54 protein-coding genes and 1 pseudogene (1 of these 55 running past the window's edge) are annotated in these 54176 nt (G+C 72.8%); 24 read left to right on the top strand and 31 right to left on the bottom strand.

Features of this window, described 5'->3' with window-relative positions:
- From ACFQ53_RS00275 to ACFQ53_RS00260, 4 genes are all read left to right on the top strand, one after another.
- Positions 1–183, top strand: the end of a protein-coding gene (locus ACFQ53_RS00275; protein WP_377853660.1) for a lactate racemase domain-containing protein. It extends 1206 nt beyond the left edge of the window; the window shows 183 of its 1389 coding nt (coding positions 1207–1389); its start codon lies beyond the left edge, outside the window; its stop codon occupies positions 181–183.
- Positions 184–302: 119 nt separating this feature from the next.
- Positions 303–1157, top strand: a complete 855-nt coding sequence (gene larE, locus ACFQ53_RS00270; RefSeq protein ID WP_377853657.1) for an ATP-dependent sacrificial sulfur transferase LarE — start codon at positions 303–305, stop codon at positions 1155–1157.
- Complete coding sequence (gene larB, locus ACFQ53_RS00265; RefSeq protein WP_377853654.1) at positions 1154–1987, top strand: nickel pincer cofactor biosynthesis protein LarB; 834 nt, start codon at positions 1154–1156, stop codon at positions 1985–1987. Before larE ends, larB begins: the two co-directional genes overlap by 4 nt.
- A 598-nt stretch (positions 1988–2585) precedes the next feature.
- Positions 2586–4049 (top strand): glycoside-pentoside-hexuronide (GPH):cation symporter, encoded by a 1464-nt coding sequence (locus tag ACFQ53_RS00260; RefSeq protein ID WP_377853651.1) that lies wholly within the window; start codon positions 2586–2588, stop codon positions 4047–4049.
- 32 nt (positions 4050–4081) lie between these two features.
- On the opposite strand, the gene ACFQ53_RS00255 is transcribed toward ACFQ53_RS00260, so the two are convergent.
- On the bottom strand, positions 4082–4783 hold the full coding sequence (locus tag ACFQ53_RS00255; protein WP_377853648.1) for a helix-turn-helix transcriptional regulator: 702 nt from the start codon (positions 4781–4783) through the stop codon (positions 4082–4084).
- 118 nt (positions 4784–4901) lie between these two features.
- Between ACFQ53_RS00255 and ACFQ53_RS00250 the strand changes: the two genes are divergently transcribed.
- From ACFQ53_RS00250 to ACFQ53_RS00240, 3 genes are all read left to right on the top strand, one after another.
- Complete coding sequence (locus ACFQ53_RS00250) at positions 4902–5258, top strand: nuclear transport factor 2 family protein (protein WP_377853645.1); 357 nt, start codon at positions 4902–4904, stop codon at positions 5256–5258.
- Between the two features lie 139 nt (positions 5259–5397).
- A complete protein-coding gene (locus ACFQ53_RS00245; protein ID WP_377853642.1) occupies positions 5398–6498 on the top strand; it encodes a LacI family DNA-binding transcriptional regulator in 1101 nt (366 codons plus the stop codon).
- Positions 6495–7142, top strand: coding sequence for a TMEM175 family protein (locus ACFQ53_RS00240; RefSeq protein ID WP_377853639.1), 648 nt, complete (start codon positions 6495–6497; stop codon positions 7140–7142). Before ACFQ53_RS00245 ends, ACFQ53_RS00240 begins: the two co-directional genes overlap by 4 nt.
- A gap of 71 nt (positions 7143–7213) precedes the next feature.
- On the opposite strand, the gene ACFQ53_RS00235 is transcribed toward ACFQ53_RS00240, so the two are convergent.
- The 6 genes from ACFQ53_RS00235 to ACFQ53_RS00210 all read right to left on the bottom strand — a co-directional run bounded on the left by ACFQ53_RS00235 (position 7214) and on the right by ACFQ53_RS00210 (position 13799).
- A complete protein-coding gene (locus ACFQ53_RS00235) occupies positions 7214–8188 on the bottom strand; it encodes a GNAT family N-acetyltransferase (protein WP_377853636.1) in 975 nt (324 codons plus the stop codon).
- A 23-nt stretch (positions 8189–8211) separates the two neighbouring features.
- A complete protein-coding gene (locus ACFQ53_RS00230) occupies positions 8212–9390 on the bottom strand; it encodes a GDSL-type esterase/lipase family protein (protein WP_377853634.1) in 1179 nt (392 codons plus the stop codon).
- A gap of 101 nt (positions 9391–9491) precedes the next feature.
- On the bottom strand, positions 9492–10481 hold the full coding sequence (locus ACFQ53_RS00225) for a GNAT family N-acetyltransferase (protein ID WP_377853631.1): 990 nt from the start codon (positions 10479–10481) through the stop codon (positions 9492–9494).
- Between the two features lie 59 nt (positions 10482–10540).
- On the bottom strand, positions 10541–12031 hold the full coding sequence (locus ACFQ53_RS00220; protein WP_377853628.1) for a gluconokinase: 1491 nt from the start codon (positions 12029–12031) through the stop codon (positions 10541–10543).
- Between the two features lie 174 nt (positions 12032–12205).
- A complete protein-coding gene (locus tag ACFQ53_RS00215; protein ID WP_377853625.1) occupies positions 12206–12766 on the bottom strand; it encodes a hypothetical protein in 561 nt (186 codons plus the stop codon).
- Between the two features lie 55 nt (positions 12767–12821).
- Positions 12822–13799 (bottom strand): LysR family transcriptional regulator, encoded by a 978-nt coding sequence (locus ACFQ53_RS00210; RefSeq protein ID WP_377853622.1) that lies wholly within the window; start codon positions 13797–13799, stop codon positions 12822–12824.
- A gap of 89 nt (positions 13800–13888) precedes the next feature.
- Here ACFQ53_RS00210 and ACFQ53_RS00205 point away from each other — a divergent pair, with 89 nt between their 5' ends.
- Complete coding sequence (locus tag ACFQ53_RS00205) at positions 13889–14230, top strand: hypothetical protein (RefSeq protein WP_377853619.1); 342 nt, start codon at positions 13889–13891, stop codon at positions 14228–14230.
- Between the two features lie 18 nt (positions 14231–14248).
- Here the strand turns inward: ACFQ53_RS00205 and ACFQ53_RS00200 are convergent, their stop codons facing one another.
- Complete coding sequence (locus ACFQ53_RS00200) at positions 14249–15139, bottom strand: DNA-3-methyladenine glycosylase family protein (protein WP_377853616.1); 891 nt, start codon at positions 15137–15139, stop codon at positions 14249–14251.
- Positions 15139–15519 (bottom strand): VOC family protein, encoded by a 381-nt coding sequence (locus ACFQ53_RS00195; RefSeq protein WP_377853613.1) that lies wholly within the window; start codon positions 15517–15519, stop codon positions 15139–15141. The genes ACFQ53_RS00200 and ACFQ53_RS00195 overlap by 1 nt, the downstream gene beginning before the upstream one ends.
- Before the next feature lie 87 nt (positions 15520–15606).
- On the opposite strand from ACFQ53_RS00195, the gene ACFQ53_RS00190 reads away from it, so the two are divergent.
- On the top strand, positions 15607–16155 hold the full coding sequence (locus tag ACFQ53_RS00190; protein WP_377853610.1) for a MarR family winged helix-turn-helix transcriptional regulator: 549 nt from the start codon (positions 15607–15609) through the stop codon (positions 16153–16155).
- A 55-nt stretch (positions 16156–16210) separates the two neighbouring features.
- Here the strand turns inward: ACFQ53_RS00190 and ACFQ53_RS00185 are convergent, their stop codons facing one another.
- Complete coding sequence (locus ACFQ53_RS00185; RefSeq protein ID WP_377853608.1) at positions 16211–17593, bottom strand: DUF4232 domain-containing protein; 1383 nt, start codon at positions 17591–17593, stop codon at positions 16211–16213.
- Between the two features lie 7 nt (positions 17594–17600).
- Positions 17601–19589 (bottom strand): penicillin-binding transpeptidase domain-containing protein, encoded by a 1989-nt coding sequence (locus ACFQ53_RS00180; protein ID WP_377853605.1) that lies wholly within the window; start codon positions 19587–19589, stop codon positions 17601–17603.
- Between the two features lie 96 nt (positions 19590–19685).
- On the opposite strand from ACFQ53_RS00180, the gene ACFQ53_RS00175 reads away from it, so the two are divergent.
- The 5 genes from ACFQ53_RS00175 to ACFQ53_RS00155 all read left to right on the top strand — a co-directional run bounded on the left by ACFQ53_RS00175 (position 19686) and on the right by ACFQ53_RS00155 (position 22135).
- Positions 19686–19895, top strand: coding sequence for a LysR family transcriptional regulator (locus ACFQ53_RS00175; protein ID WP_377853602.1), 210 nt, complete (start codon positions 19686–19688; stop codon positions 19893–19895).
- 174 nt (positions 19896–20069) lie between these two features.
- Positions 20070–20534, top strand: coding sequence for a hypothetical protein (locus tag ACFQ53_RS00170; RefSeq protein WP_377853599.1), 465 nt, complete (start codon positions 20070–20072; stop codon positions 20532–20534).
- Positions 20524–21435 carry a serine hydrolase gene (locus ACFQ53_RS00165; protein WP_377853596.1) on the top strand — a complete coding sequence of 304 codons (912 nt, stop codon included), beginning with the start codon at positions 20524–20526 and terminating at the stop codon, positions 21433–21435. Before ACFQ53_RS00170 ends, ACFQ53_RS00165 begins: the two co-directional genes overlap by 11 nt.
- Positions 21436–21474: 39 nt before the next feature.
- Positions 21475–21825: a type II toxin-antitoxin system RelE/ParE family toxin gene (locus tag ACFQ53_RS00160; protein WP_377853593.1), complete on the top strand. Its 351-nt coding sequence runs from the start codon at positions 21475–21477 to the stop codon at positions 21823–21825.
- 4 nt (positions 21826–21829) lie between these two features.
- Complete coding sequence (locus tag ACFQ53_RS00155; RefSeq protein ID WP_377853590.1) at positions 21830–22135, top strand: helix-turn-helix domain-containing protein; 306 nt, start codon at positions 21830–21832, stop codon at positions 22133–22135.
- A gap of 61 nt (positions 22136–22196) precedes the next feature.
- Here the strand turns inward: ACFQ53_RS00155 and ACFQ53_RS00150 are convergent, their stop codons facing one another.
- The 3 genes from ACFQ53_RS00150 to ACFQ53_RS00140 form a co-directional block, all read right to left on the bottom strand.
- On the bottom strand, positions 22197–22448 hold the full coding sequence (locus ACFQ53_RS00150; protein WP_377853588.1) for a hypothetical protein: 252 nt from the start codon (positions 22446–22448) through the stop codon (positions 22197–22199).
- Positions 22449–22578: 130 nt separating this feature from the next.
- On the bottom strand, positions 22579–26214 hold the full coding sequence (locus ACFQ53_RS00145; RefSeq protein ID WP_377853585.1) for a S41 family peptidase: 3636 nt from the start codon (positions 26212–26214) through the stop codon (positions 22579–22581).
- Positions 26215–26472: 258 nt separating this feature from the next.
- A complete protein-coding gene (locus tag ACFQ53_RS00140) occupies positions 26473–26895 on the bottom strand; it encodes a hypothetical protein (protein WP_377853582.1) in 423 nt (140 codons plus the stop codon).
- 81 nt (positions 26896–26976) lie between these two features.
- On the opposite strand from ACFQ53_RS00140, the gene ACFQ53_RS00135 reads away from it, so the two are divergent.
- Positions 26977–27243: a hypothetical protein gene (locus ACFQ53_RS00135; RefSeq protein ID WP_377853580.1), complete on the top strand. Its 267-nt coding sequence runs from the start codon at positions 26977–26979 to the stop codon at positions 27241–27243.
- A 45-nt stretch (positions 27244–27288) separates the two neighbouring features.
- Here ACFQ53_RS00135 and ACFQ53_RS00130 read toward each other — a convergent pair whose 3' ends face one another.
- The 6 genes from ACFQ53_RS00130 to ACFQ53_RS00105 all read right to left on the bottom strand — a co-directional run bounded on the left by ACFQ53_RS00130 (position 27289) and on the right by ACFQ53_RS00105 (position 31958).
- Complete coding sequence (locus tag ACFQ53_RS00130; RefSeq protein WP_377853577.1) at positions 27289–27924, bottom strand: NADPH-dependent F420 reductase; 636 nt, start codon at positions 27922–27924, stop codon at positions 27289–27291.
- Positions 27925–28052: 128 nt separating this feature from the next.
- Positions 28053–28400, bottom strand: coding sequence for an HIT family protein (locus ACFQ53_RS00125; protein ID WP_377853574.1), 348 nt, complete (start codon positions 28398–28400; stop codon positions 28053–28055).
- Between the two features lie 82 nt (positions 28401–28482).
- The gene (locus ACFQ53_RS00120; RefSeq protein ID WP_377853571.1) at positions 28483–29703 is read right to left on the bottom strand and encodes an MFS transporter; all 1221 of its coding nucleotides are present in this window, start codon (positions 29701–29703) and stop codon (positions 28483–28485) included.
- A gap of 139 nt (positions 29704–29842) precedes the next feature.
- On the bottom strand, positions 29843–30871 hold the full coding sequence (locus ACFQ53_RS00115; protein WP_377853568.1) for an exodeoxyribonuclease III: 1029 nt from the start codon (positions 30869–30871) through the stop codon (positions 29843–29845).
- Positions 30868–31416, bottom strand: a complete 549-nt coding sequence (locus ACFQ53_RS00110; protein ID WP_377853565.1) for an NUDIX hydrolase — start codon at positions 31414–31416, stop codon at positions 30868–30870. Before ACFQ53_RS00110 ends, ACFQ53_RS00115 begins: the two co-directional genes overlap by 4 nt.
- Before the next feature lie 59 nt (positions 31417–31475).
- Positions 31476–31958 carry a pyridoxamine 5'-phosphate oxidase family protein gene (locus ACFQ53_RS00105; RefSeq protein ID WP_377853562.1) on the bottom strand — a complete coding sequence of 161 codons (483 nt, stop codon included), beginning with the start codon at positions 31956–31958 and terminating at the stop codon, positions 31476–31478.
- 151 nt (positions 31959–32109) lie between these two features.
- Here ACFQ53_RS00105 and ACFQ53_RS00100 point away from each other — a divergent pair, with 151 nt between their 5' ends.
- Entirely contained in the window at positions 32110–32403 is a 294-nt protein-coding gene (locus ACFQ53_RS00100) for a DUF1905 domain-containing protein (RefSeq protein ID WP_377853559.1), read from the top strand.
- A 36-nt stretch (positions 32404–32439) separates the two neighbouring features.
- On the opposite strand, the gene ACFQ53_RS00095 is transcribed toward ACFQ53_RS00100, so the two are convergent.
- The 3 genes from ACFQ53_RS00095 to ACFQ53_RS00085 form a co-directional block, all read right to left on the bottom strand.
- On the bottom strand, positions 32440–33504 hold the full coding sequence (locus tag ACFQ53_RS00095) for an LLM class flavin-dependent oxidoreductase (RefSeq protein WP_377853556.1): 1065 nt from the start codon (positions 33502–33504) through the stop codon (positions 32440–32442).
- A gap of 152 nt (positions 33505–33656) precedes the next feature.
- Positions 33657–33878, bottom strand: a complete 222-nt coding sequence (locus ACFQ53_RS00090) for a hypothetical protein (RefSeq protein WP_377853554.1) — start codon at positions 33876–33878, stop codon at positions 33657–33659.
- Positions 33879–33909: 31 nt separating this feature from the next.
- Positions 33910–34392, bottom strand: a complete 483-nt coding sequence (locus ACFQ53_RS00085; protein WP_377853551.1) for a VOC family protein — start codon at positions 34390–34392, stop codon at positions 33910–33912.
- Between the two features lie 137 nt (positions 34393–34529).
- Between ACFQ53_RS00085 and ACFQ53_RS00080 the strand changes: the two genes are divergently transcribed.
- Positions 34530–36221: a hypothetical protein gene (locus tag ACFQ53_RS00080; RefSeq protein WP_377853548.1), complete on the top strand. Its 1692-nt coding sequence runs from the start codon at positions 34530–34532 to the stop codon at positions 36219–36221.
- A gap of 197 nt (positions 36222–36418) precedes the next feature.
- A complete protein-coding gene (locus tag ACFQ53_RS00075; RefSeq protein WP_377853545.1) occupies positions 36419–37276 on the top strand; it encodes a glycerophosphodiester phosphodiesterase in 858 nt (285 codons plus the stop codon).
- Between the two features lie 10 nt (positions 37277–37286).
- Here the strand turns inward: ACFQ53_RS00075 and ACFQ53_RS00070 are convergent, their stop codons facing one another.
- The gene (locus tag ACFQ53_RS00070; protein ID WP_377853542.1) at positions 37287–39713 is read right to left on the bottom strand and encodes a beta-N-acetylglucosaminidase domain-containing protein; all 2427 of its coding nucleotides are present in this window, start codon (positions 39711–39713) and stop codon (positions 37287–37289) included.
- Positions 39714–40307: 594 nt separating this feature from the next.
- On the opposite strand from ACFQ53_RS00070, the gene ACFQ53_RS00065 reads away from it, so the two are divergent.
- Positions 40308–41231 carry an NADP-dependent oxidoreductase gene (locus tag ACFQ53_RS00065; RefSeq protein WP_377853539.1) on the top strand — a complete coding sequence of 308 codons (924 nt, stop codon included), beginning with the start codon at positions 40308–40310 and terminating at the stop codon, positions 41229–41231.
- A 41-nt stretch (positions 41232–41272) separates the two neighbouring features.
- Complete coding sequence (locus tag ACFQ53_RS00060) at positions 41273–41812, top strand: O-acetyl-ADP-ribose deacetylase (protein WP_377853536.1); 540 nt, start codon at positions 41273–41275, stop codon at positions 41810–41812.
- Positions 41813–41831: 19 nt separating this feature from the next.
- Here the strand turns inward: ACFQ53_RS00060 and ACFQ53_RS00055 are convergent, their stop codons facing one another.
- Genes ACFQ53_RS00055 through ACFQ53_RS00035 form a run of 5 tightly spaced genes read right to left on the bottom strand, consistent with a single transcriptional unit; the run spans position 41832 to position 48357 of the window.
- Positions 41832–43133 carry an acyl-CoA dehydrogenase family protein gene (locus ACFQ53_RS00055; RefSeq protein WP_377853534.1) on the bottom strand — a complete coding sequence of 434 codons (1302 nt, stop codon included), beginning with the start codon at positions 43131–43133 and terminating at the stop codon, positions 41832–41834.
- Positions 43130–44806, bottom strand: a complete 1677-nt coding sequence (locus ACFQ53_RS00050; protein WP_377853531.1) for a dipeptide ABC transporter ATP-binding protein — start codon at positions 44804–44806, stop codon at positions 43130–43132. The genes ACFQ53_RS00055 and ACFQ53_RS00050 overlap by 4 nt, the downstream gene beginning before the upstream one ends.
- Positions 44803–45696 (bottom strand): ABC transporter permease, encoded by an 894-nt coding sequence (locus tag ACFQ53_RS00045; RefSeq protein ID WP_377853528.1) that lies wholly within the window; start codon positions 45694–45696, stop codon positions 44803–44805. The genes ACFQ53_RS00050 and ACFQ53_RS00045 overlap by 4 nt, the downstream gene beginning before the upstream one ends.
- Entirely contained in the window at positions 45693–46700 is a 1008-nt protein-coding gene (locus ACFQ53_RS00040) for an ABC transporter permease (RefSeq protein WP_377853525.1), read from the bottom strand. The genes ACFQ53_RS00045 and ACFQ53_RS00040 overlap by 4 nt, the downstream gene beginning before the upstream one ends.
- A 1-nt stretch (position 46701) precedes the next feature.
- Positions 46702–48357, bottom strand: a complete 1656-nt coding sequence (locus tag ACFQ53_RS00035) for an ABC transporter substrate-binding protein (protein WP_377853522.1) — start codon at positions 48355–48357, stop codon at positions 46702–46704.
- Between the two features lie 284 nt (positions 48358–48641).
- On the opposite strand from ACFQ53_RS00035, the gene ACFQ53_RS00030 reads away from it, so the two are divergent.
- From ACFQ53_RS00030 to ACFQ53_RS00020, 3 genes are all read left to right on the top strand, one after another.
- On the top strand, positions 48642–50000 hold the full coding sequence (locus tag ACFQ53_RS00030) for an NtaA/DmoA family FMN-dependent monooxygenase (protein WP_377853518.1): 1359 nt from the start codon (positions 48642–48644) through the stop codon (positions 49998–50000).
- A 79-nt stretch (positions 50001–50079) separates the two neighbouring features.
- Positions 50080–50499: a hypothetical protein gene (locus ACFQ53_RS00025; RefSeq protein ID WP_377853515.1), complete on the top strand. Its 420-nt coding sequence runs from the start codon at positions 50080–50082 to the stop codon at positions 50497–50499.
- A gap of 7 nt (positions 50500–50506) precedes the next feature.
- Entirely contained in the window at positions 50507–51124 is a 618-nt protein-coding gene (locus ACFQ53_RS00020) for a TetR/AcrR family transcriptional regulator (protein ID WP_377853512.1), read from the top strand.
- 15 nt (positions 51125–51139) lie between these two features.
- Here the strand turns inward: ACFQ53_RS00020 and ACFQ53_RS00015 are convergent, their stop codons facing one another.
- Both ACFQ53_RS00015 and ACFQ53_RS00010 read right to left on the bottom strand, forming a co-directional pair.
- A complete protein-coding gene (locus ACFQ53_RS00015; RefSeq protein WP_377853509.1) occupies positions 51140–51661 on the bottom strand; it encodes an MFS transporter in 522 nt (173 codons plus the stop codon).
- A 215-nt stretch (positions 51662–51876) separates the two neighbouring features.
- Positions 51877–52446: pseudogene (locus ACFQ53_RS00010) on the bottom strand (MFS transporter); the annotation flags it as partial.
- 242 nt (positions 52447–52688) lie between these two features.
- Between ACFQ53_RS00010 and gdhA the strand changes: the two are divergent.
- Positions 52689–54032 (top strand): NADP-specific glutamate dehydrogenase, encoded by a 1344-nt coding sequence (gdhA, locus tag ACFQ53_RS00005; protein ID WP_377853506.1) that lies wholly within the window; start codon positions 52689–52691, stop codon positions 54030–54032.
- Positions 54033–54176: the final 144 nt, after the last annotated feature.

Below are 54176 nucleotides of genomic sequence, written 5' to 3'. Positions count from 1 at the left end.
AACCGTGTGCGCCGCGCCTTCGCGACGTCGATCCCCCCGGAGGTCTGCGCCGAGTACGCCGTCGAGTACGTCGACCCTGAGTCCCTGGACTTCGAGGCGCTGCGCGCCGACCCGGACACCCTGGTCATCGACCATGCCGGCGAGGTCCTGTTCCGCCTGGCGAGCGAGAGGGACGGCCAGTGAGCGCCCCGCCCGCCTCCTCCGCGTCCCCCGCTCTTCCTGCGTCTCCCGCTCCGTCGGCGTCCCCCGTCGCGCCGGGGGAACCGCCGTCGGCCGACGGGGCCGGCGCCTGGTCGGGAACCATGACCCCGGAGGCGCTGAGCGGGGAGCCCCTGCGTCTGGCCGACGCGGTCGCCGCAGAGCTCGAGGGAGTCGAGCGACTCGGCGTCGCCTACTCGGGCGGCGTCGACTCCGCGACGCTGCTCGCGCTCGCCGTCCGCGCCCTCGGGCCGGAGCGGGTGGTGGCGCTGCTGGGCGTCTCGCCGTCCCTCGCCGCGCGCGAGCGCACGATCGCCCATCGCGTCGCGGACCTCATCGGCGCGGAGGTCGTCGAGATCCGGACCCACGAGGGCGAGCGCGAGGAGTACCGGCGCAACGACGTCGACCGCTGCTTCTACTGCAAGGACGAGCTGTTCACCCGGATCGACGACGAGGTCGCCCGCGAGCTCGGGCTGGACGCCGTCGCCTACGGCGAGAACGCCGACGACGCCCTGCGCCCCGACCGGCCCGGCGCCGAGGCCGCGACCCAGCACCGCGTGCTGCGACCCCTCGCCCGCATCGGTATGGTGAAGTCGCAGGTCAGGGACGTGGCGCGGGTGCTCTCGCTGCCCGTGGCGGACAAGCCGGCCGCCCCCTGCCTCGCCTCCCGGATCCCGCACGGGCAGGAGGTCACCCCGGAGAAGCTCTCCCAGATCGAGCAGCTCGAGGCCGCCCTCATCGACGCCGGGTTCAGCGACTGCCGCGTGCGCCATCACGGCGACATCGCCCGCCTCGAGCTCCCGGCCGACGAGCTGCCCCGGGCCGTCGTCCCCGGGATCCGCGAGCAGCTGCAGCGCGCCGGCAAGGACGCGGGCTTCCGCCACGTCGCCCTGGACCTCGGCGGCATGCAGTCCGGCGCCTTCACCCTGCAGATCCTCAACGCGCGGGGGAGCTTGTGAGCGGGTCCGGGGACGGCGTCATCGACGGCCTGGTGACGCTGGACCTCGACCGCGCCCGGCGGCGCGGGGCACCCGAGGCCGTGCTGTGCGACGGCAAGACCGTCGCCCAGGTCGGCGCCATCGCCCGCGAGTACGCGCGCCTCATCGCCGAGCGCGACGCGCGGCCGACGCCGGATGGCGTAACTGCGCCCGACGAGCGAGCGGCGCCCGCCGGGGCAACCGCGCCCGCAGGGGAGACCACGCACGAAGGGGGACCTGCGCCGCTGGGCCCGATCCTCTTCACGCGGGCCGACGAGGAGCGCGCTCGCGCCGTCCTCGAGGCTCTCCCCGACGCCCATCACGATCCCGAGGCGCGCCTGCTCGCGTGGCCTCCCCAGCCGCCCGCCCCGAGCGGCGGCCTGGTGATCGTCGCCTGCGCCGGCACGAGCGACCTGCCCGTCGCCCGCGAAGCACTGCTCACCGCACAGCACCTGGGGCGCCCCGCCCGACTCATCGCCGACATCGGCATCGCCGGCCTCCACCGCCTGCAGGCCCGCCTCCCCGAGCTTCGGGAGGCGGCGTGCGTGATCGTCGCCGCGGGCATGGACGGCGCGCTCCCCACCGTCGTCGCAGGTCAGATCGCCGCTCCCGTGGTCGCACTGCCCACCTCCGTGGGCTACGGCGTGGCGGCGGGCGGCGTCACGGCCGCCCTCACGATGCTCTCCGGCTGCGCCCCGGGCATCGGCGTGGTCAACATCGACAACGGCTACGGCGCCGGGCATCTCGCCGCCCAGATCGCGCGCTGGGCTCCCGGGCCGTTCAGCGATTCGGGCACCGATCTCCGCGGCTGAGCACCCCCGTTCCCGCGCCCCCGCTCGCATCCCCCGCCCTCGCCGGCAGTGTCGGTGGTCTCTCGTCGGCAGACGGTCGTCCGTCGGCTTCCGTCGGTCGGCTGCCCAGTTCAGTTGTCGCCCACCGGCTTATAGCGGCACCCTCTGCCAAATAAGGCAGAGGGTGCCGCTATACGCCTTCGCACGACACAGCCCCCGCGAAGCTGACCGCCGCACGGGCCCGCCGGTGCAGCGCGGCGGTCGGTCGCACCGTGGCCGTCGGTCGCACCGCGGCCGTCGCCCGCGTCGGCCTCCTCACCGCCTCCGCGGAGCGGGTCGGCGAGACCCTCCCCTGTGAGCCGGATCTCGTGACCGAAGGGTCGGAGGGTCTTCCCATCGCCCTTCTGACCAGCGCCGCGGCCCGGCAACGTGGCAACTCATGGCACGGCATGGGGCACCTGGGTGCAGTGGAGCACACACTCGGGCGTGGTCCTGCGCCGCCGGGCGAGCCCTCGGAAGGTGAGCCATCGACGTGCTCCCGTGGAGCAGGATCCCGCGGCGTCCGACGCCGCGACCCCGCGCACCGCAGCACGAGCGGAATCGCATCGAAGGAGATGACATGACACAGCCACAGCCCGCCGGTCCCGGCGACCCGTCGCCCGAGGCGCTGCGCGCCGCCCGGCCCGATCCGCGCGCCGCCATGGAGAGGCTGCCGTTCCGCAAGGTCTTCGCCTACGGCGCGGGCGACGCCGGCTGCAACACGGCCTTCGCCTTCGCCGGGAACTTCCTGCCCCTCTACTTCATCACCGTGCTGGGCCTGCCCGCCGGCGTGGTCGCGACGATCTCCCTGGTCGTGCTGATCTGGGACGCCTTCGCCGACGTCATCGCCGGTCGCATCGTCGACTCCACGATGACCCGCTGGGGCAAGTTCCGCCCGTTCATCCTGTTCGGCAGCCTGCCGCTGATGATCATGACGGTGCTGCTGTTCACGATCCCCCACATGGGCAGCCAGGGCCTGACCGCCGTGGTCGCCGCCGTCATCTACGCGGTGTGGGGCTTCGTCTACTCGATGGTGAACATCCCCTACGGCTCGCTGGCCCCTGCGATCACGCAGGTCGCCGAGGACCGCGGCAAGCTCGGCGCCGCCCGCACCTACGGCGGCCAGATCATCACCCTGCTGCTCGTGCTCGTGATATCCCCGCAGATCAACCAGCATCAGGGCGACGCCGACGCCCTGCAGCACTCCATCACCATCAGCGCCCTCGGCTTCCTGGTCCTGGGCATGGTCCTGTTCATGATCACCTTCTTCGGGGTGCGCGAGCGCGTGTTCCGCGAGACCCCCAAGCTCAGCGTGCGCCAGTCCCTGCGGGTCATCCGCACCAACCGTCCGCTCGCGTTCCTGTGCGCCTCGAGCGTGATCTTCCTGGGCGGGATGTACGGAATGCAGGCGGTCGCCGCCTTCTTCACCACCTTCGTGCTGGGCGACGCGACGCTGTTCATCTGGCTGACCCTCGCGGGCGTCGTCGCGAACCTCGTGATCGCGCCGTTCGCTCCGAAGATCATCGGCAGCATCGGCAAGCGCCGCGGCTACCTGGTGGGCTGCACGGCGTTCGTGGTCGGCGGCATCATCATGCTGCTGCTGGGCCACGTGTTCGCCTTCGCGCTGCTGGGCTACTTCCTCATCAACCTGGGCGTGGGCCTGAACAACACCCTGATGTGGGCCCTCGAGGGCGACACCGTCGAGTACGGCGAGTGGAAGAACGACGACCGCGCCGAGGGCGCCACCTACTCGCTGTTCTCCTTCGCCCGCAAGATGAGCCAGGCCGTGGGCCGCTACCTCGCCCTCAGCTTCATCGCCCTGTTCGGCTTCATGGAGGGTTCGGACGCGGTCGCCACCGCCACGAACACCTCGGACCACGTGCGCCTGGGCCTGTCCCTGGTCATGGGCGGTCTGCCGATCCTCATGGGCGTCCTCGCCGCGCTCGTCATGAAGTTCTACCCGATCGACGAGAAGACATTCAGCACCATGGTCGAGGAGCTCCACGAGCGCCGCGAGGCCGAGGGAGCGGGAACCGGGGCCTGACCGAGGTCGGTCCCGCACCCGCACGCACGTGCCTACGGCGCGGCGGCCAGGAAGTCCCAGCGCGAGAGATCGCTCGCGAAGGGGTCGGGGTCGCGCACGGGCGGACGCTCGGACGTCTGCCGGATCGCGGTGATCGCGTCGGTGCGGAACCCGCGCACGCCATCCCGCAGTCGGCACCAGCCGACGAGGATCCAGTTGCCGCGCACCAGGATCATCCCCAGCGGCTCGACCGAGCGCTCGGTGCGCTCGCCCGTGCGGGGGTCTCTGTAGGCGAGCTCGACCACCCTCGGCTCGACGAGCACCTCGCGGACGACGCGGGCCACCTCGTCCTCCGTCGGGACGTCGGGGGCCATGAGCGCCACGCGCGCGGCGAACGCGCGCCCCTGCGCCCGCTGCTGCGGACTCATCGCGGCGAGCACCTTGTCCCGCACCCGACCGGCATCCCGGGCGAGCGGGGAGCCGTGCATGACGCCGAGGCCGGCGAGCACGGCGAGAGCCTCGGACGGCGTGATCGCCAGGGGCGGCAGGGAGTAGTCCCGACCGATCGCGAAGCCTCCCGTGCGCCCCGGGACCCCGAAGATCGGGACGCCCGCCTCCTGCAGCGCACGGATGTCCCGTTCAACCGTGCGCGTGGAGACCTCGAAGCGCTCGGCGAGGCGCGGCACGGGGATCGGCTGCTCGGCCCGCGCGCGCAGGAGGTCCACGAGGGCACGGTGACGGTCGCTGCGCTTCACGGGACCACGGTAGGCGCGCAACGGGGGAACACGGTCCGGAAACACCGACACACAGCTGTCGTCGACGCCCCGTTTCCTGGAGTCTCCACGCAGGTGACAACGCCCTCCAGGAGGAGCCATGACCGACACGCACACGCCTCGCGGACTCGCCGAGACCTACTTCCTCTGCTGGCGCCGTCGCGACTTCACGGACCTCGCCCCGCAACTCGCCGACGAGGTCACCTTCGACGGCCCGCTCGCCTCCGTCCGCGGGAGGGAGGACTGCCTCGAGGGACTCGTCGGGCTCGCCAGGGCCACCACTCATCTCGAGGTGGAACGGCGATTGGTCGACGAGAACGACGTCATGACCTGGTTCTCGCTCGGCGTGGGCGGCTCCGAGCCGACGCCGGTGGTCAACTGGTGCCACGTCGAGGACGGCCGCATCCGCGCCATCCGTGTTGCCTTCGACCCCCGGGGGATCCTCGCGGCGGGGTGACAGTGCGCGCGATGCCCCGACGTCGGGCCCGTGCCCGCCTCGGGGTCGGGCCCGGGTCCCGACGTCCGTCGTGCTCGTCTCCCGGGCTACCCTGGGACCCTGCCGCTGGTCGGCCGACGGAGTCCCAGGGAGGCACAGGATGACGGAGAAGGAGCACGTCACCATCTATGACGTGGCCCGCGAGGTGGGGTGCGCCCCGAGCACGGTCTCGCGCGCCTTCTCCCGTCCCGGTCGCGTCAGCGCCGCCACCCACGCGAAGGTCATGGATGCCGCGCGCCGCCTCGGCTACCGCACCGACGCCCCCGACCAGCAGGAGCGGCAGGGAAGGCAGGGGCGACTGGGCGTCGCCGCACCCGATCTGTCGAACCCCTACTTCGCCGAGGTCCTCTCCGGCATGCAGGAGGCCGCCCACGTCGCCGAGTACCTGCCGATCCTCCTGGACTCGGGTGAGGACGAGGAGCGCGAGCGCATCTCCCTCGAGCGCTCCCTCGAGGTGGTCGACGGCATCGTGCTCACCGGCACGCGACTCTCGGACGCGACGCTCCTGCAGCTGGCCAAGCGCGTGCCGATCGTGGTGCTGAACCGTCGGGTGGCCGGCCTGGACTCGGTCACGCCGGACTACGAGCACGGCATCAGCCAGGCGGTGGCGCACCTGGCCACGCATCACGTGCGCACCGTGACCTACGTGGCCGGTCCCGCGAACTCGTGGTCCGACGGCGAGCGCTGGCGCTCCACCCGCACCATCGGCACCTCCCACGGCATGCGCGTGCACCGCATCGGCCCGTTCCCCCCGACCTCCCGCGGCGGGGAGGACGCCTTCACCGAGCTCATCGAGTCCACGCGCGGGGCTGGCGATCCGCTGCCCGACGCGGTGATCTGCTACAACGACCTGCAGGCCCTGGGTCTGCTGGTCGCGGCCCTGCGCAGCGGCATCCGGGTTCCCCAGGAGCTGCAGGTCATCGGCCACGACGACATCCCGCTCTCGCGACTGGTCGGAGCCGGCCTCACCACCGTCGCCGCGCCCAAGCGCGAGCAGGGACGGGTCGCCGTGGACCGCATCGTGCGCCGCATCCGCCAGCCCTCCAGCGTGAAGGGCCCCGTCGAGGGCGCGCTGCCGGTGCGCCTCGTGGTGCGCGGCAGCACGGGCGGGCGCGAGGCCGCCGCGGTCGGGCGTGACGGATCCGGCGGACGCGACGGATCCGGCGGTCGCGACGGAGCGGGCGGACGCGAGAAGCGATGAGCGGAGGGGTGGAGGAGCACGAGGGATCCCGCACGCGCGGCCTGTTCTCCGCGGAACGGGCGAAGGCGTACGTCGACGCTGTGGTCGCGATCGCGATGACCCTGCTGATCCTGCCGCTCATGGAATCGGTCGCGGAGGCCGCCGGGAATGAGCTCAGCGCGAGCGAGTGGCTGGGTGAGCACTGGTCGCAGATCATCAGCTTCGTGCTCAGCTTCTTCATCATCGCGCTGTTCTGGATCCGCCACCATCAGCTGTTCGCGGACGTCGAGGCCGTCTCCAACACCCTGCTGTGGATCACCGTGCTGTGGATGCTCACGATCGTGTGGATCCCGGTCTCCACCGCGATGACCGGGCAGCTGGAGACGGGGAGGGTCGTCGAGGCCCTGTACATCGGATCGATGATCGCGACGTGCCTCTGCATGATCGTCACCCGCCGCTACCTGCGCCGACATCCCGAGCTGCACGAGGTGGAGCCGGAATCGATGCGCCGCGGGATGCTCGTCGACCTGTCGATGGGCATCCTGTACGCGGTCGCGCTGGTGCTCGCGATGATCATTCCGCAGGTCGGCTACTTCGGGCTGTTCGTCCTGCTGTTCGTGCGGACGCTCGCGAACGTGCTCGAGCGCTCGCCGATCGCCCGCTGACCGCGGGGGACGGTCGTCGGACGGAGCTGTCCCGTGGGGTCCGGCGGAGGCGACCGCGTCGCGCGACTCGGTCAGGGCAGCAGCGTGTGCACCCAGGGCGTCTGGGTAGGCACCAGCTCGCGAGGGACGGGTCGGGGCGCTGGGCCGCCGGGCACGGGGATCGCCGTGATCGCCATCCAGTCCGTGCCCTCCGAAGGTGCCAGTCCTGGCACCTCGCGCATCATCGTCCACTCCTCGCGCATCGTGAGGTGGGAGTCGATGAGCAGCTCGTCGCCGTCGGCGCTCGCCTCGATGAGCGCGGCCAGGCACGCCTCCTTGTCGGCGCGCGAGCTCGGGCCGACGTAGGGGCGCGAGAGCAGCGAGACCTCTCGCGCACCGCCCTCGTCGTCCTCCGCCGGCCACACCAGGACGGCGGCGACGAGCCGGCCGTCCCGTCGCAGTGCTCGGCTGCGGTCGCGGTCCCAGGTGGACGGTGACTGGGGATCGTGGTCCTCGCCGAGCTCGACGAGAAGCGACTCGCGCGGCGCGGTCGGAGACCAGGACGCGTGCTGGTCGATGTAGTGGTCGACCTCGAGCGCGAGGAGGTCGCCCGGCTCCTCGGCGAGCGCGGGACCGATCTCGGCGGAGCCCATCGGACCGTGCTGCGCCGCCCACGCGCGCATCTCGGGACCGACGACGTAGCGCCACGGTGGCGTGACCTGCACGGCGATCCCGCCGAAGCGTTCCGCGAGCTGCTGATCGGCGACCTGATGCTCGTAGATCTTCATCCGGGGAGGCACCGTCGAGGCGTCGACCTGCGCCCGCAGCAGCGCATCGTCCACGCCCTGGCCTTGGAAGTCAGGCGCCACCTCGAGAAGCATGACGCGCGAGCCGGGGTGCACCGTGTTGTCGACGGCGCGGCAGTGCCCGACGATGCGCTCGCCTGCGCCGGTGGGCGCGACCGCGACGAAGGAGCGCCGGTTGCCGCCCGGTCGCCAGCGGTCCCCGATCAGATCGGGGAAGGCGCCCGAGAAGGCGGCGGCGTCCTCGGCCGTCGCCGGGCGCACGCCGACCTCCGTCGGACCGCCGTTCATGCCGATGCCCCGTGCTGGGCGAACGCCCCGCCGTCGGCGAAGACGCGCTCGACGAACCGCTCGGCGATGCGGGCGTGCGCCTCGGGGCCCGGGTGGAGGGCATCGGGCAGCGGCAGCTCCGCCTCGTCCTGCGCACCATAGAGATCGAGGCCGTCGATGTGGTGCAGCTGCGGATCCTCGCGAGCGGCGCAGACCTCCGCGAGCGCCTCGCGGACGGCGGTCAGGTCCAGCCGACCTCCGGCGGTGTCGGCCGGATCGCCGGTGGACATGAAGCGGATCTCCCCGCGCGCGAGCGCCTGCGGATCCAGGGCGCTGGGCCCGGGAGTCCCTTCGAACAGGCTGCAGTGGAGCGGTGAGACGAGCACGAGGGGCGTGTCCGGGTGGCCCTGGCGGATCGTGTCGAGGAAGCCGTGCATGGCGGGGACGAGTGCCCGCCGGCGCATGATGTCGCCTCCCACCAGGTTGATGCCCAGCTTGAGGCTGATGACGTCGGCCGGCGCGTCCCGGATGGCCTGCGCGACGGGGGCATCGACGAGGGCGCTCCCTCCGAAGCCGAGATTGCGCAGGTCCGCGCCCACGGCGCGGGCGGCGAGCACCGGCCAGGTGCCCAGCGGGGTCGCGGCGTTCGAGCCGTGGCTGATGGAGCTCCCGTGGTGCACCCAGCGCGTGCCCGAGGGGGCGACGGGACGCACGAGCGGCCGACCGGTGCCCGTGTCGGCCTCCGCGCGCAGGGACTCCAGCAGGATGTCCTCGCTGTACGGCAGCCACAGCTCCACGCGATGCGTGCCGGTCCGAAGCTCGATGCGGGAGGTGTGCGCGGGGCCGGGGCTGGACGACGTCTCCCCTGTGGAAGGGTCGTTGATGACCAGCGTGCCGCCGGTGAGGACGTCGTGGGAGACCGCCTCGCCGTCGATGACGATGTCGAGCACGCCGCGCGGGCGATGGGCCGTGGGGAACGCCCCGCGGGCGCTGCGCATGGTGAGCTCGAGGGCCCGGGCGTCGGTGTCCAGCACGAGACGCACGCCTGCGGGCTGCTGCTCCATGGCCATCAGCCTGGGCTCGGGCCAGAGCCGCCGCAGCCAGGCGGGCAGGCGATGGATGCGCACTCCCTGGGCGGTTCGCTCGAGGTCCGCGTGGCCGTGGACGAGGGGGTCGGTGATGTCGATCGCGTGCACCCGGTCAGCCTGTCACGGCCCGTCGGCGTGCGCAGGGGACTTCGGAGCGCAGGGGACTTCGGCGTGCGCCCGGCACTCACCGGGGCCGGTGGGTGGGCCCCTCAGAACCTGCGCTGCATGTCGGCCACCTCGTCGTCCGCCCGGAAGCCCGCGGAGAGGTAGGTGGGCACCGCGCCCGAGAGGGAGCTCGGCGTGCACACGAGCGCGCTCGAGGCGCCCATCGCCCGCAGCGCATGGAGCGCGGAGAGCGTGATCCCCCGGCCGAACCCGCGTCCGCGGTGGTCGGGGTGCACGGCGACGGGCTCGAGCAGCCCGGGCCGGCCGGGGCCCGCCGACCAGACCGTCGCGATCGCGACCGCCGCATAGTCGTCATCGCGGCCGAGCAGCGTGAGCGACGAGCTCGCGAGCGGGGTCGCGGCCATCACGGTCCAGTCGCGGGCGCGCCCTCGCAGCTCGGCGGGCGAGGGGTCGCGCCGTCGGAACGCGGAGAAGTGGACGCGCGCCCACTCCTCGACGGGGGAGAGCCGCGCGGGCAGGCCCTGGTCGGTCGGCCGGGCGTCGTCCGGGCCCGATGCATCGGGGGTCGGTTCGTCCTCCGTGAAGTCCGGGGCGGACTGCGGGTCGACGACATCGGCGGAGGCCAGCGCGTCGCTCATGTCCGGCATCGGACCCAGATCCAGGCGGAGCGGCGTCCAGAGCTCGCCCTCCTCCCAGGCATCCGCCGCGAGGGTGCGCCTGAGCGCGGCCGCGCCGCGCGCCTCGACCGCACCGGGGCCCGCGTCGAGGATGCAGTGCGAGGGATCGGCCAGATCGCTCGAGATCCGTCGGGCCAGGGCCGCGTCGTCCTCCGCGCCGGGGGCGAAGGCCAGACGCAGCAGGTCCGGGCCGTCGAGCAGCCCGATCGCGACCGGCACGTCGTCCAGCTCCCAGACCCGGGTCGCCGCGGCGGTCGCCGGGAGCCCCTTCATGCTGTGCCAGCCCTGGTCGCCGGGGTGAAGCTGCAGCGGTGCGTCGTCCCGCTGCCAGGTGGCGAGGGCGTCGGCGGCGAGGAGCAGCTCGGGGACGCTGGGGGCGCGCAGTGTCGGGTCCATGGCACAAGCACACCGCGTCCGGGCTCGCGTGGCAATCCGAGAGCCGGACGAGTGGGCCATCAGGCGACGTCGGCGAGGATCTCGAAGCGCGCGAGGCGCTCGCGGTAGTAGTCGGCGTGCGCGGCGACCGGCTCGATCGTGCTGCGCACCGGGATCGGCGCCCGCTCGGCGTCGGGCACGGTCTGCTCGAGGGCGAGCAGGGCGGCGCCGCGCATGGTGGAGCGGGAGATCGCGACGTGGTCGATGGGGGTCTGGAGGGCGTCGGCCAGCACGTGCAGCCAGGCGGGAGCGTTCTCCGTCATGCCGCCGGAGAGCACGATCCGCTGCGGGGCGCCGCCGACCTCGCGCAGCTGGTCGGCGATGCGCAGGTAGGACAGGGCGAGGCCCTCGAAGCAGCCGCGCAGCAGGTCCTCGGCGGTGGTGGAGGCGGAGACGTTCGCGAGGACCGCGCGGGCGCTGTCGCGCCACTTGGTGCCGCGCTCGCCGGAGAGGAACGGCACCACCAGCGGGTTCCCGGCCTGCGGGGCCGCACCGAGCAGGGTCTCGGTGTCGATCTGGGAGACGTCCTCGGGGATCGCGAAGCGGGTGCGGGCGAAGTCGAGGACGCGGCCGGCGTCGCTCATCGCGGAGCCGACGAGGGTGCGGCGCGCATCGACGCGGTAGGCCCAGAGGCCCCCGGGCAGGGTGCCGGTCTCGGTGTCGAGCAGCTGGCGGATCGCACCGGAGGTGGCGGTGGAGATGCCCCAGGTGCCGGGGCCGACGGCGCCGATGCCGAGGTTCGCGGTCAGGCCGTCGCCGACGACGGGGATCCAGGTGGCATCGGCGAGCGCGGGGATCCGCTTCGCGAGCGGGGTGCCCGCGACCGGCTGCCCCTGGGAGGGGTCGCGCGGGGCCCCGAGCGGATCCGCGGAGACCCCGGCGGCCTCCAGGAGCTCGGGAACGTACTCGCCGGTGCGGCGGTCGATCATGCCGCCCCAGGCGGCCGAGGCGGTGCCCAGCACGCCCTCGCCCAGCAGCTTCAGGGCGACGTACTCGCCGAGTGCCATGAAGGAGGCGGTGTGGGAGAAGACGTCGGGGTGCTCCTCGCGCAGCCAGCGCAGGCGCGGGGCGTTGTACGAGGAGTGCAGGCGGGAGCCGGTGCGGTCGTGCAGGGCGACGGCGTCGAGCTCCTCGCGCAGGGCGGTGACCTGGTCGCGGCAGCGGGTGTCCGCGTACGTGATGCACGGGGTGAGGGCGGCGCCGGAGGCGTCGACCGCGATCAGCGAGGAGGCGAACGTGTCGACGCCGATGCCGACGACGGGCCCGGGCAGGGCGCCGTCGAGGACGGCCTCCATGGCCACGCACAGCTCCTCGACGACCTGGTCGGCGTCGATCGTGGAGGTGCCGTCGGCGGCGGTGGTGAACGCATGCTCGACCTTGTGGTGGCGCGTGCCGACCTCGCGTCCGGACGCGTCGTAGACGGCGGCGCGGCTGCCGCCGGAGCCGACGTCGAGTCCGACGACGAAGGGGCCGACGGCGTCGTCGGTCGGGATCGAGAAGCGCGGGGTCACAGGTCCTCCAGCAGGTGGGCGTCACGATGCCCGGCTGCTCCGGGCGCGCTGCCGTGCGGCGTCACGGCACGGCGATGCGCTCCAGGATAGGGAAAGGGCGGCCGGACGCGCGCTCGCGGCCGCCTGTTGCCGCGGGGGACCCGACCGCGGGGTGTGCGGTGCCGCCGCGCCGACTCACTCTTCCGGCGACTCCCCGTCCGGATGCCCGAACTCCTGGGCGAAGCGCGCCCGCAGCTCCTCCCAGCCGTGGTCCATGGCCTCCATGCCCACGATGCGCTCCTGGTCGAGGCCGCTGAGCTGGGCGTCGAGCACCGCCAGGCACACCTGCCAGCCGGCCGCGAAGTACTGGGCCTGCTGCACGTCGGGCAGGCCCACCTGGATGTCCAGCCGGCCCTCCTCGATCATCCAGCCCATCGTGGCGTCGCCCCAGCGGTGGGTGAGCGCGTGCTGGCCGGCGGTCGCGAGGACGTCGGCCGTGACCGGGTCGTCCTCGGGGTTCTCTCGGCTGAGCGCCGGACCGACCTCGGTGAGCGGACGGTCGGGGACGACGGGGGACCAGCGGGCGAGCTGCTCGGGATCGGTGATCGCGCGCCACAGCTGCTCCTCGGTGCCCGCGATGTCGACCTCGAGGATCAGGGTGTCGTCGGCGATCTCGGCGCGGACGGGCAGGTCGCGGATGCGGGTGTCGATGTCCACGGGGTGCGTTCCCTCGGCGCCGGTGCTGTCGCTGCTCATGGGGCCTCCTCACGACGGATCCGCGCCGGCGTCGGCGCGGGCTCCCGTGATCATCTCACCCGGCGGTCGCGCCGGACGGGGCGCGGGACGGGGCGGCCGCGTACTGCGGCGGCTCCCCCAGCAGGGTGATCCCGGGGATGCGCTCCGCGTGCTCGGCCGCGATAGCCCACAGGCGCTGCACCATGAACTGCACGGCGGGGTTCTTCGCGGAGGACCGTCGCACCCACACCTGCAGGCTGCGCCGCGGCGCCGGGGAGCGCAGCGGGAGGACGACGACGCCGGGCGGCGGGTTCTGCTCCAGGAGCGAGGGCTGCACGCTCACGAAGCCCCCGGAGGCGATGAACCCCAGCACGGCGGAGTAGTCGGGCGGATTGACCTCGACCCGGGGCGTGAACCCGGCGGCGTGGCAGGCCGAGAGGATCCGAGCGAACCAGGTGGAGTCCAGGGGGTCGTCCGTCGCCCACGGGATCTCGGCGAGATCCGCGAGGGCCACGCTCTCGCGCGAGGCGAGCGGGTGGCTCGAGGGCACGAGGGCCACGTACGACTCCTCGAGGAGGTCGCAGAGCTGCCAGTCGGTGCCGGGCTCCGCGTCGATGTCGTCGGCGATCAGCACGTCGCCGCGCAGATCGAGCTCGCTCACCGAGCAGTCCCGGTGCAGGAGGGTGAGGGAGAGGTCGGGGAACGCCTCGCGCACGTCCTGCGCGAGGCGCGGGACCCAGGTGGCGGCGACCGACGTCATGTAGGCGAAGGTGAGGGTCCCGGAGCGTCCGTCCCGCAGGTTCGCGGCCAGGCGCTGCACGTCGTCGAGGGCGTCCAGGGCGGTGCCCGCGGCCCGCGCGATCTCCGCGCCCGCAGGGGTGATCTCGATGCCGCGGCCGGAGCGCTCCACCAGGTCGACGCCGGTCTCCCGGCGCAGCCCGGAGAGCTGCTGGCTCACGGCCGACGGCGTGTATCCGAGCGCCTCGGCGCTCGCGCGGATGCTGCCGGTCGCGGCGACGGAGCGCAGCACGCGCAGTTTCACGGGATCGAGCATGCGGCCACCCTACGACCGATCAGCAGTGCTGAACAATGGGGTAGGAATGTTCGCTTGTCCTTCCGGATGGGTGGTCGCAGGATCGACGCATGAGCGCCTTCGTCATGGGCATCGCCCTCATCCTCCTCATCGCCGCCGTCTCCGTCGCCCTGGGGGCCGCGATCCGCGTGGTCCTCGGACTCCTCCTCCCCGCTCCTCCGCCCGATGACGACCCCCGCTGGGTGCGGCGCGCCGATCCGACGCCGCGCACCCCGGCCGAGGCCTTCGAGCGCGGGAACGCCGCGATCACCCGCACCCTCGCCCCCGACGCGACCGTCCCGGTCGCCCGCCTCGCGCGGGACGTCGAGCCGCCGGCGCCGCCCGAGCCGAACGTCTCGCGCGACCAGGATCCCGTCGGCCGCGCGATCGACCGCATCGCCGTGCGCTTCTGACGGCCGTGGCGGCCAGGCTCACTTCCTGCCGGAACGCCCGCCCTCGATCTCGCCCGTGCGCTGCTCGCGTCCGATGCGCAGCAGCACGGCGGCCCAGGACCGCAGGGGCCGCCATGCGGAGCTCACCGTGGCGAGGTCGGCGCCCTCGCCGTAGCGCTCGGTGACCTCCTGCGCGAGGCGCCGCTCGTTGCGGGGGAGGGCGTCGGGGGCGTTCGCGCCGCGGATCACCACGAGCTCGGCGGCGAACGGACCGAGGCCCAGGATGCCCCGCACCTCGGCGAAGGCGTCGTCCGGGTCGAGCCCTCGAAGGTGCTCGCCGTCGAGGGTTCCCTCGAGCGCGGCGCGGGCGACGGCCCGCAGGTACTCGGCCTTGCGTCCGGGCAGGTCCAGGTCCGCCTCGAGCAGCGCGCCCGGGTCTGGGAAGGCGCCGTCCTCGCCCAGGTCCGCGGTGAGGCGTTCGCGCAGGGAGGCGGCCTGGGTGATGCGGATGCGCTGGGAGAGCACGGCCCATGCGGCCGCCTCGTAGGGGGAGTGGAACCCGCAGGGCCGCAGACCCGGCAGCTCGCGCTGCAGTTCTCCGATCACGGGATCGTGCTCGCCGACCCTCGGGCACGAGGCGGCGTCGACGTCGAGGGAGAGGAAGCGCGCGACCTGCGCGACCGCCGCCTCGGGGTCCTTCGGAGCGCTGCCGTCCGTGCGGCCGACGGTGATCCGGGCGGTCGACCCGTCCTGGACGACCTGTGCCCGCAGCGGCTCCCATGTGCGCTCGGCGCGGAACACGGTGGTCAGCGGGCCCTCCTGGGAGGGGAGTCGCTGCGGGGCGAACCCCTCCCAGAAATGGCGGCTCGTGCTGAGCGACCAGGGTCCGCTGACCTCGACGTCCCGCGTGACGGCGTGGCCGGGCGCCATCAGGCGGGGTCCTGCGCGGTGTGGGCCGTGAGCGCGTACCCCTCGGGGCCGACGAAGGTCAGGGTGCGGCCGAAGGGCGAGTCGGTGACGGGGTCGAGCACCTCGACGCCCGCGCCGACGAGGTGATCGTGCAGGGCATCGGCGTCCTCGACCGCGAGCCACAGGGCGACCCCGGTACCGGGCCGCGGGCTCGCCGCGCCGAGGTCGACGCCGGGCAGCGGCTCGCGCACCGCGAAGGGGATCGGGGAGGTCACGAAGACGACGGCGCCCGGAGGGGACGCGGGCGCGCGGCGCAGGCCCAGGTGCTCCTCGAAGAAGGTCGCGGCGGCGTCGAGGTCGCGCACCTGCAGGGCGATGAAGTCGGGACCGGTGGCGGTCATGGCGATTCCTTCCGATCAATATCAGGACTCTGATATACAACCGCGGGAAGGGTCCTATGTCAAGATGCTGATATGGATGGAGCGGAAGTGGGACCGGGAGTGGGATCGGGATCGGGTTCGGACGCGGGTGCGGAGATCGGCGGAGGATCGGGCGGGGCCGTCGCACCGGTCGCCACCGTGGATGCCGGCGCCGTGGTCTCGGCTCCCGGCGACCTCGGGCGACGGATCGGCTACGTGCTCAAGCGCGCGCAGGCGTCGCTCCACGCCCGGATGGACGCGAGGCTGCGGCCGCTCGGACTCACGGTGCCGCAGTACGTGTGCCTCCAGAACCTCCGGCTGCGCCCCGGGCAGACCAGCGCGGAGCTCGCCCGTGCCGGGTTCGTCACCGCACAGTCCATGCACAGCGTGGTCACGGGCCTGCAGAATCGCGGCCTCGTCACGCGGCCCGCCTCCGCCCCGAGCGGCAGGCGCCTGCCCATCGAGCTCACCGACGAGGGGGAGGGGCTGCTCGGCGAGGCCGACGGGCAGGTGCGCGAGATCGAGCGATCGATGCTCGGCGCGCTCGGCGCCCCGGGGGCGGAGCAGCTGCTCGACGGCCTGGGCGCGCTCGTGCGGGTCCTCGACGACGAGGGGTGAGCCGTCATCGGTCGCGTCACGGATGCGGGCGCCGTGCGTGCGGCGCGCGGAGCGCTCACGGGCCGGGCGACCAGCCGCTCACCTCGATGTGCGCGCCGTGGACGAGGTCGAAGGGGGCCTCGGTGCCGTGCCCTCCCACACCGGCGAGGAACTCCGCAGGGACGGGGCCGCTGTCACCGATCGTGATCTCCGCCTGCTGCGGCGTGCTCGTGTCCGCCGCCCTGCCGTAGCCCTGCCAGAAGAGGGTCGCCTGCGCGCGGGCGCCCGGCGGCAGGCCGATGCTCTTCTGCGTCTTCCCGCCGCCGATGCCGCGGGAGGCTGGCAGGGTGTCGACCGTGAGCTCGAGGTCCTCCCCTCCTTGATACAGGGAGACCCGAGGGCGCCCGCGCAGTGCGCACGGGCGGGTCCCGGTGTTGGTCGCCTCGAGCGCCGCGGCCGTGTCTCCCATGGCTGCAGACCATCCGGTGACGACGACCTCGAGGTCTCCGGCTGCGCAGTCCGCGAGGCCGTGTGCGTCGAGAGAACCGGCGGTGGGCTGCGCGTCGGGCCCCAGGGAGGACGGCGAGGGAGTCGGGGGTGTCGCCGTCGCGGAGGGGCTCGGGACGGGCACCTGATCCTGTGCAGATCCTTGGGTCCGCCAGGCGTCAGCGGGTGCTGCAGGCACGGGCCATGCCGCCCATGCCGCGAGGGAGAGCAGGGCGAGCATGCAGAGCGCATCGACCACGACGGCGTCCGTCCCTCGCCCCGACCCCGACCCCTGCCCCTGCCCCAGCTGTGGCCCCGACCGGCGCGATGCCCGTCGGCGCCAGCGGCGTCCGACGAGGACGTGCACGAGGCACGCACCGACCCCGCCGGCGACGGTCCCCGCGGGGATCGCCGCCACGAACAGCAGCTCGAAGGCGAGGACCGTGACCGCCGCGGTGACCAGGATGCTCAGGAGCACCTCGCCCGCGGCGACGTACCAGGCGGCGCGGCTCGGACAACCCCGGCTCCGCAGTCCGAGCCAGGCGCAGACCCCGGCGACGAGCATCGGCCCTGAGGCGCCGGCCAGCCCCCAGGGCAACGAGCCCGCCGTGAGGAAGGCGCCGAGGGCGGCAGCGCACGTCGGCGCCCCGAGCAGCATGAGCCAGGCCAGATGCGGCGCGACGCGCGCCCACGGCGACGGATGGTCCGACGGTGCCGCGGAGGATGAGGAGAGTCCCAGCCCGGTGACGGCCCAGCCCGCGATGATCGCGAGACAGCATCCCTCGGAGACCAGGCGGTCGTGCGTGCGCGGACCGATCCACAGGTCCTCACACGTGGTGTCGTCGCAGTCGAACGCCCAGGCGGGATCACTGCCGAGCGCTGAAGCGTGGACGCCCACGATGCAGAGCACGACGACGGAGAGCACCAGGATCGTCGGCCCGATGAGAAGGGCGCGCGGCGCCCACGACCTCATCCTGCGGTCACCTGCCACGGACGGCGTTCAAGAATCTGCGCGCGAGGGGAGCGGCCGTCCGCGAGCCGTAGTCCCCCTTCTCGACGAAGACCGAGAAGGCGAGGTTCCCCTGGCCCACGATCACCCACGAGTGGAGGCGGATCTTGCCGTCGTCCACCCACTGCGCCGTGCCCGTCTTCGCGTAGACGGGCGGGCCGGGGTAGCCGCCGAACGTGGACTTCAGGCCGCCGTACGTCGCGACGCCGTGGAGCATGCCGCGGAGGGTGCGCGCCTCGCTCTTGGTGAGCGGGCTCTCGGGCTTCTCCACCTTCCCCCGGGGCTGGGCCAGGATCTGCGGGTGGATCGTGCGTCCGGCGAGCACGGAGGCCATCACCACGGTCATCGCGAGGGGAGAGGTGAGCACGCGTCCCTGGCCCATCATGTCGGCGACGTGCTCCGTGCCCGAGTCCTTCGGGTCCACGGAGCCCATGAAGCAGTCCAGTCCCGCGGGGGCACGGAGTCCGACTCCGAGGGACTCGGCGGAGCGCGCGAAGCTCTTCTGGTCCACGCGGTCGTACTGCAGGAGCATGGCCGTGTTGCACGAGTGCGCGATGGCGTCCTTGAGAGGCATCTTCCCGAACAGGGAGGGATCCATCCTGTCGGCGTTCTTGAAGGAGCGGCCCTCGATCGTCGCGGTCGCGGGGCACTCCACGACGGTGTCCGGGGTGTCTCCCAGGCGCAGCATCGAGAGTGCGGTGACGGTCTTGAAGGTCGAGCCCGGCGCGTACTGGCCCACGAGCCCCACCGGGTACTCCTGACCTGTCGGCCCCAGGGCGGCAGCGAGGAGCCCGCCGTCGGAGGGGCGCAGGGCGCAGATCGACGAGGGTGCTTCGGTGTCCGCGAGGATCTCTGTGGCGGTTCGCTGGAACTCGGGGTCCAGGGTGATCTCGACGTCCTCGCCGTCGACGGCGGGGATCTCGTGCAGCGCCTGCGGCGAGGACGTGCGCGCGGGGGTCCGGGTGATCGTGATGCCTCGCGTGCCCAGGAGGGTCGGGCCGACGGCCCCGCAGACGCCTCCGCTGCCGACGTGATCACCGGGGGCGAGCGCGCCGTTGCTCTTGTCGATGTCCTCCGCGGTGGCCTCGCGCAACGATCCGAGGGCCCCTGGGGCATAGTTCTTCTGCACGGCGAGCGGGGCGTGCCGGCTGCGCTGCAGGCAGCCGGGCACTTTCTGCGCGGCATCGAGGTCGTAGCCCTCCGCGTCTCGCTCGCGGATCGTCAGAGCGGGGACGAACGCCTCGGGCCCGTTTCCCTTCACTTTCGCGCGGTACGTCGCGGGGTCGATCCGCAGGATCTTCGCGAGGTCGGCCGCGGCATCCTCCTCGTCGTGCCCGTGCAGCGACCCCTTGTCGATGCCGACGTCGATCACCGGTGTGGGCCCGTAGACCTGCTGCCCCGTGGCATCGAGGATCCGGCCCATGTCGGGTTGGTCGACGCGGACCCCCAGGCGATCGCCCTCCTCGAGCCCGGGGACCAGGGCGGAGGTGGGGAGGGAAGCGCTCCAGCCGTCGTCTCCGCTCGTGAGATCGACCGTCGTCGCGTACGTCCAGGGCTTCGCCCCGCGGCCCAGGTCCCAGGTCCAGCTCAGGTGCAGGGATCGGGCATCGTCGCTGTGCTCCTGTGAGCGCAGAACGATCTCCGGGGCGCCGAGGTCCTTTCTCAGGGCGCCCACGGTGTCGGTGAAGCGCACGGTGGCGGCGTCCCGCTGGGCCGTGTCCAGGGGCGCATCGCGGAGATCGCCCGTGCGCAGGGCGCGGACCAGCGATGCGGCCTGCGCCTCTCCGTCGTCCTGAGAGTGCCGATACCAGACGGCACCGGCACCGGCCCCCGCGCCGGTGACCGCGAGCAGGGCGCTGGCGCCGAGCACCGCGCGGCGTCCCGGACGTCGCCGGTCGCGGGAACGGTCCGGTGCGTCGGAGTCCGCCGCCGCGCCGTTCCGGGACTGGTGTCTGCCCATGTTTCTCGCCATGGGGGTACGGTTGCCGATCTGCACTCATACTTCCAATATCAAAACGGTGGCCTCGCATGCACTTGGAGGCTATGAAGGCTGGTCATGGACCTCTTGCATCACCTGGAGCTCTTCGAAGCAGTTGCCGAGGAGGAGCACTTCGGTCGCGCCGCGCAGGCGGTCGGCATGGCGCAGCCCCCGATGTCCCAGGCGATCCGTCGCCTGGAGAAGGAGCTCGGATGCGCGCTGTTCCAGCGCACGCCCCGAGGCGCACTGCTGACGGAAGCCGGCCGTCGGGTGCAGGAGGAGGCCTGACGTCTCGAGGCCGACGTCGAGCGTCTGCGGGCCGCGGCGTCGGCGGCCGCTGACACGCAGCTGGAGCTGCTCGTCGACCCGGGCTGCCCGGAGGGCTGGGCGAGCCGGCTCGTCTCGGCCGCGGGCGCGGGAGGCGTGGACGTCCGGCTCCGGGCCGTTCCCACCACGGAGGCGGTGGCGCGCGTCCGCGAGCACGGCGGGCTCGCGCTCGTGCTGGCCCCGGTGCGCACCGAGGGCCTGCGCGTCTCCAGGGTCGCGTCCTGCCGGCTCTGGGAGTCCGTGCCCGGCTCGCGCCCCCGGTCGCCGCGGCACGCTCTCGTGCACGAGAACCCCTCGGCGCCGGCGCTGCGCTCGATCGCCGCGGATCTCCGCGCTCAGGGGATGACGGGGACCTTCTCTGCGGAGGGGCGCCTCGGTGTCGCCGCGGAACTCGGAGCGGGGAGACTTACGCGCGCTCTCACGATCGGCCGCCCGCACTGGCCCCTCGGCGGGGACGTCGTGTGCGACGAGCGAATGCTTCCCGCGCCCGTCTCGGCGAGGTTCCAGCTCATTGCCCGGAGGGATGAGCGGAGCCGCGACGTGCAGGGCGTCTGGGCCCAGCTGCAACAGATCGTGACGGAGCTTCCCGATGCCGACTGAGGACCAGGAGGGCGCGACGATCAGCGACGCCGACGCGGTCCCCGGGGCAATGGAGCTCGCCGACGATCTCGGCATCGACCTGTCGTTCTGCGCGTGCGCGCTCGACGGGCGCGGAGCACGGATCTCCCACCTCGAGGACAGGCTCTGGCCCGGTGCGTCCCTCTACAAGCTCCCGGCGGCGATCGCCCTGTGCCGCTCCCGGGGAGCAGCCCTCTCCGCGCCCGTGCGCGTCGAGCCCACGCAGCGGGTGGTCGGCGGGGCGGGGATCTCGCTCATGGAGGACCCCGTGACTCTGACCTGGCGCGAGCTCATGCGCTTCATGCTGGTGGGATCGGACAACACCTCCGCGGCGGTGATCCTCGAGGACGTGGGGGCTGCCGCGGTCGACGCCGTGACCCAGGACGCGGGCATGACGCGCTCGCAGGTCGCCGGGTCCGCCGACACCGTGCGCCGCGCGGTCGAGGAGGCGCGGCGCAGCGCCGGCTTCGCCCAGGGAACCGATCTGGACGACGATCTCGTCGACTTCGCGAAGGACGACGCCGTGCTCGGCTCCCTCACGACAGCAGGCGACCAGGTGCGCCTGCTGACCGCGCTGTGGCGGGGCGATCTCCTGGAATCGGCGGGGAGTGCGCTGATCAAGGGCATGCTCGGCCAGCAGCTCGCGCCGATCCGGATCAGCCGGATTCTGTCGTACCCGGGAGTCCTCGTCGCGGGCAAGACGGGATCCTGGGGACCCTTCCGGCACGACAGCGCGGTGGTCACACACGATGGCGAGTCGCCTGTCGCGGTCAGCATCCTCACCCGGAGCCTCGAATTCGACCGTCTGCTGCCGGCGGTGGACGACGGGATCGGAGAGATCGCAGCGATGATCGTGGACGGGGTGCGTTCATCGCAGGTATGAGCCGTTGACTGTAGAACCTGGGGGTTCTAGAATTGGTTGATGTGGAGCGTGGACATCGGGCTGATCGCGCCTTGGCTTGCGGAGCTCGACCAACACTCGCGGGAGCAGGTCGTGGCCGCCGTGGAGCTGCTGGAGGAGCACGGGCCGCAGCTGGGCCGGCCGCTCGTCGACACTGTGACCGCGTCGCGTCATAGGAACATGAAGGAGCTGCGTCCCGGGTCGGCGGGAAGGACCGAGCTTCGCATCCTCTTCGCCTTCGATCCGGCTCGTCAGGCGATCCTCCTGGTCGCGGGCGACAAGTCCGGTGACTGGAGGGGCTGGTACCAGCGGAACATACCTCGTGCGGATGACCTTTTCGATGCCCATGTTCGTCGCGTGAAAGGACGGTGACCTCATGGCCATGGAACTTGCAGAGTTCCTCGCTGACCACCCTGTGGATCGAACGAAGGTGGCGGCTCATAAGGAGCGGATGCTCTCGCAGGTGCGCGCGTATCGTCTGCGCGAGCTGCGCCGTGACGCCGGGCTCACGCAGGAGCAGCTCGCTGAGCGCATCGGGGTCTCGCAGAGACAGGTATCGAAGATCGAGCGCGGCGACGTGGAGAATGCGCGCGTCGCCACCATCCGGCGATATCTCGAGGCGGTGGGCGGAGACCTTGCCATCGAGTTCGTCATCGGGGACACGCGCGTTCAGGTCGCCTGAACCTAACGGAGCTGCCGTCGCGCGCTCACCCCGAACGGGTTCGTCGCGACGCAGAGTACGGCTACCCTTCCGCAACGTGCTTGCGAAGACGTCGGAGCGCGCTCTCGCACTCCTCTCGATACTCAGCCAGGGACTGTGGTGACAGCCTCCGCAGCTGGGTCGACAGCAGTTGCTCGGCGACGTCGACCGCACAGTCGAACGCCCTCGCGATCTCCTGCGCGGGGTCGTCCGCGAGCAGCGCGGCAGCGACCTCGTACAGGCGGTCCGGGAGCGTGAGGAAGTGCGGCGTGAACCTCACGATGAACTCGTCCATCGCCTGCTCCTGCGGACTGTAGGCCCAGTCTTCATCCCAGCTCACGCGTGCTCCTTCCTCGCCCCTCGTCGGCTCTGTCGGGCCGTCGGACCCGTCGGCCCTGTCTTGGCCGCCGGGCCCGTCGGCCGCCTCAGCCCTCGCCGCCCCCGAACCGCGCCGGCGGCAGCGGCGGAGCCACGGCCGCGGGCGTCTGCTCGAGCGAGGCCAGGGCCTCCTCGATGCCGCGGCTGAGCTGCGGGTCCTTGCCCGCGAGCCACTCGTTGGGCGGGAACGGCACCTCGATGTCGGGGTCCACGCCGTAGTTCTCGATGGTCCAGTCCACGCCCGCGAACCAGCTCGCGTACTTCGGCTCGGTGACGCCGGTTCCGTCGACCAGGTCGAAGCGGCCGTCGATGCCGATCACGCCGCCCCAGGTGCGGGTGCCGATGAGCGGGCCGATCTTCATGGACTTCGCGACCGCGCCCACGATGTCGCCGTCGGACCCGGCCTCCTGGTTCGTCACGAATACGACCGGCCCCCGCGGCGCGAACGCCGGGTAGGTCGAGGGCTGCTCCCCGCGGGGGTAGTCCCAGGAGACCACCCTGCGGGCCAGACGGTCGGTGACCAGCTGCGAGGTGTGGCCGCCGCTGTTGTAGCGCACGTCCACGACCAGGCCCTCCTTCGCGGAGGCGTCCCGCAGGTCGCGGTGCATCTGGGCCCAGCCGCTCGAGACCATGTCGGGGATGTGCAGGTAGCCCAGGCGGCCGTCCGAGTGCTCGGCGACGAAGGCCCGTCGCGTGGCCACCCAGTCCTGGTAGCGCAGCTGCGACTCGTCGGCGAGCGGTGTGACGACCACGCGGCGGCGCTCGCCGTCGCGCTCGAGGACGATCTCGGTGGGCTTCTCCGCGCACCCCGCGAGCAGCGGCCCAACGCCCGCGCCCGCGTCCACCGCGCGCCCGCCGATCTGCACGACCGCATCGCCCTCCCGGGCCGCGACGCCCGGTGCGAGCAGCGGGGAGCGCGCGTCGGGGTCCGAGGACTCCCCGCGCAGGATCCGCGAGATGACGAGCCGCGCGCCGGAGCCGTCGGCAGAACCGCCCTCGATCCGGAAGTCCGCGCCGGGCAGGCCCGGTGCGCCCTCGGTCTCGCGGTCCCCGGGCGACGGCATCACGTAGGCGTGGCTCGTGCCGAGCTCGGCGACGACCTCCCACATCATGTCCGCGAAGTCGTCGGCCGTGACCAGGCGATCCACGACCTCGTCGTACCACGAGACCATCGCGTGCCAGTCCTGCCCGTCCATGTCCGCGCGCCAATACTGCTGCGCCATGATCCGGTAGTTGTCCCAGAGCATGCCGCGACGCTCGAGCACCGGATCGACGCGCAGCGTCAGACGCCCCAGGTCGATCGTGATGCGGGCGGGATCCTCGTCCTCGACCTTGCGGTCCGCGGGGATCTGCACGAACGCCTCGCCCTGCCGCATGACCAGCTGCTTCCCGTCGCCCGAGACCCACACCTGGTCCACGCCCTCGGCGAGCACGGTGACCTTGTGGTCGGCGAAGGCCCACAGCTCCAGAGTGGGCTTCGGCGCCTCGTCCTCAAGGCCCGCACGGGTCGTGCCCAGCACGCCCTCGGCCGGGTGGCGCAGCCAGATCACGCCGCCCGCGACGGCCTGCAGGTCCGTGAAGTGCCCGGAGGGGACGGGGAACGGGACGACCCGCTCCTCCGCAGCCTCGAGATCGATCGTGGTCTGCGGCGGGCGCTCGGCGTCCTGCGCGCCCGCGGCGCTCGACGCGGTCGCCGGCGCGGACAGATCCGCCGGCGAGGGGGCGCCGCGATGGGTGTTGGTGCGTGCGCTCCCGGAGGCGGGATCGGCCGACGGCGAGGCCGGGCTCGACTCGGTCCCAGTCCCGGTGCCGCCGTGCCCCTCGCCGCCCGACTCCCCGGGCTTCTCCTCGCCGCCGGGGAGCCAGCCGTCGGCGTCGGGCCCGAAGGGATCGCGCGTGGTCCGCTCGAGCGGCAGCAGGAACGGGCGCTGGGAGTCGACGAAACCGAGGTCGAAGACGATGTCGTCGTACTGGGTCTCGAATGTGCGGGCGGAGACGAACGCGAGGTGCTTGCCGTCGGCCGTGAAGGTCGGCGAGGACTCGAGGAAGCGTCCGCTGGTCAGGGCGCGTCCCGTCGGCTCCGGGTCGGCGACCTCGGAGACCATGAGCTGGGAGGCGAACTCGCTGCGCGGCTGCGCCCAGGTGAGGAACCGCGAGTCCGGCGACCAGGCGAGGTCGCTGATCTCGCCGTGATGCGACGTCCCCACCTCGCGCACCGAGTCCAGACGCGGGGCGTCAGGGTGGTCCTCGGCGGTGCTCGCATCCTTCCCGCTGGTGCCGGCCGGGTCGAGGATGCCGCGCAGGGTCACCACCCGCACCACGTAGTCGTGGGTGGCGATCGCGATGCGGGTGCCGTCCGGCGAGGGGACGGCGTGGAGGATGCGGCCGACGGGGCCGAGGTCGAGCGTGATCTGCTCGCCCTCGGCATCGAGGCGGCGCAGGGCGAGGGCGTCGGAGCCCGTGCGGCCCGCGAAGGCGTCGGGGTCGGTGCGGTCGCCCTGGGCGAGCTCATCGGTGACGATCACGGCGAACGGGGAGCGGCCCAAAGGCGTCGCCTCCCGGAAGCGCAGTCCGCACGAGCCCGCGAGCAGGCGCGAGGGTCCGCCGCGGTGGGTGAGGACGTGCGCGGAGCCGCGCCACTCGACCACGCTCGCGCGGGCGTCGAAGGTGGGGCGCATGGCCAGCAGGTTCTTGTGCGGATCGGCCGCGCGCATGCGGCGGGCGGAGCCCACGCCCGCGACGATCACGGGGATCTCGCGCGGCGCGGCGTCGGGCCCGTCCATCGCGAACAGACGGCCGCGGGAGGAAAACACGATCGAGGCGCCGTCGGACGCCGGATCGCGCAGATACCCGTCCTCGCTGGTCAGGTGCGTGTGCGCACGCAGATCGGAGCCGTCCAGGCCGACCGACCACAGGTTGCCGGTGGCCCGGTCGGTGATCGCGGCGCCCTCGCCCGGGGTGTCCGAGGCGAACAGCAGCCGGTCGCCGACGAACGCCAGGCGCGTCTTGTTCGCCAGCAGGTCGTCGCGCAGCGGCTCCCACGAGCGGGCCGCATGGGCCTCGTGCGGGGCGTCGATCGAGAGGTCCTCGCGGCTGATCCACAGCCGAGCCGCGGTGCCGCCCTGGTAGTGCTTCCACGTCGACGGCTCCTTGCGCCACATGGTCGCGACGACGGTGGTCCCCGTGGCTTCGTGCACGGCGACCTCGCTCGCGCGCCCGAAGGGCAGCAGCTCGGCATGGCCCTCGGCGTCCAGCGCCCACAGCTGCGCATCGCGGGAGGACAGCGTGGCGCCGTGACCTGTGGTGACGATGATGCGGCCGTCCGGCAGCCAGCCCGCGACGCGCGTGTGCCGGTTCGCCCACCAGGTGAGGCGGCGCGCGGCGCCCGTGCCGTCGATCGGGACCAGGTGCACCTCCGGGCTTCCGGTCGCGCGCGAGGTGAAGGCGACCTGCGTGCCGTCCGGCGAGATCCGCGGGTAGGCGACGGGCGCGGAGTCCTCGCTCAGTCGCCAGGCGTGGCCGCCGGAGAGCGGGGCCGCCCAGACGGCGTCGGCCGCGGTGAAGACGATGGTCTCGCCGCGGACATCGGGGTAGCGCAGGTACGCGCTGCCAGGGGCGGTGGGGCTCGTCGAGGAGGGTGTCGAGGGCGAATCGGTGGACACGTCAGCGGGCGTCGATGGCATGCGATCCACACTAGGCCGCGATGCGCGGGGTGGGGAGGGGGTTTTCGGGCGGGGTGGGTGGCGGCGGGGTCGGTGCCGGCGACGGCGACGGCGTCGGCGATGGCGATGATGTCGGCTCCTGTCGCCGACCGGCGTATAGCGGACCTCTCTGCCTATATAGCCAGAGAGGTCCGCCCCACGCCGGTGGGTGACCGATGCAGGGGCGGCACAGATGCGGTGGGTGACAACGCGCGTGCTCGGGGGTTCAGGAGGGGGCGTTCAGTCGCTTCGGGTCTGCGCGCCCACGGGGAGCGGCCAATCCTGTGCATACGTGAACGGCACGGCGACGACCTGCACGGAGTCCTCGTAGACGATGCGGCCCGGGGTGCTGGTGCGCACCTCCTCCCAGGGGATGCGGCAGCGATCCAGCAGCTGCGTGTACGCGCGGGCGATCGCGAGGAGCTCGTCCGCGTTCTCGCGGAACCAGGAGCGTGCGCCCGGGTTGCGCTCGTGGTCGTAGCAGTCGGTGACCACGGTGCTCGGGTCGGTGTACGCGCGTTCGCAGTGTGCGTTCATCCTGCGCACCCAACGATCGTCCTCCGGGGACAGCACGCCGGCGTCGCGCAGGCCATTGGCCATCGCGAAGATGCCGGGAAATGCGCCTCGCCGATTGGGCACGGCGCTCTGGAAGCGGACGAACATGCCCCGAGGTTACGCAGGGGATCGGCGGACGTGGTCCGGTTCCGCGACGCATCGGTGCCACGCGTCGCTACGGTGGAGGACATGGGTGCAGATCTGCGACGAGCGTCCGGAAGCGTGACCGTGCTGATCATCGCGGTCAGCATTCTCATGGCCTACAACGTGCACTGGCCGGCGAACGTGAAGGTGACGATCGCCGTGGTCGGCCTGCTGATCGCCCTGGTGGTGCGCGATCGGCTCGTGGTGCGCGAGTACCGCGTGGACCACGGGCTGGATACCCGCACGGGCGAGCCGGAGGTCCTCGGCTACGACAACGAGGAGCGGGCCGACGACGGACGCGGCGCGGCCTGAGCCGCGCCGCCCCTCACTCGTCGGCCCGTCGTCGACCGAGCCTTCTCAGCCCTCGCGCTCTGCCTTGGCGAGGTTCGCGCGCAGCTGCTCGGCGTTCTGGCGCACCACGTACGCCGGACGGTCGCGCTCGACCCGCCACGACTCGCTGAGCGGACTGACGTCGACCGCGTCGAACCCGAACTCGTCGTACAGCTTCGTCGCGAACTCGAGCGCCTCGGGATCGTCGCTCGAGACGGCGAGCGCCCGGCGGTCCGGCGTGCCCGCCGGGGCGACGTCGGTCGTGATGTCGGCGGCGGGGATGTGGTTGAACGCCTTGACGACCTTCGAGGTCGGCAGGTGCTCCTGGAGCAGCTGCGAGGTGGTGGTCTCGCCCGCGTCCAGCGCCGGGATCTGCCCGTCGCGACCGGGGTAGTAGTTGTTCGTGTCCAGGACGATCTTCCCGGCGAGGGGCTCGACGGGGATCTGGTCGACCGCCTTCAGGGGGACGGTCACGACGACCACGTCGCCCGCCTCGCCCGCCTCCGTCGCGGCGCGTGCGCCGTCACCGAGCTCGGAGACGAGGTCCGCGAGCGTCTCGGGTCCCCGCGAGTTCGCGATGACCACGTCGTATCCCGCCGTCAGGGCCGCACGTGCGACCTGGCTGCCGATGTTGCCTGCGCCGATGATTCCGATGGTTGTCATGCGTGGTGCAACGCATGACGGGCCGAGGTGTTCCCGCCGCGGGCGGATGTGACGGCGTGTGTCGGCGGAGCCGGACGGGAGGGACGTGGCACGGAACGGGAGCGGTGGGATCGTCGTGCCCTGAACGGTCAGCCGACCGTCCGTCGGCCCCCGGAGTGGATGTGCACGTGCAGATGCTTCGAGTCCTGGTACGCCCCGAGATTCGTGGTGACGGCGGCCGCGCCGTGTTCCTGCTCGACCCCGCGTGCCACCTCCTTCACGGCCGCCAACAGGGCCGCCAGGTCCTCGGCATCGTCCGGAGAAGTGTCGGTGAGCGAGGGGATGTGCGACTTCGGGACCACCACGATGTGCACTTCCCAGAACGGGCGGGTGTGGTGGAAGGCGAGCACGCGCTGGTTCTCGAGCACGACGTCGAGGAGGTCAGGGTGGGGAATGGCGACGTCGCAGTAGAAGTCGCTCCCGGAATACGAAGCCATACGGCCATCATGGCCGACGGTCCGTGCGGGAGGATCTGCGGAGTGCATTCCGATCGTCTTCGCGGGGCGTGCACCGGCTTTGTCACCCGAGTGTTCGCATGCGGGACGCGGTCCAGGCGGCAGCGAGGCCGAGCGAGGCGACGGGTACGACCAGCAGGCCTAGCGGGCTCAGGGCGTCGGAGAGCTGGCCGGCCAGAGCGCTCCCGGCAGCGGCGGAGATCAGGCTGACGGCGACGAGCTGCGAGTAGCCGCGTGCAACCGCGTCCGCCGTGGAGACCACATCGAGCAGCGCGGACTTCGCGAGCGTGGCGGGTGCAGTCGACGCGCCCAGGATCATCATCGCCAGAACCAGGAGTCCAGGAGACGCTGCGCTGAGCAGGACGAGCAGCGCGGAGAACGCACATCCGGCCAGGGCCAGGGGCAGGATCATTCGGCGATGAGTCGGAATGGACCTCGCGCCGATGATCAGTGCGGTGAGCACCTCGCCGCACGCGAGCGCCGCGAAGCCCACGCCGACGAGAACTGGCCTGCCCGCGGAGTCCATCGCCGCGGGGACGGCGACGCCCGTGGCGCCGACGGCGATGCCGCCCAGCGCTTCTGCGCACAGGATCGTCAGCATGCCGGGTGACAACCGTGATCGTCGGGCCGCGCGACGCTCCGGGTCGACTCGTCGCGCCCGTGGGGGCTCCACATCCGCAGCCGAGGTGTCCGGACCGCGCCTCTCGTCGCGCGGGAGAGCGAAGACGAGGACCGCAGCGAGGATCGCGGTCGCCGAGAGAGCGAGGGCCAGCACGGGCCCGTGCAGCAGGAGTGCGAGCGACAGCAGCAGCGGTCCGACGGCGACCGCCGTCTGGAACAGTGCGGCGAGCAGGGCGTAGGAGGCACTGCGTTCTGCGGGCTCGGTGAGCGCGAGCGGCAGCCATCCGCGCGCGGCCGCGGTGATCGCCGGGACGCACGTCCCGCCGGTCAGCCCCAGCACCGCGAGGGCCCAGAGCGGCCCGTCGAGAACGCCCACCGTGGTGAACATAGCCAGGGCTACGGCGCACGAGGTCCCTGTGACGAGGAGCAGCCCGCGTTCGCCTCCGCGCTCCATGAGTGCACCTTGGACGGTCAGGCCGATCGCGTTGCCGAGCCCGAACAGGGCGCTGATCGTGCCCGCTGCGCGCAGCGATCCTGTCCACTCCTGCACGCTGAGGATGATCGTCAGCGACAGCATCCCCAGAGGAAGCGCGCTGAGCAGGACGGCAAGCAACCGGCGTGCGGCCCCTGGCGTGCGCAGGATCGTGGAATACGGGTTCGGCATGGCATGCCTCCGGAGAGGATGCCCACCCACCCGGGAGCCGAACTCCCTTGACGAACGGCGCGCCGGTCGGCTGCCGCGATACGGGGATCGTACGGCTGATCGTTCCACGCTGCACCCGGTGCGGCGTGGTCATGCGCCCTCAGGCCCGGTACTCCACCACCACCGGCGCATGGTCCGACAGGCGCGTCCCCGCAACCTCCCGGTCCACGGCCGCCCAGCGTGCGCTGCGAGCGAGCCGCGGGGTGGCCAGGTGATAGTCGATGCGCCAGCCCGCGTCCTTCGCGAATGACTGTCCGAGCCAGGACCACCACGAGTACGGGCCGTCCTCCTCGGGATGCAGCGAGCGCACGACGTCGACGAGCGTCCGCGGACCGAGCTGCTGCCCGAACCACTCCCGCTCCTCGGGCAGGAATCCGTCGTTCTGCTGGTTGCGGCGCCACGCCGCGAGGTCCTGGCGGGTGTGGGCGATGTTCATGTCGCCCATCAGCAGGAACTCGCGGCCGGCCGCCGCGGCGGCGCGACGGGTCCGCGCGAGGTAGGTCGAGAAGGCGGCCATGAACGCCATCTTGCGCGCGTACCGAGCACCGCCGTCGGGCGCCTCGCGCATCCGCTCGGGCCGCTGAAGCTCCGCCGGCAGACCGCCCTTGGGGAGGTAGAGGCTCGCGATCGTCACCGGAGCCTCGGCGAGGTCGACCTCGACGTATCGCCCCTGGTCGGCGAAGGGTCGCAGACCCCGCGGGAGCACGACGCGGTCTGCTGCGGGGACCTCGGTGAGAAGGGGCGTCTCGCCCTGTGCGCTCGGCCCCTCATCCGATGCCGAGGGCCCCTCACCGGATGCCGGGAGCTCTGCACCGGATGCGGACGGTCCCGCCAGGAGCGCGGCGCCGCTCCACGTGCGCACGGCCGGGGGCGGCTGCCGCGTCAGCACCGCGACCCCGTTGCGCCCGGGGACGCTCCCGGTGTCGAGGGCCGCGTGATACTCGCCGAAGGCACCGGCGGGCAGCTTGTCGGCCTGGGCCCGCACCTCCTGCAGGGCGATCACGTCGCATCCGCGCTCGTGCAGCCAGTCCCCGAAGCCGCGGCGCAGGGTCGCGCGGATGCCGTTGATGTTCACGGTCGCGATGCGCAGCGGCGTGCCCGCACCACTGACAGCGACCGGGCCGGTCATCGCAGCACCTGCCGCGCGACCTCGATCCTCCGCGCGCATCGCGGCGCCAGCCCGCTCGGCAGGGAGTCGACGGCGAACCAGCGCACGTCGCGGCTCTCCTCGCTCACCACGATCCGGGCCGACGGGTCCGCGATCGCGGTGAAGCCGATGTCCCAGTGGGCGCGGCACGTGAAGGCGCCGGCCAGCTCGTGGCGGTCCAGATCGGTGATCGAGGCCGTGGCGAGGGCGAGGCCCTCGAGCCCGGACTCCTCGCGCGCCTCGCGCAGGGCGGCGTCGGCGAGGCTCGCGTCCTCCTGCTCGAGGTGCCCGCCGACCTGCACCCAGAACCCGCCCTTGCGGTGGAAGCACAGCAGCACCTGCGCGCCGTCGGGCGAGAACACGAAGGTCGAGGCCGTCACGTGCTCGGGCGCGAGCCCCTTCCACAGCGCCGCCTCGCCCTGGCCGCGGACGAAGGCGAGATAGGCGTCGCGGGCACCGAGGGCGGGAGCGGCCTCGAGGGCCCGCAGGACGTCGGCGAGCATCGGATCATCGGAGTCGGGGTGCACCCGACGATTGTCCCCGCTCGGCCCGCTCCCACGGACAACTGCTCCGTGCGCCTGCGCGCTCAGAGCTCCGTCTTGCCGGAGACGCCGGGGCCCTCGTCCCCGCTGAGCTTCGCGACCAGCATCTTCGCGGCGGCGACCGGGCGCGGTCCGGGGATCCCCCAGTACTGCGCGGACTCGCCGCGGACCTTCACGAGCCCCAGGTCGGGATCGTCGGCGCCCTGCGGGAAGTAGGCCTCCAGCTGGTCGTCCCACAGCTCCTCGACCTTGGCCCGGTCATCGACGAACTCGGCGGCGCCTGCCACGGACAGCCAGCTGCCCGTCTCCGCGAACGCGAGGTTGACCTGCGGGTTCCCCTGCAGGGCGGTGCCCTGCTCGCCGCTGCGGCCGACGAAGAACCACACGCTCGCGTCGTCCTCGACGCGCATGGGCGTCATGGGATGGGAGACGATCTTGCCGTCGAGCACCGTGGAGAGCATGACGAAGCGCTGCTCCCGCATGATCTCGACGGTCTTGTCCTGGGTGAGCTCCTCGGGATGCGACATGTCTTCTCCTTCGATCGCTCGGTGCGCTCGGTGAGCGCGTGGTGCGCTCGGCGAGCGCGGGCGGACAGTGCGTCCACCGGGCTCGCGACACTACGCGCCGGATCCGACGGAGGACAGGACGGCCGATGGGGAGAGGGCGCATGCTTGCCCCGTGGACCTCTCCTTCGACACCACGACGATCTCCTGGCGCGGCCCCGCGCCGTTCGTCTTCGCGCGCGTGCCCGAGGACGAGTCCGACGCGATCGCCGAGGTCGCCTCGCTGGTCACCTACGGGTGGGGCGCGATCCCGGTGACCGCGCGCATCGAGGGCATCGAGTTCACGACCTCGCTGTTCCCGCGCGAGGGGGTCTACCTCGTGCCCGTGAAGGTCGCCGTGCAGCGGGCGACGGGCGTGGGCGTCGGGGACGACGTGCATGTGGATCTGCACTTGGAGGTGCGGGATTGAGCCGCCCCGGCTCAGTCCCGCGACGCTCACAGCACCTCAGATCCTGTCCCCCTCAACCGGCCCTTCCGTGTTCGGCTTCCAGCCGAGCGCCGGCGCGACGTGCTGCGCGAAGGACTCGAGGATGTGCAGGTTCAGGTCGACGCCGGCCTGCGAGGGGATCGTGAGCATGAGGGTGTCGGCGCTCTGCACGGCCGCATCGGCCTTCAGCTGCTCGATCAGCTGATCGGGCTCGCCGGTGAAGGTGCGGCCGAAGGTCGAGCGCATGCCGTCGATGATGCCGATCTGGTCGGCGCCCTCGCCCGGGCGCATGCCGAACAGCCTGCGGTCCTGCTCGTCGACGATCGGGAACACGCTGCGCGAGACGGAGACGCGCGGGCGCCCGGCATGGTCGGCCTCCCGGTAGGCGGCGCGGAACCGGTCGATCTGCTCGGCCTGGAGGTCGCCGAAGGACTCGCCGGTGGCCTCGGTGAGCAGGGTCGAACTCATGAGGTTCAGTCCCGTGCGGCCCACGTTCTCGGCGCTCTCGCGGCTTCCCGCGCCCCACCAGATGTGGTCGGCGAGGTCGGGGGAGTGCGGTTCGATGCGCAGTCCCGTTCCGGGCGCGGCGCTCGACATGTACCCGTTCTCGGCGGCGCGGGCCATGGGCTCGCCGCGCACGGCGCGCAGGAACAGGTCGAACTTCTCCCGGGCGAGGTCGGCGCCGCGTGGGTCGGTCGAGCCGTGGTAGCCGAACGCCTCCCAGCCGCGGTCGGCCGGCTCGGGGCTCCCGCGGGAGACGCCGAGCGCGAGGCGGCCGTCGGCCAGGAGGTCGAGCGCGGCGGCCTCCTCGGCCAGGTAGAGGGGGTTCTCGTAGCGCATGTCGATGACGCCGGTGCCCACCTCGATCCGCTCGGTGCGCGCCGCGGCGGCGGCGAGCAGCGGCATCGGCGAGGCCGACTGCCGGGCGAAGTGGTGGACGCGGAAGTAGGCGCCGTTCACGCCCAGCTCGTCCGCGCCCGCGGAGATGTCGACGGCGTCGTGCAGCATCTGCCGCGCGTCGACGCCGGGAGCGCCCACGGCGCTGCCGTAGTGGCCGAAGCTCAGGAATCCGAAGGCTCGCATAGTGGGACCAACCCTATCGGGTCATTGAATATTCCACGACAGTGGCGGGCGCTCCGTCGCGAGGCCCGGGACCCGCGCTCTGACGACGTCCTCCGACGACGCCCTCCGACGGAGCCTGCCGCCGGGACGACCGCTGCCGGGATGGACCGCTGCTATCGACCCGCGTTGCGCGGATGCCGCTTCGCCGCCCGCTCGTTGCCGCGCCGGTAGTTCCCGGTCAGGCGCGCCATGAGCTCCTGCGCATCCCCGGCTCCGGCGTCCTCGAGGAAGTCGGCGGCGCGCCGGCCGCGCAGGGTGGCGGCCGGCCTGCCGTGGTGGAGGATCACCACGTCCTCGCCGCGCTCGACGTACTCGAACCCCTCGGGTCTGCCCATGGCGGCACGGTACGTCCGCCCCGCGGTCAGGTCACGCGGATTCCGCGCCCGATTCCGTGCCCGCGCTGTCGGCCCCGGACGCTCCGGGGCCGTGCTCACCGGGCACGACGAACGCCCAGAGCACGCCGAAGCGATCCGTGACCTGCCCGTAGTGGTCGCCCCATGGGGCGAGGGCGAAGGGCATCGCGACGCGTCCGCCGCCGCTGACCAGGGCGTCGATGAGCGTGTGCGCCTCCGCCGTGGTCTCCAGTCCGATGAGGAAGGAGTACACGTCCGAGGCGACCTCGGGCTGGTCGGGGCCCACGGCGTCGCCGCCCGTGAGCGTGATGCGACCCCCGTGCAGCTCCGCGTGCGCGACCGCGTCCTGCGGAGGCTGGAAGGGGAAGCCCTCGGTCGGGAAGGCGCCGTAGTGGGAGATCTGCAGCTCGCCGCCGAACACGTCGGCGTAGAAGCGGAAGGCCTCGTCGGCCGTGCCGGGGAAGCTGATGTACGGGGCGAACGCGGGAGAGGCCATGACGGGTGTCTTTCGGGATGGAGCGCGGAGCCGGTGCCGGACAGTATCACCCGGATGTGACCCCCGTTACTCTGGGCGGGGAGAGGGCAGGGCCCGCTGCATGGGTGCGCGGGCCGGGCGGCGCGGGAGGAGGGGACATGCACGCTCGACGATGCGCAGCGGCAGCGGCGACCGCCCTGCTGCTGGTCCTCACCGGATGCTCCGTCCCCGAGCCCTCCGACTGGACCTTCGGCCATGCGGCGCTGCTGCGCCCGGCCGATGACCTGCGCACCATCGGGGACGCGTGGCGCGAGAGCCTCACCGAGGGGACGGTGCGCGCGAACATCCCCGCCGACGCCGCCTGCTACTTCCATCTCGAGGGCGGCGCGGTCCAGGACGACGTCGTCTGCGGGCCGACCCGTCGCGCCGGCCACAGCGCGACGATCTGGCAGCAGGCGCCGATCACGTCCTTCTACCAGCGCAGCGGCAAGGTCGCGCTGACTCTCGGCGGCGACGGCAGCTTCCGCGACGTCGACCCGCGCAGCGTCGGCGAGCTGCGCGCGGCCGACGGCTCGGAGCCCGATCTCACGGTCTCGATCGGCCCGCCGCGCGGCACCGAGCTCGCCGCGGGCGAGTCCGTCGAGGTCCCCGCGCGCCCCCAGACGGCCGACGACCGCTCGACCTACGGCGGCTGCGTGCTCACCGACAGCGCACTGTGCACGGTCGACACCGCGGGCGACAGCGGCCGCCGCGTCCTCGGCCTCGCCGGCCGCGAGGTCCTCGTCGTCTTCCAGGATGTCCGCGACGCCGGGTACGCCGCGGAGCCCTACGACCCCGCGTCCGGCACGCGGCTCATGGCGGTCACCATCATCAACACCCGGTCCAAGGGCGTGGCAGGCGGGGGCGGGTCGGGCGAGGGGGAGTCCGACGATGCAACCCTCGCCACGCTCATGCCCGTGGGCACCGAGGGCGCGCTGGGCGGCGCGGAGGACGGCACGCTCACGGCCTCCCTCGCCGTCGGCGACGAGAAGGCCCAGGGCCTCGGCGACCTCCCCGAGACCACGGTGACCGCGGACGAGGTGTTCGACCGGCTCAGCAGCGGCGCCCCGCCGACGACCGACGAGGACAGTCCCGCGGGCACGACCGTCCGCCTCGTGGCCGTCCCCGAGGACGAGCCCGTCGTCGTCACGGTCTCCGACGGGGACCACGACGCCGCCTTCCGCAGCGACGAGGCGCCGTCCTCGACGACGGTCCCCGCGGACCAGCAGGACTTCTTCCCGATCATCGACCCGTACGGCGACACCCTGCCCGCCGGGATGGTCCTCGGGGTCGACGGCACGCTCGACCTCGGCGGACGCACGAGGCACGACACCATGCCCGTCGAGTTCCGAGCCGCTGTCTCCTCCCTCGCCAACAGCGACGACCAGGTGCTGGACACCGCCGACGGGCGCCCGCGGGTCATCGCCTTCCGTCCCGAGGGCGCACACCGCGCGAAGTACGTGACCCGCGTCGAGATCCGGGACGCGGAGCTCACGGCCGGTGAGAGGACCGTCCCGCTGAGGGTCGCGGCGGACGAAGAGGACAGCACGGAGGCGCGCGCGACGGCCACGGCCGACCTCGCCGGGATCCACGCCCCGGAACCCGCGGCCTCCGGCTCTGCGGACGACGCGGACACCGCGCTCTGGGACGTCCGGCTGCAGGCCCGCGTGGTGCTGCATCTCGATCTCGCCGACGACCAGGACCGCACGCTGCCGTCCGACCAGCCGAAGCACCTGAAGTGGTCGCAGGACGTCGACGAGACTCCCGGCATCTTCGGCGCCCCCGGCTACGCGACCGTCGACGGTTGGTGACCGGGCCGTCGGCCGACGGTCCTCCGCCGTCCGCGGTCCTGCGCCGTCAGGGGGCCGGCGTCGTCCGCGGCGTGCCGCCCGGCCCCGGCGAACATGCGCTGACGGCCGGACTCCGTGCGGGGAACATCGGGCGAACACTTCGGCATCACGGCTCGCGCGCCGTCGTCGCACGAGGCGATCGCGCACAGGATGAAGACATGGATTCCGTCATGGAGCGCATGTCCCTCGCCCGTTCCGCCTCCGCACGAACCGCCTCCTCCTCGTCCGCCTCCCTGTCGACCCCGGTCGCCTCGCCCCGACCGGCCGTCATCGGCCACCGCGGAGCCCCCGTCGGCGCCCCCGAGAACACCCTCGCCTCCTTCGGCCGCGCCGTCCGCGACGGGGCCGACGCCCTCGAATGCGACGTCCACCTGAGCGCCGACGGCCACCTCGTCGTCATGCACGACTCCAGCATCGACCGCACCGCCTCCCCGCACGGGCCCCTGCGCGGCGGCGACATCGCCGACCTCACCCGCGCCCAGCTGGACACCGTCGAGCTCGGCGGCGGCGAGCGCATCCCCTCGCTCGACGACTTCCTCGACGCGTGCGGGGGCGGCGCGGGCCGACCCGTCGGCGCGGTCGTCGAGGTCAAGGCCCCGGCCGCCGCCCGCGCGACCGCCCTCGCCCTGCGCGAGCGCTTCGGGGCGCAGCCGATGCCCCTGCCCGACGGCACCCCGCCCGCGGTGATCATCTCCTTCCACCCCGAGGCGCTGCGCACCGTGCGCGAGACCGCACCGGAGATCCCGATCGGCCTGCTCGCCGCCGGGGTCGACGACGAGGTGATGCAGGTGCTCGCCGAGCTGCGCGCCGAGCGCGTGAGCGTGTGGATCCAGACCCTCGAGGACGGCGACGCCGACCGCGCCTGGGCCGCGAGCGGCGCGAGCCTGCACGTGTGGACCGTGAACACGCCCGAGCACCTCGACGCCGCGCTCGCCGCGGGCGTCGCCTCGATCACGACCGACGACCCCGGCTGGGTCGTCCGCGAGCGCGACCGCCGGGCCCAGCCGGTCGGCTGACCGGCCGCGCTCAGTCGCCGCTCGGCACCTCGTCGGAGACGGCGAACTCGCGCACCTGCACCCACTTCCCGCCCGGGTTCTTCCCGGTCACGGTCACGCGCACCCATCCGGCGCGGACGGGCTGGGCGAGCTCCTTCGTGAACACGGGGTCGCCCGCGAGCGCGCCGATCTTCGTCCAGGTCTCCTGGTCGGCGGAGGCCTCGACGACCCCCGCATAGACCTGGTCGCCCGGGGTCTCGTCGGACTTCGCCATCTTCAGCTGCACGAAGCGCAGGTCGGACGGGTTCGTGAGCTCGAGGGTGATCGTGTCGCCCTTCTTCGGGGCGCGCGAGGACCAGAACATCGTGGACTCGTCGCCGTCGACCATGAGCGCCGGAGCGTGGTCCTGGTACTGGTCCAGGGTCGTGCTCGCCGTGGCGGGCAGGCCGACGAAGGGCAGCGACGGGTCGTCGGGCAGCACGTCGCGCAGCTGCGCCCACGCCCAGGCGATGAACACCTCGAACACGCCGTCGCCGACGCTCGGGGTGATCTGGTCCTCCTCGTACACGCCGTCGTCGCCCTGGTCGGGGACGGTCGCCGCGGTCGCCGCGCGGAAGCTGGCCTTCGCGCTCGCCGCCGCCTTCGACGCCTTCTTCAGCGCGCCGTCCTCGAGGGCGGTGAGCATGCGGTCCTGCTCCGTGAGGCCCTGTGCCCACTGGGACGCGGCGGTCATCCACGGCTTCGTGTCGTCGACGAAGCCCTGCGAGGCCATCGCCTCGAGGGTGCGCGGCAGCTTCGTGATGCGGTTCAGCCGCGTGCGCAGATCCGCGCGCCCGTCCTGGGTGCCGGCCTCGTAGGCCTTCCGGTAGGCCTCGACGTCGGCCGCGAGCGCGGGGGCCTTCGGCGACCCGTCCCGGTAGGGCCAGTTGACGTTGAGGTCGATGAAGACGTCGAGCGCCCGGCGCACCTGACGGTCGTCGCCGGCGAGCTCGTCGAGAGCGTCGGAGAAGGAGTCCTCGGCCTCGTACGCGGGCGGGTTCCAGCAGTAGTCGGCGTAGTTCGCGAGCGCCGGCAGCGAGGCGTACGGCTCGATCATCGGGTTCGACGTGAAGCCGTCGAAGTGCTCGTGCAGGGTGTCCGCGCGGCCCTCGAGCGGGTTCAGGAAGATGCGGTCGCGACGCCCGTCGTTGACGGGGAAGTTGTCCCACACGTACAGGTGCTCGGAGTGGTAGGACTCCTCCGCCTTGCTCGCCGAATCCACGGTGACCTGCGGGGAGAACACTCCCTCGCCCGTCCACTGCACGCGGATGTCCGGGTCGATCCCGGTGCCGAACGCCGTCTTGTAGTCCGAGGGGCCGGAGCCCCAGTACTCCGTGGGGACGGTCTGCAGCGGCTCGAGGTCGTTGGCCTTCACGTACTCGTCCTGCAGACGGTTCAGGTAGTGCGCCTGCGCGGCGGCGAGCGAGTCGAACTGCGCGGCGTCCTCCTCGCCCAATTCGGTGGGGATGTCGTCCAGAGCGATGTAGAAGCTGGTCACGCCCAGATCCCGCACCTGGTCGAACTTCTTCACGGTGGCCGCGAAGTCCGCGTCGCTGCCGTAGGTGATGTCGTTGCCGGGGGAGAGGGCATACGTGAAGTGCACGTGGTTCTTCGTGGCGGTCTCGACGAGCTCCGCCATGTCCTCGAGCGCCTCGCCCTCGTACAGGTCGCGCCACTTCGAGCGCAGCAGCAGGTCGTCCTTGGGCGTGTAGATGTAGGTATTGAGCTTGCGGCGACCGTAGAACGGGAAGTGGTCCAGGCGCGCCTGGTGCGACCACGGGATCCCGTAGAAGCCCTCGATGGATCCGCGGATCTGCATCAGCGGCCAGTCCCGCACCTCGACCTGGCGCAGACGACTCGTGCCCGCGAGCAGCAGGCGCAGGGTCTGCACGGCGTAGAAGGAGCCGGCGGCATCGCGGCCGGCGAGCACCACGAGCGCGCCCTTCGAGCGGCCCGCTGCGAGCACGTACCCCTCGGCCTCGAGATCGTCCGCCCCCTTCGCGCCGAGGGCCTTCAGGCTCGGAGCGAGGGTCGGGTTGTCCTCGGAGGTGCCCAGGTGGATGCGGGTTCCCTGCGCCGTGGTCTTCTCACTGGTGGCGGTGATGAGGGAGATGGACGCACCGGCGTCCTCGAGCACCTCGCGCAGGGCCGCGAGCGCGGCGTCGTCGGTGTCCTTGCCGACGATCACGCTGACCTTCCCGGCGAGCGACACGTTCCCGTCGAACACGGTGACCTTCTGGGGGACGGGGTGCACGGGAGGCAGCTCCTTCGCGGGGGAGGCCGGCGCGGGGGTGCCGCCGCCTGCTGCGGTCCCCGCGGCGAGGGCCGGTGCGGCGGCCGACGCGGCGACGACCCCGCCGCCGGCCGCCGCCGCGAGACCGAGCACCCGGCGGCGGGTGAGGTCGGAACGGGACGCCATGGCGCGCGGAGTGCTGGCCGGGTCCGTCGAGTCGGTGGGACGGGGCGAGCCGGTGGGGCGCTCATCAGGGGTCAAAGGATTCACAGCAGGGCCTTCCGGAGTGGGGGCAGGAATGGCGATCGGGGTGGAGTCCGGTCGGGGGTGTCGGACGGACGGGGTGGGCGAGGACGAGAGGGGCGGTCTGGCCAGGATCTGTGCCGGAATGCGGCCGATCGGGCACGGAACCTGATCGAAGCGGCCCTCCCGTGGATCCGGGCGAGGGAGCGAGGGGCTGGTCGGCCCGCTCGGATCCTCGAAGCACACGGTCGCGCCCGGGGCCACGGTGATCCACGGCACATCCGCCCTGGCACCCTAACAAGATCCCGAGCCGAGCTCGACGACGTCCCGCGGTGCTCGTGCAGGAAGACCGCTCCGCCGATGTCGCTGGGTGAGGTCTCAGCCCGATATACGCCTTGAGACCTCACCCAGCGACATCGACGAGCCGCCCCGCGCCCGAGCCGCGCATCCCGGGGCTCTCTGCCCCTCGGCCCGCCAGCCGCGCCGCCTGCCCGCCCCTCGGAATACGCACCCCCGCCGCGCGCGTTCGCAATGGACATGAAGGCCATCACTTACAGCGCGTACGGAGACCCTGACGTCCTCGAGGTCAGCGAGGTCGAGACCCCCAAGGTCGGCCCCGGCGAGGTGCGCCTCGCCGTCCGCGCCGCCGGTGTGAACCCGGTGGACTGGAAGATCGTGGCCGGCGGCCTCGACCCGCTCATGAACATCGAGTTCCCCGCGATCCCCGGCTGGGATGTCGCGGGCGTCGTCGAGGCCGTGGGGCTGGACGTCACCGAGGTCGTCGAGGGCGACGAGGTCATGGCCTACGGCCGCAAGGACTGGGTCGAGCAGGGCTCCTTCGCCGAGCAGATGACGGTGCCCGTGCGCACCCTCGCCCGCAAGCCCGCGGCGCTCGACTGGGAGCAGGCGGCCGCCCTGCCCCTCGCCGGCCTCACCGCCTACCAGTCCCTCACGCGCATGGGCGTCGCCGAGGGCACGACCGTGCTGGTCCACGGCGCGAACGGCGGCGTCGGCAGCTTCGCCGTCCAGATCGCCGTGGCCCTCGGCGCGCGCGTCATCGGCACCGCCTCCGAGTCGAACCACGACCGCCTGCGCTCCCTGGGCGCCGAGCCCGTGACCTACGGCGAGGGCCTCGCCGACCGTGTGCGCGAGCTCGCGCCCGACGGCGTGGACGTCGTGGTCGACTACGTGGGCGGGGTCCTGGAGGCGACCCTCGACGTGCTCGCGGACGGCGGTCGGCACGCCTCGATCGCCGACGGCTCGGTCGCGGAGTCCGGAGGCACCTACATGTGGGTGCGGCCCGACGCCGAGGACCTCGCCGTCCTCGCCGACATGGTCGACACCGGCAAGCTGCGCGTCGACGTCGCCCGCGCGTTCCCGCTCGAGCAGGCGGCCGACGCCTTCCGCGCCAACATGGACGGCCACACCAGCGGCAAGATCGTGGTCCGCGTCAGTGAGTGAGCGGGCCCCGCTGAGCCCGAGGTGAGAAGGGAAGTGCGCAGATGAGCGAGCCGACGGTCCCGATCACCCTGCACCGCGGCGACATCACGACGGACGGCGAGGTCGACGCGATCGTCAACGCCGCCAACTCGACGCTGCTGGGCGGCGGCGGGGTCGACGGCGCGATCCATCGCGCGGCCGGGCCCGGGCTGCTCGCCGAGTGCCGCACGCTCGACGGCTGCGAGACCGGCGACGCGAAGATCACCGGCGGGCACGACCTGCCCGCCGCCCACGTGATCCACACCGTCGGCCCCGTCTGGTCGGCGCGGGCCGACGAGGCCGGCCGGCAGGAGAAGGACGCCCAGCTCGCCTCGTGCTATCGGCGCAGCCTCGAGGTCGCACGCGAGAACGGCCTGGCCAGCGTGGCCTTCCCGTCGATCTCGACCGGCGTCTACCGCTTCCCGGTCGAGCGCGCGGCAGCAGTCGCGATCCGCACCGTGCGGGAGACCGCGGCCGCGCTCGGCGGGTTCGAGGAGATCCGCTTCTGGCTCTTCGACGATGCGACCCTCGCGGCGTACCGGGAGGCGCTCGAGGCGGCCTGAGGGAACCCTACGGCTCCCCTCAGCTCTTCTTCTTCTCGCCCGTCGACCAGAAGTAGAGCAGTTCGGAGTCGTTGAGCAGCCGGTCGCCGATCGCGCGCTCCTGGTAGATCGCGGGGTTGTGCGAGGACAGGGTGCGGGCGTTGCGCCAGTGCCGGTCCAGCGCCCGGCCGCGCGAGGTCGCCGACGCCCCGCCCACCTCGAACAGCTGCGTGGTCACCGCGAGCACGTTCTCCACGGCGGTGAGCTGCGCCTGCACGGTGCGCAGCTCGGCCGCGTCGATGAGGGCGAGCGAGCGCTCCGAGCCCGCCACCCCGTCGCGATGATCGCGGATCACCGCGTCCTGCGCGCGGCCGAGGACGCGCGCAGCGGCGAGCACGGAGTCCTCCGCGGCGGCGAGCTTCGCCGAGAGCCGGCCGACGACCGCCTGGACCAGCGGGTCCTCCGCCGCCGTGGCCCCGCTGCCCTGCGAGTAGACGCGGGTGCGCGAGCGCACGAACTCGACGCCGTCGCGCAGCGCCGCCCGCCCCACGCCCACCAGCGAGGACAGCAGCACCAGCTGCAGGAATGCGGTCTGCGGAGTCGGCAGGCCGTCCGCGCTCCCGCCCCGGATCCGCACCCGCGAGGCGGGCACCCGCACGTCGCGCAGCACCGTGGTGCCGCTGCCGGTGAGCTGCTGGCCGAAGCCGTCCCAGTCGTCCCGTACCTCGACGCCGGCATCGTCGCGCCGCACGGTCACGCGGGCGCGGCGGCCGTCGGGCGTCTGCGCGGTGACGTTGATCCAGTCCGCGAAGATCGAGCCGGTGGAGTACGCCTTCTCGCCGCTGATCAGGAAGTCCTCGCCGTCGGGGACGACGGTCGTGGCGAGGTCCCCGACCCGGGCGGTGCTGCGCTCGTGGCTCGCGTTGCCGAAGACGGCGCCGTCGGCGAGCAGGCGCTGCCAGGTGCTCGGGTCCTCCTCCTCGTCGCCCAGCAGGAGGCCGTTGGCGAAGGCGAAGTGGGCGCGCAGCAGCTGCGGGAGGTTCGAATCGGCCTCACCGAGGTCGATGAGCAGGCCGAACAGGGTCTCCACGTCGGCCCCGGACCCGCCCTGCTCGCGCGGGACGGTGATCGCCGTGAAGCCCGCGTCCGCGAGCGCGCGGACCTCGGCGAAGGGCAGGCGGCGCTCGCGCTCGCGATCGACCGCGCCCTCCGCGATCTCGGCCAGCACGGGCGTGAAGCGCGCACGCAGGTCCTCGAGCGACGCGGGGGCGCCGGTCCCGGCGGTCGGGGTCGCCGCGGTCGTCGAGTCGGTCGGGACGGCGGGTGCGGTGGTGGTGCTCATGCGGTCTCCTGGAGGGTCGGGTGGGGGAGCGCGGCGACGAGCTCCCGGGTGTAGTCGTGGCGGGGGCGGAAGAAGACCTCGTCGGCAGTGCCCTGCTCCACCACGCGGCCCGCCTGCATGACCAGCACGCGATCGGACACGTGGTGGACGACGCCCAGGTCGTGGGAGATGAACAGGTGCGCGGTGCCGAGGGCCTTCTGGAGGTCGCCGAGCAGGTCGAGGACCTGCGCCTGGATGGACACGTCGAGCGCGGAGACCGGCTCGTCGAGCACCAGGATCTCCGGCGAGGTGGCCAGGGCGCGCGCGATCGCGACGCGCTGGCGCTGCCCGCCGGAGAGGGTCAGCGGATGACGGCGGGCGTGCTCCGCGGTGAGCCCCACGGCCTCGAGCAGCTCGGACACCCGTCGGGATCGGGCCTCGCTGCGGGAGGAGCCGCCGGCCTCCGCGGGGATCGCGTCGGCGACGGTGCGGCCGACGTCCCAGCGCGGGTCGAAGGAGCCCAGCGGATCCTGCGGCACCACGGAGATGCGGCGCCGACGGTCGCGGCGGCGGCGCTCGCGCAGCCCCGACCAGGCCTCCCCGTCGAGCAGGACGCGCCCGGCGCTCGGCTCGGTGAGAGCCAGGGCGATGCGCGCCGTCGTCGACTTCCCGGATCCGGACTCGCCGACGATCCCGAGGGTCTCGCCCGGTGCGAGGGCGAAGGACACGTCGTCCACGACGGTGCGCTCGCGCCCGTCGGGCCCGCGGAAGCGCTTCGAGACGTGCTCGACCTGCAGCACCGGGGTCTCGGCAGCGGGTGCGCGGTCGGCCGCGGACTCTGCTCCCGCGCGACGCGCGCCGAGCAGCTCCCGGTCCCGCGCCGAGAGCTCGAGCGGCGGCGCATCGGAGAGGCGCGACCCGCGGGAGCGGGCGGAGGGGACCGCCGCGAGCAGGCGGCGCGTGTACGGATCGGCGGGGCGGGAGAGGACCTGGGACGTGGGCCCCTGCTCGACGATGCGACCGTCCTTCATCACCAGCACCTCGTCGGCCAGGCGCTCGACGACGGCGAGGTCGTGGCTGATGAGGATGATCGCGCGTCCTGCGGCCAGGTTCGCCTCGAGCAGCGAGAGGATCTGCGCCTGCACGGTGACGTCGAGGGCGGTGGTGGGCTCGTCGGCGATCAGGACCTCGGGGTCCAGGGCGAGCGCCGCGGCGATCAGCGCGCGCTGGCGCAGACCGCCGGAGAGCTCGCTGGGCAGCTGACGCGCGCGCAGCTCGGGCTCGGGGACGCCGGCGGCCGCGAGCAGCTCGTGCACCCGGCCCTCTCGCGCGCGCCGCGGCACGCCGTGGACGCGCAGGGGCTCGGCGATCTCCGCGCCCACGCGGCGCAGCGGATCGAGGGAGACCAGGGCGTCCTGCAGCACGTAGCCGATGCGGCGGCCGCGCAGGGCGCGCAGCTGGGCGTCGGTCGCCCGCAGCAGGTCGGTGCCGGCCGCCTCGAGATGATCGGCGCGCACCTCCGCGCGCTCGCCGTTCAGCCCCAGCAGGCTGCGGGCGGTCACCGACTTCCCGGAGCCGGACTCGCCCACGATCCCCAGGCAGCTGCCCGGGCGGAGCGCGAGCGAGACGTCGTGCACGACCTCGTCCCCGTCGAAGGCGACCGAGAGGTTCTCTGCGGTGATCAGGGCGTTCATCGGGAGGCTCCGGAATCGGCGGCGCGCTGCAGGTGACGGCCCAGCACGGTGAGGGACAGGGTGAAGACGACGATCGTGATGCCGGGGAAGAAGTCCATCCACCAGGCCTGCTGGATGTAGGTGCGGCCGGCGTTGAGCATGGCGCCCCACTCGGCGGTGGGCGGCTGCACGCCCATGCCCAGGAAGCCCAGCGCCGCGGCCCACACGATCGCCTGCCCCACCCCGAGGGTCACCAGCACGGTGAGCGGGCGGAAGGCGTTCGGGAGGATCGTGCGCGCGAGTATCCGCGCGGGGGAGTGGCCGAGGGCGCGGGCGGACTCCACGTACAGCGAGCCCTTCACGGCGAGCACCTGGCCGCGCACCATGCGGGCATAGCCGGGCATGGTCGCGACGCCCACGGCGACCATCTGCGTGAGCGCGCTGCTGCCGTAGACGGCGATGAGGATGAGCGCCAGCAGGATCCCGGGGAAGGCGTAGAGCACCTCGATCACGCGGGTCACCGAGGCGTCGGCCAGGCGTCCGCCGAGGCCGCCGAGCAGCCCCAGTGCGATCGCCCCGACGAGGCCGATCGCGGTCGCGCCGAGGCCGATCGCGAGCGACTGCCCGGCGCCGTGCACCACGCGCGAGAACACGTCGCGGCCCGACTGGTCGGTGCCGAAGACGTGCGCGGCGCTGGGGGCGTCGAAGCTCTCGCCGAGGCTGATCTCGAGCGGGTCCTGCGGGGCGAGCAGCCCCGGCGCGATCGCCGCGAGCAGCACCAGGGCGACCACCACGGCCGCGAGCCAGAAGCTCACGCTGCGCAGGGCGGTCGCGGGGCGTGTCCGTCGGGCGCGGGGTCGGGAGCCGGCCGCCGGGGCGGCGGTCTCCGGTGCGGTGGCGAGCGCGGTCATGAGGCGCCTCCGATCGAGGTGCGCAGCCGCGGGTCAACGGCCACGGCGGCGAGGTCGGTGAGGATGTTCGCGATCACGTAGACCAGCGCGACCACGAAGGTCACCCCGATCACGAGCGGGAGGTCCTGCGAGGTCACGGCCGTCACCAGCACCTGGCCGATGCCCTGGCGGGAGAAGATCACCTCGACCACGACCGCGCCGGAGATCAGCGAGCCCAGCCCCCACCCCGAGAGCGCGATCCCCGGCAGGGCGGCATGGCGCAGGACGTGGCGCCACCGCACGTCACGGGGGCGCGTGCCGCGCGAGAGGGCGGAGAGCACGAAGGGCTGGCGGGAGGCGGCGTCGAACTCGTCCCGCGTGACCTGGGCGAGGAACCCGCCGAGCGGCACGCCCAGGGTGAGCGCGGGCAGCACGAGTCCCGCCGGGCCGTCGTCGACCACGGGCAGCCAGTGCAGGGTCACCGCGAACACGACGAGCAGCACCACGCCGAGCCAGAAGTGGGGGAGGGCGGCGAGTACCACCTCGAGGCCCGAGCCGATGCGCGCGGCGAGGCCGGGACGGGCGGCAGTGAGCAGGGTGCTGCCGATCGCGATCGCCCAGGCGATCGCGAGGGATGCGCCGGTCAGCTGCAGGGTGGGGACGATCTGCTCGGCGATGATCCGGGCCACCGGTTCCTTCATCGTGTACGAGCTGCCGAGGTCCCCGCGCACGAGACCGCCCAGGAAGTCCGCGTACTGCACGAGCAGGGGCTGGTCGAAGCCGTACTGCGCGCGCACCGCGGCGACGGTCTCCGGCGGCGGGTTCGCCGAGGCGCCGCCCAGGATCGCGAGCGCCGGATCGCCCGGCACCAGGTGCTGCAGGAAGAACACGATGGTCGCGACGGCCCACAGCAGGACGAGGGCGGAGAGGATCCGCAGGGCGATCCGCCCGCCGAGGGAGGCGCGCAGGCGGGCGAGGAGCGCGGGGCGAGGGCCGGAGGGGGCGATTGCTGTCTCTGCGGTCATCTCAGGCTCCGTCCCGGATCAGGTAGGCGTCGTGCAGCACGGGCTCGCCCTCGCTGGGCTCGATCCAGATGTCCCGGACCTGGTCGGACCTCGTCGCCAGGCGCGTCTGGACGGGATAGAGCGGCAGGTGCCAGGCCTGGGACGTGAGGATCCCCTGGGCCTTGGAGTACAGCTGCTGCTGCTTCTCGGGGTCGGTGGTGCCGGCGGCCTGTACGAGGGTCCGATCGAGCTCGTCGTCGTAGTCGCGCGCCACGTTCTGCCCGTTGTCGATGTCGAGGGTCTCCTTGGAGAACTTGATGTACATGACGCCGGGCGTGGGGCTGTTCCAGTAGCCGCCCTTGACGTCGTAGGTGGTGGGGTCCTGCTTGATTGCGGTCATCGAGGCCGCGTCCTTCGGCTGCAGCTCCACCTTGATCCCGGCCCGCTTCTCCATGGCCTGGAAGTTCTGGAAGGTCGTGAGGTCCGCCGGGGGCGTCTCGCCCGGATCCGAGTTATAGGGCAGGCGCAGCGTGAGGGTCTTCCCGTTCTTCGTGCGGTAGCCGTCCGCGTCGCGGCCCGTCCAGCCCGCCTCGTCGAGCAGCGCCGCCGCCTTGTCCGGGTCGTAGGGGAAGGGCTCGTGGTAGCTCTCGTCGTAGTCGGGGGTGCCGCTGGACAGGGCGTTGCCCTCGTAGGGGAAGACGCCCCCGTAGGCGCTCTCGACGATCCCGGGGGCGTCGGCCGCATGCACGATCGCCCGGCGCACGCGCACGTCGGACAGCTGCGGGCTGTCGGTGTTGAGGTCGAGGGCGAAGGGGACGCCGGAGTGCACGAAGTCGTCGGTGTCGATGCGGGAGTCGGCGCTCGCCGCGGGCACGGATTCGGGCGGAAGGTTGAAGATGGCCTGCGCCTTCCCGGACTGCAGGGCGCCGAAGCGGGCGGTGTTGTCCTTGAGGAACCGCCAGGTGACCTTCTCGAGGTAGGCGGGGCCCTGGTGCTTCGCGTCGGCCGGGGCGGAGTCGTAGTCGTCGTTGCGCACCAGCACGACCTCCTGGTTCCGCTTCCACTCGGTGACCTTGAAGGGGCCGGTGCCGACGGGCGCCGCGCAGTTCGCCTCGAGGCCGCGGGCCATCGCCTTCGGTGACTCGATGCCGAAGAACGCCTGCGAGAGCACCGTGAGCAGCGGCGAGTAGGGGCGCTTGAGGGTCACGCGCACGGTGTGCTCGGAGACCGCGGTGGCTTTCTCGAAGTACGGCGAGAGGTACAGCAGGTCGGTCGAGGACTGCGTGTCCGGGTCCATGATCTGCTCGAAGTTCGCGACCACCGCATCCGCGTCCAGCGGCTCCCCGTCGGTGAACTCCACGCCCTTCTTCAGGTGGAAGTCGTAGGTCAGACCGTCCTTGGACACGTGCCAGGACTGGGCGAGCCAGGGCACGACCGTGCCGTCGGCCTTCATCGAGACCAGCGAGTCGAGGTACTGGCGGGCGATGTAGGTCTGCGGCATGTCGCCGCTGTTGTGGGGGTCCAGGCAGGTGGGCTCGCGGTCGGTGGCGTACACGAGGTCGCCGCCCTCCTTCGTGCCCGCGGGCAGGGAGGCGGAGGGGTCGGCGGTCCCGCAGCCGGCGAGCACCGCGAGGACGGCGGCCGCGGCGACGGCGGCGAGGGCGGGGCGGGGTCGCATGGGCGGCTCCTGGTGTGCGGGGCGGGATGTGCTGGGACGAGGCGGAGGCGGGGCACGGGATCGGCGTCGGATCCGGTCGGACCCGCCCGACCCTAAGCAGGAGTGATGAGCCGCCAAAGGTTTGTGACGGCCTGCGACGCCGGACGTCTCCTGCGTGCCCGGCGCGGGCGGACGACGGCATACGCCGTCATGCGCCGTCACACGGGATGCGCCCGCGCGACCCGGCGGCGGAGAGTGCAGGACGTCGAGCCCCACCCGCACCCGCTGATCACCCAGGACGGTCCATGTCGCCCAAACCGCTCATCCTCAACCTGTTCGAGATGAACTGCGTCGGCCACATCACGCACGGGCTGTGGCGCCTGCCCGGGAACAACCGCCACCGCTACACCGAGCTGGACTACTGGACGGAGCTCGCGCGGATCGCCGAGGACGGCGGGTTCACCGCGATCTTCCTGGCCGACGTCCAGGGCGCCTACGACGTCTACGGCGGCTCGGCCGAGACCGCGCTGCGCGAGGGGCTGCAGATCCCCAGCAACGATCCGATGCTCGTGGTCCCGGCGATGGCCGCGGTCACCGAGCGCCTGGGCTTCGGCATCACGTTCTCCACGAGCTACGAGCCGCCCTTCGCCTTCGCGCGCCGCATGTCGACGCTCGACCACCTCACCGGCGGCCGCGTGGGCTGGAACATCGTCACCTCTTACCTTCCCAATGCCGCCCGCAACTTCGGCCTCTCCGAGGAGATCGAGCACGATCACCGCTACGAGATCGCCGACGAGTACCTCGAGGTGCTCTACAAGCTGTGGGAGGGCTCCTGGGACGACGGCGCCGTGGTGCGCGACGCCGAGGGCGCGGTCTACACCGACCCCGCGAAGGTGCACCGGATCGACCACGAGGGCGCGAACTTCCGCGTCGCCGGCCCGCACCTGGCCGAGCCGTCACCGCAGCGCACGCCTGCGCTGATCCTCGCGACCGCCTCTCCCGCGGGCGCGAAGCGGGCCGGCGAGCACGCCGAGATCGTCTTCACCCACGGCCCGCTGCTCGAGCGCACCGTGCCCGCCGTGCGCGAGGCCGCCGTGGCGGCCGGGCGAGACGCCTCCGACCCGAAGTTCGTGGTCCAGGCGGCCGTGATCACCGCCCCCACCCAGGAGGAGGTCGACGAGAAGCTCGCCCGCTACAAGGCGCATCGCTCGACCGAGGGCATGCTCGTCCACCAGTCCGTGCCGATCCGCGCGCTCGACCACCCGCGCGAGCGCACCATCGCCGAGGCACTCGAGATCGAGGGCCTCCCCGCCGACACCCCCGTCGGCCGCAAGGGGGCGCATGAGACCGTCGGCGACCTGCTCGACGCGGTCGACGAGGCCTGGCAGGACCGCTTCTTCGTGGCCGGGACGCCCGAGGTCGTGGCCGACGCGATCGAGCACTGGCTCGACGTCGAGGGCATCGACGGCATCAACCTGCGCCAGTACCACTCCTTCGACACGGTGCGGGACTTCGCCGAGCTGGTCTCGCCGATCCTGCGCGAGCGCGGGCGCCTGCCGCAGCGGGACGGAACCCTGCGCGGGCGGCTCTCGGGCACCGACCGGCTGCCGGACTCGCATCCCGCGGCCCGGTTCCGCGGGGCCTTCGAGGGCGTCGGGGTCTGAGGCCTCGGGAGAGGGGCCCAGGCGCCGGGCGGCGCGGCCGGCGAACGGCGGCGCGGTCGGCGGGCCTAGACTCGACCGGGTGACGCAGACCTCCGACACCCTCGCCTCCCTCGTCGCCGCGCTCGGCGCGAGCGATGCGGACGGCGAGGCGCCGCCGGCAGTCGCCTGGAGGCGCTTCGCCCAGAAGTTCCTGCGGGACGACGAGACGGTGCTGCTCGCGCTCGAGGGCGAGGGATGGACGTGGTGGGACTCGATCCTGGTCATCACGGACCAGCGCGTGATGCGCATGCGCCAGCTGCCCTTCCAGCCCTGGCGCCTCAAGCAGCAGGCGGCCCCGGCGGAGGTGCTGGACGCGGAGTTCCGCCCGTGGCTCCTCAGCGGCATCGTCCGCATCCGCGTGCGGGGGAAGCGACCTCTCCGCGTGATGTCCGCGAGCGAGCGGATGTCCCGGGCGTTCGTCGATCGTCTCCACGCGCTCGTGCACGGCGGGCGGGGCTGAGGGTGCGATGAGCCCCTCCTCGATCGAGCAGGACGACGACCCGGCGTCGCGTCCGCGCGCTGCCCGCCTCCCCCGTCCGCGCCGGCACGACCCGGATCGCCGCGACCGCATCATCGACGCGTGCCTCGACGTGATCGCCGAGCACGGGCTGGCGGGCACCTCGCACCGCCGCGTCGCCGCCGCGGCCGACGTCCCCCTCGGCTCGATGACCTACCACTTCAACGGCATGGACGACCTGCTCCGCGAGGCCTTCACACGCTTCGCCGACTCCGTCGCCCAGCAGGCCGAGCGGCGCATGGCCGCGGCCGAGGACCTCGACGACGCGCTCGCCGAGTTCAGCCGGAACATCGACGAGGACGTCCTGGCCACGCAGCGGGATCTGGTCCTCACCCTCGAGCTCTACACGCTCGCCGCACGCAGGCCCGAGTTCCGCGACATCACCACCACCTGGATGACGCGCACCCGCGCGACCCTCGACCCCTTCGTCGACCCGCGCACCGGGCAGATCCTCGACGCCATGAACGAGGGGCTCACGATCCACCGGGCCCTGCACGCGGATCCCTCGAGCGAGGGCCTCGCGGCCGACGCCCTCGCGCGGATCGCGCGTGGGGCCGACGAGGGCTGAGCTCCGCCCCCTCGATCACGTCCGCCGGCCGCGCAGCGCGCCCGCCGCGACGATGACGGCGAGACCCGCGACCGGCACCACCAGCAGGCCGACACGCAGGGATGCGGCATCGGCGATCAGCCCGACCACCGGGGGCGAGGCGAGGAAGCCGAGCCGCATGAGCCAGGAGACCACGGTCAACCCGGTGCCGTGGCGCAGGCCGGGCAGCTCATCGGCGTGCCCCATGGCGGCGGGGACCAGCGTCGCGCAGCCCAGGCCCGCCGCGGCGAAGCCGAGGATGACGGCGGGGACCGTCGCGACCGCGAGGGCCGTGGCCATGCCGACGGCGATGAGGAGCCCGCCCGCCCGGGCGACTGCCCGCTGGCCGAAACGGTCGACCATGCGGTCCCCGATGAGGCGGCCGACGAACTGCGCCCCGACCAGCGCGATGTACCCGTAGGCGGCGACGGCCGCGCTCGCGCCCAGGTCGCGCCCGAGGAACAGTGCGGCCCACGAGTTGCCGGAGTCCTCGACGACGGTGCCGCCGATCGCGAGCACCACCAGCGCCGCGAGCAGCAGGAGAATGCGCGTGGGGACGCGGGGGCCGGCGGCCGGGCGCGGAGCGGGCTCCCGGGGCTCGGCGTCGTCGGCCGACGGGTCGCGAGGGGGCGTCTCCTCCTCGGTCGGCGCGTCCGCCGCGGTCTCCGCCTCCGGGGCGGGGCCGCGTCCGGTGCGTCCTGCGCTCCCTCGTCCTTCCCGGGCAGGCAGTAGCGCAGCGCGACCAGCGAGATGACGGCGAAGAGCACGGCCGAGACCGTCAGGTGGATCCCGAGCGGCAGGCGGAGGGCGATCGCCCCGGCGGCCATCGAGCCGCCCAGCACTGCTCCGATCGACCACACCGCGTGGAACGAGTTGAGGATCGAGCGGCTGTAGGCGCGCTGCACGCGCAGCCCGTGGGCGTTCTGGGCGACGTCCGTGATCGCGTCGCACGCGCCCGCGAGGCCCAGCGCGAGCGCGAACATCGCGGCCGACGGCGCGGCCGAGACCATCAGCAGCGCGAGCGCCGTCAGCACTGTGCCGATGGTCGCCGCCCGGGCCGATCCGAGGCGCCGGATCGCGGGCGCCGCCGCGAGCCCGGCGAGGATCGCGCCGGTGGGGAATGCGGCGATGGCCAGCCCGTACGTGGAGTTCGCGAGTCCCAGGCCCTGCTTGATCTCGGGGTAGCGGGGGAGCACGTTGGCGAGCAGGGCGCCGTTGGTGAGGAACAGCGCCGCCACCGCCCAGCGGGCGCGGCGGAGTCGGGCCGGGGGCGCCGCGGCCCGGGCCGGTCGAAGAGCGGTCATGTGTACGACTGTACGCTCCGCGGGAGCGCGCGGGCGAGGGGACGGCGGGAACGCGCGCGAGCGGGACATGCGGCGCGGTCGTCGGCCGACCGCGCAGCCGCCGTCGGCCCCTCGTCCCGTCCCGCAGGACGATCGTCCCGTGACGTGAGACGCCATGGCTCGTAGTGTGTCCCCAGCGCCCCACCTGTTGAAGGCCCGGGCACACCTGTGTGCCCTCACCTGCCCCGAGCGAAAGGACCGCGATGCTCGATTCGACCCTGCAGGAGACCTACGACGCTGTACTGCGTCGCAATCCGGGAGAGCCGGAGTTCCACCAGGCCGTGCGCGAGGTGTTCTCGTCGCTGGAGGTCATCCAGGACCGCCACCCCGAGTACACGGACCAGGGCATCATCACCCGCCTGTGCGAGCCGGAGCGCCAGATCATCTTCCGTGTCCCGTGGGTCGATGACCAGGGCACCGTCCAGGTCAACCGCGGCTTCCGCGTCGAGTACAACTCGGCGCTGGGCCCGTACAAGGGCGGCCTGCGCTTCCACCCCTCGGTGAACGTGGGCATCGTGAAGTTCCTCGGCTTCGAGCAGATCTTCAAGAACTCCCTGACCGGTCTGCCCATCGGCGGCGGCAAGGGCGGGTCCGACTTCGACCCGCACGGCCGCTCCGACGGCGAGGTCATGCGCTTCTGCCAGTCCTTCATGACGGAGCTGCACCGCCACATCGGCGAGTACACCGACGTCCCCGCCGGCGACATCGGCGTGGGCGCCCGCGAGATCGGCTACCTGTTCGGCCAGTACAAGCGCCTGACCAACAAGTACGAGGCCGGCACCCTCACCGGCAAGGGCCTGGACTGGGGCGGCTCGCTCGTGCGCAAGGAGGCCACCGGCTACGGCGCGGCCATCTTCGCCGACGAGATGCTCAAGGCTCGCGGCGAGTCCTTCGACGGCCGCAAGGTCGCGATCTCCGGCTCCGGCAACGTCGCGATCTACGCGGCGGAGAAGACCGCCCAGCTGGGCGGCATCGCCGTGACCGCTTCGGACTCCTCCGGCTACGTCGTGGACGAGGACGGCCTGGACCTCGAGCTGCTCAAGCAGATCAAGGAGGTCGAGCGCGGCCGCATCGCCGAGTACGCCGATCGCCGCGGCGGCCGCTCCCGCTTCGTCGAGGGCGGCAGCGTGTGGGACGTCCCCGTGGACATCGCCCTGCCCAGCGCCACCCAGAACGAGCTCGACGTCGACGCCGCCCGCACCCTCGTGAAGAACGGGGTCAAGGCGGTCTCCGAGGGCGCGAACATGCCCTGCACGCCCGACGCCGTCGAGGTGTTCCGCGAGGCGGGCATCGCCTACGGTCCGGGCAAGGCCGCGAACGCCGGCGGCGTCGCGACCAGCGCCCTGGAGATGCAGCAGAACGCCTCGCGCGACGCCTGGTCCTTCGACTACACCGAGGGCCGGCTCACCGACATCATGGTCGGCATCCACCGCACCTGCCTCGAGACGGCCGAGGAGTACGGCCGCCCCGGCGACTACGTGGTGGGCGCGAACGTCGCCGGCTTCCGCAAGGTCGCCGACGCGATGATCGCCTTCGGCGTCATCTGATCCGCGGCGCGGCCGGCGCAGGGCGACCTGCGCGGGCCGCCCCAGCGGTTCCAGTGGTGCCGGCCGCCGCGGGCGTCTCGGCCGTCGCGGCCGCCGCGGCCACTCCAGCCGTCGAGAGGTACGAAACGGTTGCCAAGATCGATC

The organism is Brachybacterium sp. NPDC056505, from assembly GCF_042794925.1.
Lineage (GTDB): Bacteria > Actinomycetota > Actinomycetes > Actinomycetales > Dermabacteraceae > Brachybacterium > Brachybacterium kimchii.
The sequence above is the reverse complement of the archived record's forward strand: the minus strand, read 5'-3'. Positions and strand labels throughout refer to the sequence as shown.

What these genes read in the sequence shown, in the direction of transcription:
- ACFQ53_RS00185 (WP_377853608.1), bottom strand. Translation starts at nt 17,593, where the DNA reads ATGAGGTCGTGGGCGCCGCGCGCCCTTCTCATCGGGCCGACGATCCTG.
- ACFQ53_RS00125 (WP_377853574.1), bottom strand. Translation starts at nt 28,400, where the DNA reads ATGGCTTCGTATTCCGGGAGCGACTTCTACTGCGACGTCGCCATTCCC.
- ACFQ53_RS00140 (WP_377853582.1), bottom strand. Translation starts at nt 26,895, where the DNA reads ATGTTCGTCCGCTTCCAGAGCGCCGTGCCCAATCGGCGAGGCGCATTT.
- ACFQ53_RS00200 (WP_377853616.1), bottom strand. Translation starts at nt 15,139, where the DNA reads ATGGCGCCCGGCCACGCCGTCACGCGGGACGTCGAGGTCAGCGGACCC.
- ACFQ53_RS00060 (WP_377853536.1), top strand. Translation starts at nt 41,273, where the DNA reads ATGAGCGAGCCGACGGTCCCGATCACCCTGCACCGCGGCGACATCACG.
- ACFQ53_RS00215 (WP_377853625.1), bottom strand. Translation starts at nt 12,766, where the DNA reads ATGAGCAGCGACAGCACCGGCGCCGAGGGAACGCACCCCGTGGACATC.
- ACFQ53_RS00115 (WP_377853568.1), bottom strand. Translation starts at nt 30,871, where the DNA reads ATGACCGGCCCGGTCGCTGTCAGTGGTGCGGGCACGCCGCTGCGCATC.
- ACFQ53_RS00095 (WP_377853556.1), bottom strand. Translation starts at nt 33,504, where the DNA reads ATGCGAGCCTTCGGATTCCTGAGCTTCGGCCACTACGGCAGCGCCGTG.
- larE (WP_377853657.1), top strand. Translation starts at nt 303, where the DNA reads ATGACCCCGGAGGCGCTGAGCGGGGAGCCCCTGCGTCTGGCCGACGCG.
- ACFQ53_RS00120 (WP_377853571.1), bottom strand. Translation starts at nt 29,703, where the DNA reads ATGCCGAACCCGTATTCCACGATCCTGCGCACGCCAGGGGCCGCACGC.
- ACFQ53_RS00175 (WP_377853602.1), top strand. Translation starts at nt 19,686, where the DNA reads ATGGACCTCTTGCATCACCTGGAGCTCTTCGAAGCAGTTGCCGAGGAG.
- ACFQ53_RS00150 (WP_377853588.1), bottom strand. Translation starts at nt 22,448, where the DNA reads ATGGACGAGTTCATCGTGAGGTTCACGCCGCACTTCCTCACGCTCCCG.
- gdhA (WP_377853506.1), top strand. Translation starts at nt 52,689, where the DNA reads ATGCTCGATTCGACCCTGCAGGAGACCTACGACGCTGTACTGCGTCGC.
- ACFQ53_RS00250 (WP_377853645.1), top strand. Translation starts at nt 4,902, where the DNA reads ATGACCGACACGCACACGCCTCGCGGACTCGCCGAGACCTACTTCCTC.
- ACFQ53_RS00195 (WP_377853613.1), bottom strand. Translation starts at nt 15,519, where the DNA reads ATGACCGCCACCGGTCCCGACTTCATCGCCCTGCAGGTGCGCGACCTC.
- ACFQ53_RS00260 (WP_377853651.1), top strand. Translation starts at nt 2,586, where the DNA reads ATGACACAGCCACAGCCCGCCGGTCCCGGCGACCCGTCGCCCGAGGCG.
- ACFQ53_RS00090 (WP_377853554.1), bottom strand. Translation starts at nt 33,878, where the DNA reads ATGGGCAGACCCGAGGGGTTCGAGTACGTCGAGCGCGGCGAGGACGTG.
- ACFQ53_RS00180 (WP_377853605.1), bottom strand. Translation starts at nt 19,589, where the DNA reads ATGGGCAGACACCAGTCCCGGAACGGCGCGGCGGCGGACTCCGACGCA.
- ACFQ53_RS00165 (WP_377853596.1), top strand. Translation starts at nt 20,524, where the DNA reads ATGCCGACTGAGGACCAGGAGGGCGCGACGATCAGCGACGCCGACGCG.
- ACFQ53_RS00210 (WP_377853622.1), bottom strand. Translation starts at nt 13,799, where the DNA reads ATGCTCGATCCCGTGAAACTGCGCGTGCTGCGCTCCGTCGCCGCGACC.
- ACFQ53_RS00160 (WP_377853593.1), top strand. Translation starts at nt 21,475, where the DNA reads ATGTGGAGCGTGGACATCGGGCTGATCGCGCCTTGGCTTGCGGAGCTC.
- ACFQ53_RS00245 (WP_377853642.1), top strand. Translation starts at nt 5,398, where the DNA reads ATGACGGAGAAGGAGCACGTCACCATCTATGACGTGGCCCGCGAGGTG.
- ACFQ53_RS00135 (WP_377853580.1), top strand. Translation starts at nt 26,977, where the DNA reads ATGGGTGCAGATCTGCGACGAGCGTCCGGAAGCGTGACCGTGCTGATC.
- ACFQ53_RS00225 (WP_377853631.1), bottom strand. Translation starts at nt 10,481, where the DNA reads ATGGACCCGACACTGCGCGCCCCCAGCGTCCCCGAGCTGCTCCTCGCC.
- ACFQ53_RS00080 (WP_377853548.1), top strand. Translation starts at nt 34,530, where the DNA reads ATGCACGCTCGACGATGCGCAGCGGCAGCGGCGACCGCCCTGCTGCTG.
- ACFQ53_RS00155 (WP_377853590.1), top strand. Translation starts at nt 21,830, where the DNA reads ATGGCCATGGAACTTGCAGAGTTCCTCGCTGACCACCCTGTGGATCGA.
- ACFQ53_RS00055 (WP_377853534.1), bottom strand. Translation starts at nt 43,133, where the DNA reads ATGAGCACCACCACCGCACCCGCCGTCCCGACCGACTCGACGACCGCG.
- ACFQ53_RS00075 (WP_377853545.1), top strand. Translation starts at nt 36,419, where the DNA reads ATGGATTCCGTCATGGAGCGCATGTCCCTCGCCCGTTCCGCCTCCGCA.
- ACFQ53_RS00145 (WP_377853585.1), bottom strand. Translation starts at nt 26,214, where the DNA reads ATGCCATCGACGCCCGCTGACGTGTCCACCGATTCGCCCTCGACACCC.
- ACFQ53_RS00035 (WP_377853522.1), bottom strand. Translation starts at nt 48,357, where the DNA reads ATGCGACCCCGCCCCGCCCTCGCCGCCGTCGCCGCGGCCGCCGTCCTC.
- ACFQ53_RS00085 (WP_377853551.1), bottom strand. Translation starts at nt 34,392, where the DNA reads ATGGCCTCTCCCGCGTTCGCCCCGTACATCAGCTTCCCCGGCACGGCC.
- ACFQ53_RS00205 (WP_377853619.1), top strand. Translation starts at nt 13,889, where the DNA reads ATGAGCGCCTTCGTCATGGGCATCGCCCTCATCCTCCTCATCGCCGCC.
- ACFQ53_RS00130 (WP_377853577.1), bottom strand. Translation starts at nt 27,924, where the DNA reads ATGACAACCATCGGAATCATCGGCGCAGGCAACATCGGCAGCCAGGTC.
- ACFQ53_RS00240 (WP_377853639.1), top strand. Translation starts at nt 6,495, where the DNA reads ATGAGCGGAGGGGTGGAGGAGCACGAGGGATCCCGCACGCGCGGCCTG.
- ACFQ53_RS00105 (WP_377853562.1), bottom strand. Translation starts at nt 31,958, where the DNA reads ATGTCGCATCCCGAGGAGCTCACCCAGGACAAGACCGTCGAGATCATG.
- ACFQ53_RS00050 (WP_377853531.1), bottom strand. Translation starts at nt 44,806, where the DNA reads ATGAACGCCCTGATCACCGCAGAGAACCTCTCGGTCGCCTTCGACGGG.
- ACFQ53_RS00070 (WP_377853542.1), bottom strand. Translation starts at nt 39,713, where the DNA reads ATGGCGTCCCGTTCCGACCTCACCCGCCGCCGGGTGCTCGGTCTCGCG.
- ACFQ53_RS00030 (WP_377853518.1), top strand. Translation starts at nt 48,642, where the DNA reads ATGTCGCCCAAACCGCTCATCCTCAACCTGTTCGAGATGAACTGCGTC.
- ACFQ53_RS00065 (WP_377853539.1), top strand. Translation starts at nt 40,308, where the DNA reads ATGAAGGCCATCACTTACAGCGCGTACGGAGACCCTGACGTCCTCGAG.
- ACFQ53_RS00040 (WP_377853525.1), bottom strand. Translation starts at nt 46,700, where the DNA reads ATGACCGCAGAGACAGCAATCGCCCCCTCCGGCCCTCGCCCCGCGCTC.
- ACFQ53_RS00020 (WP_377853512.1), top strand. Translation starts at nt 50,507, where the DNA reads ATGAGCCCCTCCTCGATCGAGCAGGACGACGACCCGGCGTCGCGTCCG.
- ACFQ53_RS00045 (WP_377853528.1), bottom strand. Translation starts at nt 45,696, where the DNA reads ATGACCGCGCTCGCCACCGCACCGGAGACCGCCGCCCCGGCGGCCGGC.